General features: G+C 65.6%; 55 protein-coding genes (1 of these 55 running past the window's edge). 28 read left to right on the forward strand and 27 right to left on the reverse strand.

Going from position 1 to position 55,385, the window contains the following annotated elements; genetic code table 11:
• Positions 1-410 precede the first annotated feature (410 nt).
• Genes WMN78_RS16915 through WMN78_RS16925 form a run of 3 tightly spaced genes read right to left on the reverse strand, consistent with a single transcriptional unit; the run spans position 411 to position 3,086 of the window.
• Entirely contained in the window at positions 411-1,355 is a 945-nt protein-coding gene (locus tag WMN78_RS16915; protein ID WP_340534891.1) for a COX15/CtaA family protein, read from the reverse strand.
• Between the two features lie 7 nt (positions 1,356-1,362).
• Entirely contained in the window at positions 1,363-2,121 is a 759-nt protein-coding gene (locus WMN78_RS16920; protein ID WP_340534892.1) for an ABC transporter permease, read from the reverse strand.
• Positions 2,118-3,086 carry an ABC transporter ATP-binding protein gene (locus WMN78_RS16925; RefSeq protein ID WP_340534894.1) on the reverse strand — a complete coding sequence of 323 codons (969 nt, stop codon included), beginning with the start codon at positions 3,084-3,086 and terminating at the stop codon, positions 2,118-2,120. The genes WMN78_RS16920 and WMN78_RS16925 overlap by 4 nt, the downstream gene beginning before the upstream one ends.
• Before the next feature lie 114 nt (positions 3,087-3,200).
• Here WMN78_RS16925 and WMN78_RS16930 point away from each other — a divergent pair, with 114 nt between their 5' ends.
• From WMN78_RS16930 to WMN78_RS16955, 6 genes are read left to right on the forward strand one after another with little or no spacing between them, the layout of a single operon-like run.
• Positions 3,201-4,082 (forward strand): helix-turn-helix transcriptional regulator, encoded by an 882-nt coding sequence (locus WMN78_RS16930; protein ID WP_340534895.1) that lies wholly within the window; start codon positions 3,201-3,203, stop codon positions 4,080-4,082.
• The gene (gene sufB / locus WMN78_RS16935; RefSeq protein WP_340534896.1) at positions 4,082-5,545 is read left to right on the forward strand and encodes a Fe-S cluster assembly protein SufB; all 1,464 of its coding nucleotides are present in this window, start codon (positions 4,082-4,084) and stop codon (positions 5,543-5,545) included. Before WMN78_RS16930 ends, sufB begins: the two co-directional genes overlap by 1 nt.
• Positions 5,545-6,795 (forward strand): Fe-S cluster assembly protein SufD, encoded by a 1,251-nt coding sequence (gene sufD, locus WMN78_RS16940; RefSeq protein WP_340534898.1) that lies wholly within the window; start codon positions 5,545-5,547, stop codon positions 6,793-6,795. The genes sufB and sufD overlap by 1 nt, the downstream gene beginning before the upstream one ends.
• An 18-nt stretch (positions 6,796-6,813) precedes the next feature.
• A complete protein-coding gene (locus tag WMN78_RS16945) occupies positions 6,814-7,170 on the forward strand; it encodes a non-heme iron oxygenase ferredoxin subunit (protein ID WP_340534899.1) in 357 nt (118 codons plus the stop codon).
• A gap of 59 nt (positions 7,171-7,229) precedes the next feature.
• Positions 7,230-8,027, forward strand: a complete 798-nt coding sequence (sufC, locus tag WMN78_RS16950) for a Fe-S cluster assembly ATPase SufC (protein WP_305941017.1) — start codon at positions 7,230-7,232, stop codon at positions 8,025-8,027.
• Positions 8,028-8,040: 13 nt separating this feature from the next.
• Positions 8,041-8,373 (forward strand): metal-sulfur cluster assembly factor, encoded by a 333-nt coding sequence (locus WMN78_RS16955; RefSeq protein WP_011691953.1) that lies wholly within the window; start codon positions 8,041-8,043, stop codon positions 8,371-8,373.
• A gap of 101 nt (positions 8,374-8,474) precedes the next feature.
• On the opposite strand, the gene ypfJ is transcribed toward WMN78_RS16955, so the two are convergent.
• Positions 8,475-9,356 carry a KPN_02809 family neutral zinc metallopeptidase gene (gene ypfJ / locus WMN78_RS16960; protein ID WP_340534900.1) on the reverse strand — a complete coding sequence of 294 codons (882 nt, stop codon included), beginning with the start codon at positions 9,354-9,356 and terminating at the stop codon, positions 8,475-8,477.
• Positions 9,357-9,416: 60 nt separating this feature from the next.
• Between ypfJ and WMN78_RS16965 the strand changes: the two genes are divergently transcribed.
• Together WMN78_RS16965 and WMN78_RS16970 are read left to right on the forward strand one after the other, a co-directional pair.
• Entirely contained in the window at positions 9,417-10,823 is a 1,407-nt protein-coding gene (locus WMN78_RS16965) for a class I adenylate-forming enzyme family protein (RefSeq protein WP_340534901.1), read from the forward strand.
• On the forward strand, positions 10,816-12,042 hold the full coding sequence (locus WMN78_RS16970; RefSeq protein WP_340534902.1) for a thiolase family protein: 1,227 nt from the start codon (positions 10,816-10,818) through the stop codon (positions 12,040-12,042). The genes WMN78_RS16965 and WMN78_RS16970 overlap by 8 nt, the downstream gene beginning before the upstream one ends.
• Here the strand turns inward: WMN78_RS16970 and WMN78_RS16975 are convergent.
• From WMN78_RS16975 to WMN78_RS16985, 3 genes are read right to left on the reverse strand one after another with little or no spacing between them, the layout of a single operon-like run.
• Positions 12,039-12,710, reverse strand: coding sequence for an energy-coupling factor transporter transmembrane protein EcfT (locus WMN78_RS16975; RefSeq protein ID WP_340534903.1), 672 nt, complete (start codon positions 12,708-12,710; stop codon positions 12,039-12,041). The genes WMN78_RS16970 and WMN78_RS16975 overlap by 4 nt on opposite strands.
• The gene (locus WMN78_RS16980; protein ID WP_340534904.1) at positions 12,707-13,459 is read right to left on the reverse strand and encodes an ABC transporter ATP-binding protein; all 753 of its coding nucleotides are present in this window, start codon (positions 13,457-13,459) and stop codon (positions 12,707-12,709) included. The genes WMN78_RS16975 and WMN78_RS16980 overlap by 4 nt, the downstream gene beginning before the upstream one ends.
• Before the next feature lies 1 nt (position 13,460).
• Entirely contained in the window at positions 13,461-14,162 is a 702-nt protein-coding gene (locus WMN78_RS16985; RefSeq protein ID WP_340534906.1) for a biotin transporter BioY, read from the reverse strand.
• 322 nt (positions 14,163-14,484) lie between these two features.
• On the opposite strand from WMN78_RS16985, the gene WMN78_RS16990 reads away from it, so the two are divergent.
• Positions 14,485-16,083 carry an ABC-F family ATP-binding cassette domain-containing protein gene (locus WMN78_RS16990; protein ID WP_340534907.1) on the forward strand — a complete coding sequence of 533 codons (1,599 nt, stop codon included), beginning with the start codon at positions 14,485-14,487 and terminating at the stop codon, positions 16,081-16,083.
• Positions 16,084-16,087: 4 nt separating this feature from the next.
• Here the strand turns inward: WMN78_RS16990 and WMN78_RS16995 are convergent, their stop codons facing one another.
• From WMN78_RS16995 to WMN78_RS17010, 4 genes are read right to left on the reverse strand one after another with little or no spacing between them, the layout of a single operon-like run.
• A complete protein-coding gene (locus WMN78_RS16995; RefSeq protein WP_340534909.1) occupies positions 16,088-16,567 on the reverse strand; it encodes a YbaK/EbsC family protein in 480 nt (159 codons plus the stop codon).
• A 3-nt stretch (positions 16,568-16,570) separates the two neighbouring features.
• On the reverse strand, positions 16,571-17,437 hold the full coding sequence (locus tag WMN78_RS17000) for an SURF1 family protein (RefSeq protein WP_340534910.1): 867 nt from the start codon (positions 17,435-17,437) through the stop codon (positions 16,571-16,573).
• Positions 17,438-17,698 carry a hypothetical protein gene (locus WMN78_RS17005; RefSeq protein WP_340534911.1) on the reverse strand — a complete coding sequence of 87 codons (261 nt, stop codon included), beginning with the start codon at positions 17,696-17,698 and terminating at the stop codon, positions 17,438-17,440.
• Entirely contained in the window at positions 17,695-18,126 is a 432-nt protein-coding gene (locus WMN78_RS17010) for a DUF3099 domain-containing protein (protein WP_425341167.1), read from the reverse strand. The genes WMN78_RS17005 and WMN78_RS17010 overlap by 4 nt, the downstream gene beginning before the upstream one ends.
• 140 nt (positions 18,127-18,266) lie before the next feature.
• Between WMN78_RS17010 and fabG the strand changes: the two genes are divergently transcribed.
• Both fabG and WMN78_RS17020 read left to right on the forward strand, forming a co-directional pair.
• The gene (gene fabG, locus WMN78_RS17015) at positions 18,267-18,992 is read left to right on the forward strand and encodes a 3-oxoacyl-ACP reductase FabG (RefSeq protein WP_340534912.1); all 726 of its coding nucleotides are present in this window, start codon (positions 18,267-18,269) and stop codon (positions 18,990-18,992) included.
• Between the two features lie 155 nt (positions 18,993-19,147).
• Complete coding sequence (locus WMN78_RS17020) at positions 19,148-19,567, forward strand: Hsp20/alpha crystallin family protein (RefSeq protein WP_340534913.1); 420 nt, start codon at positions 19,148-19,150, stop codon at positions 19,565-19,567.
• A gap of 10 nt (positions 19,568-19,577) precedes the next feature.
• On the opposite strand, the gene WMN78_RS17025 is transcribed toward WMN78_RS17020, so the two are convergent.
• Positions 19,578-19,955, reverse strand: coding sequence for a DUF5655 domain-containing protein (locus WMN78_RS17025; protein WP_340534914.1), 378 nt, complete (start codon positions 19,953-19,955; stop codon positions 19,578-19,580).
• 202 nt (positions 19,956-20,157) lie between these two features.
• Here WMN78_RS17025 and WMN78_RS17030 point away from each other — a divergent pair, with 202 nt between their 5' ends.
• Positions 20,158-20,919, forward strand: a complete 762-nt coding sequence (locus WMN78_RS17030; protein WP_340534915.1) for an SDR family oxidoreductase — start codon at positions 20,158-20,160, stop codon at positions 20,917-20,919.
• Positions 20,920-21,008: 89 nt separating this feature from the next.
• On the opposite strand, the gene serB is transcribed toward WMN78_RS17030, so the two are convergent.
• The gene (gene serB, locus WMN78_RS17035) at positions 21,009-21,902 is read right to left on the reverse strand and encodes a phosphoserine phosphatase SerB (RefSeq protein WP_340534916.1); all 894 of its coding nucleotides are present in this window, start codon (positions 21,900-21,902) and stop codon (positions 21,009-21,011) included.
• Between the two features lie 121 nt (positions 21,903-22,023).
• Between serB and WMN78_RS17040 the strand changes: the two genes are divergently transcribed.
• The 5 genes from WMN78_RS17040 (at position 22,024) to WMN78_RS17060 (ending at position 26,068) form a co-directional block, all read left to right on the forward strand.
• Positions 22,024-22,809 (forward strand): ABC transporter ATP-binding protein, encoded by a 786-nt coding sequence (locus tag WMN78_RS17040; RefSeq protein ID WP_011691970.1) that lies wholly within the window; start codon positions 22,024-22,026, stop codon positions 22,807-22,809.
• Positions 22,810-22,826: 17 nt separating this feature from the next.
• Positions 22,827-23,612: a sulfite exporter TauE/SafE family protein gene (locus tag WMN78_RS17045; RefSeq protein ID WP_340534917.1), complete on the forward strand. Its 786-nt coding sequence runs from the start codon at positions 22,827-22,829 to the stop codon at positions 23,610-23,612.
• Positions 23,613-23,619: 7 nt separating this feature from the next.
• Positions 23,620-24,429: an RNA methyltransferase gene (locus WMN78_RS17050; RefSeq protein WP_340534918.1), complete on the forward strand. Its 810-nt coding sequence runs from the start codon at positions 23,620-23,622 to the stop codon at positions 24,427-24,429.
• A 177-nt stretch (positions 24,430-24,606) separates the two neighbouring features.
• Positions 24,607-24,864, forward strand: coding sequence for a type B 50S ribosomal protein L31 (locus tag WMN78_RS17055; RefSeq protein WP_028267311.1), 258 nt, complete (start codon positions 24,607-24,609; stop codon positions 24,862-24,864).
• A gap of 94 nt (positions 24,865-24,958) precedes the next feature.
• Positions 24,959-26,068, forward strand: a complete 1,110-nt coding sequence (locus tag WMN78_RS17060) for a biotin/lipoate A/B protein ligase family protein (protein ID WP_340534920.1) — start codon at positions 24,959-24,961, stop codon at positions 26,066-26,068.
• Here the strand turns inward: WMN78_RS17060 and pepN are convergent.
• Together pepN and WMN78_RS17070 are read right to left on the reverse strand one after the other, a co-directional pair.
• Positions 26,065-28,674, reverse strand: coding sequence for an aminopeptidase N (gene pepN, locus WMN78_RS17065; protein WP_340534921.1), 2,610 nt, complete (start codon positions 28,672-28,674; stop codon positions 26,065-26,067). The two genes, WMN78_RS17060 and pepN, sit on opposite strands and share 4 nt — an antisense overlap.
• Before the next feature lie 74 nt (positions 28,675-28,748).
• Positions 28,749-29,903 (reverse strand): YeiH family protein, encoded by a 1,155-nt coding sequence (locus WMN78_RS17070; RefSeq protein WP_340535294.1) that lies wholly within the window; start codon positions 29,901-29,903, stop codon positions 28,749-28,751.
• A 144-nt stretch (positions 29,904-30,047) separates the two neighbouring features.
• On the opposite strand from WMN78_RS17070, the gene WMN78_RS17075 reads away from it, so the two are divergent.
• The 3 genes from WMN78_RS17075 to WMN78_RS17085 all read left to right on the forward strand — a co-directional run bounded on the left by WMN78_RS17075 (position 30,048) and on the right by WMN78_RS17085 (position 33,460).
• Positions 30,048-31,604 (forward strand): circularly permuted type 2 ATP-grasp protein, encoded by a 1,557-nt coding sequence (locus tag WMN78_RS17075; RefSeq protein ID WP_340535295.1) that lies wholly within the window; start codon positions 30,048-30,050, stop codon positions 31,602-31,604.
• An 81-nt stretch (positions 31,605-31,685) separates the two neighbouring features.
• Entirely contained in the window at positions 31,686-32,612 is a 927-nt protein-coding gene (locus WMN78_RS17080; RefSeq protein ID WP_340534922.1) for an alpha-E domain-containing protein, read from the forward strand.
• Positions 32,609-33,460 carry a transglutaminase family protein gene (locus WMN78_RS17085; protein WP_340534923.1) on the forward strand — a complete coding sequence of 284 codons (852 nt, stop codon included), beginning with the start codon at positions 32,609-32,611 and terminating at the stop codon, positions 33,458-33,460. Before WMN78_RS17080 ends, WMN78_RS17085 begins: the two co-directional genes overlap by 4 nt.
• Positions 33,461-33,491: 31 nt before the next feature.
• Here WMN78_RS17085 and WMN78_RS17090 read toward each other — a convergent pair whose 3' ends face one another.
• Positions 33,492-33,977 carry a pyridoxamine 5'-phosphate oxidase family protein gene (locus tag WMN78_RS17090; protein ID WP_305941039.1) on the reverse strand — a complete coding sequence of 162 codons (486 nt, stop codon included), beginning with the start codon at positions 33,975-33,977 and terminating at the stop codon, positions 33,492-33,494.
• Positions 33,978-34,132: 155 nt separating this feature from the next.
• Between WMN78_RS17090 and WMN78_RS17095 the strand changes: the two genes are divergently transcribed.
• Positions 34,133-35,830, forward strand: a complete 1,698-nt coding sequence (locus WMN78_RS17095) for a GAF domain-containing sensor histidine kinase (protein ID WP_340535296.1) — start codon at positions 34,133-34,135, stop codon at positions 35,828-35,830.
• Here WMN78_RS17095 and WMN78_RS17100 read toward each other — a convergent pair.
• Positions 35,827-36,591, reverse strand: coding sequence for a response regulator (locus WMN78_RS17100; protein WP_425341168.1), 765 nt, complete (start codon positions 36,589-36,591; stop codon positions 35,827-35,829). The genes WMN78_RS17095 and WMN78_RS17100 overlap by 4 nt on opposite strands.
• A gap of 271 nt (positions 36,592-36,862) precedes the next feature.
• Here WMN78_RS17100 and WMN78_RS17105 point away from each other — a divergent pair, with 271 nt between their 5' ends.
• The gene (locus WMN78_RS17105; protein ID WP_340534926.1) at positions 36,863-37,306 is read left to right on the forward strand and encodes a universal stress protein; all 444 of its coding nucleotides are present in this window, start codon (positions 36,863-36,865) and stop codon (positions 37,304-37,306) included.
• A gap of 44 nt (positions 37,307-37,350) precedes the next feature.
• On the opposite strand, the gene WMN78_RS17110 is transcribed toward WMN78_RS17105, so the two are convergent.
• The 3 genes from WMN78_RS17110 to glgC all read right to left on the reverse strand — a co-directional run bounded on the left by WMN78_RS17110 (position 37,351) and on the right by glgC (position 40,822).
• Positions 37,351-37,815, reverse strand: coding sequence for a pyridoxamine 5'-phosphate oxidase family protein (locus WMN78_RS17110; RefSeq protein WP_340534927.1), 465 nt, complete (start codon positions 37,813-37,815; stop codon positions 37,351-37,353).
• A 90-nt stretch (positions 37,816-37,905) separates the two neighbouring features.
• Positions 37,906-39,357 (reverse strand): SDR family NAD(P)-dependent oxidoreductase, encoded by a 1,452-nt coding sequence (locus WMN78_RS17115; RefSeq protein WP_340534928.1) that lies wholly within the window; start codon positions 39,355-39,357, stop codon positions 37,906-37,908.
• 67 nt (positions 39,358-39,424) lie between these two features.
• Entirely contained in the window at positions 39,425-40,822 is a 1,398-nt protein-coding gene (gene glgC / locus WMN78_RS17120) for a glucose-1-phosphate adenylyltransferase (RefSeq protein WP_340534930.1), read from the reverse strand.
• A gap of 102 nt (positions 40,823-40,924) precedes the next feature.
• Here glgC and glgA point away from each other — a divergent pair, with 102 nt between their 5' ends.
• Complete coding sequence (glgA, locus tag WMN78_RS17125) at positions 40,925-42,121, forward strand: glycogen synthase (RefSeq protein ID WP_340534932.1); 1,197 nt, start codon at positions 40,925-40,927, stop codon at positions 42,119-42,121.
• Positions 42,122-42,239: 118 nt separating this feature from the next.
• Here the strand turns inward: glgA and WMN78_RS17130 are convergent, their stop codons facing one another.
• Complete coding sequence (locus WMN78_RS17130) at positions 42,240-44,357, reverse strand: acyl-CoA dehydrogenase (protein WP_340534933.1); 2,118 nt, start codon at positions 44,355-44,357, stop codon at positions 42,240-42,242.
• 31 nt (positions 44,358-44,388) lie between these two features.
• Positions 44,389-45,081: a TetR/AcrR family transcriptional regulator gene (locus tag WMN78_RS17135; protein WP_425341174.1), complete on the reverse strand. Its 693-nt coding sequence runs from the start codon at positions 45,079-45,081 to the stop codon at positions 44,389-44,391.
• A 105-nt stretch (positions 45,082-45,186) separates the two neighbouring features.
• Here WMN78_RS17135 and WMN78_RS17140 point away from each other — a divergent pair, with 105 nt between their 5' ends.
• The 3 genes from WMN78_RS17140 to WMN78_RS17150 are packed head-to-tail and all read left to right on the forward strand — an operon-like array spanning position 45,187 to position 48,816.
• Positions 45,187-46,557, forward strand: coding sequence for an acetyl-CoA C-acetyltransferase (locus tag WMN78_RS17140; protein ID WP_340534935.1), 1,371 nt, complete (start codon positions 45,187-45,189; stop codon positions 46,555-46,557).
• A gap of 10 nt (positions 46,558-46,567) precedes the next feature.
• On the forward strand, positions 46,568-47,908 hold the full coding sequence (locus tag WMN78_RS17145) for a 3-oxoacyl-ACP reductase (protein ID WP_340534937.1): 1,341 nt from the start codon (positions 46,568-46,570) through the stop codon (positions 47,906-47,908).
• Positions 47,905-48,816 (forward strand): MaoC family dehydratase, encoded by a 912-nt coding sequence (locus WMN78_RS17150; RefSeq protein WP_340534939.1) that lies wholly within the window; start codon positions 47,905-47,907, stop codon positions 48,814-48,816. The genes WMN78_RS17145 and WMN78_RS17150 overlap by 4 nt, the downstream gene beginning before the upstream one ends.
• A 90-nt stretch (positions 48,817-48,906) precedes the next feature.
• Here the strand turns inward: WMN78_RS17150 and WMN78_RS17155 are convergent, their stop codons facing one another.
• The 5 genes from WMN78_RS17155 to WMN78_RS17175 are packed head-to-tail and all read right to left on the reverse strand — an operon-like array spanning position 48,907 to position 53,465.
• The gene (locus tag WMN78_RS17155; RefSeq protein ID WP_340534940.1) at positions 48,907-50,028 is read right to left on the reverse strand and encodes an FUSC family protein; all 1,122 of its coding nucleotides are present in this window, start codon (positions 50,026-50,028) and stop codon (positions 48,907-48,909) included.
• A 48-nt stretch (positions 50,029-50,076) separates the two neighbouring features.
• Positions 50,077-51,216, reverse strand: a complete 1,140-nt coding sequence (locus WMN78_RS17160; RefSeq protein ID WP_340534941.1) for a serine hydrolase domain-containing protein — start codon at positions 51,214-51,216, stop codon at positions 50,077-50,079.
• Positions 51,217-51,252: 36 nt separating this feature from the next.
• Positions 51,253-52,332, reverse strand: coding sequence for a glutathione S-transferase family protein (locus WMN78_RS17165; protein WP_340534942.1), 1,080 nt, complete (start codon positions 52,330-52,332; stop codon positions 51,253-51,255).
• 9 nt (positions 52,333-52,341) lie between these two features.
• Positions 52,342-53,091: a M50 family metallopeptidase gene (locus WMN78_RS17170; protein ID WP_340534943.1), complete on the reverse strand. Its 750-nt coding sequence runs from the start codon at positions 53,089-53,091 to the stop codon at positions 52,342-52,344.
• Complete coding sequence (locus tag WMN78_RS17175; protein WP_340534944.1) at positions 53,088-53,465, reverse strand: TraR/DksA family transcriptional regulator; 378 nt, start codon at positions 53,463-53,465, stop codon at positions 53,088-53,090. Before WMN78_RS17175 ends, WMN78_RS17170 begins: the two co-directional genes overlap by 4 nt.
• Positions 53,466-53,634: 169 nt before the next feature.
• On the opposite strand from WMN78_RS17175, the gene WMN78_RS17180 reads away from it, so the two are divergent.
• On the forward strand, positions 53,635-54,159 hold the full coding sequence (locus tag WMN78_RS17180; protein WP_340534945.1) for a hemerythrin domain-containing protein: 525 nt from the start codon (positions 53,635-53,637) through the stop codon (positions 54,157-54,159).
• Positions 54,160-54,168: 9 nt separating this feature from the next.
• Positions 54,169-55,385, forward strand: the 5' portion of a protein-coding gene (malQ, locus tag WMN78_RS17185; protein ID WP_340534946.1) for a 4-alpha-glucanotransferase. 937 nt of this gene lie beyond the right edge of the window; 1,217 of the gene's 2,154 nt are visible here — the first part of the coding sequence; its start codon is at positions 54,169-54,171; its stop codon lies beyond the right edge, outside the window.

Genomic DNA, 55,385 nt, shown 5'->3' on the forward strand with positions numbered 1-55,385 from the left:
TGATGAGGGAGCGTCCTGTTATGCCATCAAAGTGAGAGAGCGTCGGTAAGAACCCCGCGGGATCTGAGAGAGCGTCGGTAAAAACCCCGCGGGATCTGAGAGAGCGTCGGTAAAAACCCCGCGGGATCTGAGAGAGCGTCGGTAAAAACACCGCGGGATCTGAGAGAGCGTCGTTAAAAACCCCGCGGGAAGTGAGAGAGCGTCGGTAAAAACCCCGCGGGAAGTGAGAGAGCGTCGGTAAAAACCCCGCGGGATCTGAGAGAGCGTCGGTAAAAACCCCGCGGGATCTGAGAGAGCGTCGTGGGGTTTACGGCCGGGCTAAAGAAGCACCCCGGCCAAATGCTGGCCGGGGTGCTTCTCCCGTGCTTCCTGCTGCCCGGCCGATTTCCTGCTGCCCGGGCCGGACGGCCCTACTTGACCGGGCTGAACCGGGCGACGTCCGCGGCGTTCGTGGCGGCGCTCATGAGCAGCGCCGCTCCCAGCATGTGCGCCCCTACCAGCAGGGCGGGAATACCGTTGTAATACTGCGTGAAACCGATGGCGGCCTGGAGCACCGTGACTCCCAGCAGCAGCAGCACTGCCGTGCGGAACGGACCGTTGATCCGGCCCCGGAACACGAGGAACACGCCGAACATCGCCCCGGCGGTCACGAGGTAGGCAGGCACAGCGTGGATGTGGGAAAAGAGGTCCCAGTCGAGGCCGTTCCTCGGGGCATCGGCGTCGCCCGCGTGCGGCCCCGCTCCCGTAACCACCACCCCGAGGATCACAGCCACGGCGGAGAAAATGGCGACGGCGGCCATCACCGGCCGTGCGGCTCCCGGCAGGGCAGGAAGCACGACGGCGGGGAACCGTCCCGCACGGCCGTACGCCCTGTTGACCAGTATTGTCGCAATAACGACGAGGGCCATCGAGACAAGGAAGTGCAGCCCCACGACCCAGGGGTTGAGCTGCGTGAGCACGGTAATGCCGCCGATGACGGCCTGCGCCGGGATGCTTGCCAGCAGGCCCAGGGCCAGGAGGAACAGGTCCCTGCGCTCCTTGCGGAGGTTCCACAAGTACACCAGCATGAGGACCGCAATGGCGGCCAGAGCGAAGGTCAGGAGCCGGTTTCCGAATTCGATGAAACCGTGGATGCCCATTTCCGGTGTGTTCACCAGGGACGCGTCCGTGCAGCGGGGCCACGTGGGGCAGCCGAGCCCGGACGCGGTGAGGCGGACAGCCCCTCCGGTCACGACGAGCACCGTCTGGCCTATGAGCGAGAGGACCGCCAGCCTGCGAACGGTCCTGTCGACCGTGACTGGCAGCTTGGACGTCATTCGTCCGAGAATCTGGGGGAGGCGCGATGCCGTACTCACGGTTTTCTCAATTCCACTTGAACCAACGGATGGCAGCTGCGCCGGCAAGGGCCGTCCAGAGCAGCAGGACTAGGGTGGCGCCTCCATTGAAGGTGCCTGCGAGGAAAGCATCCCGCAGCGCCTCGCCCAGCGCCCCGGAAGGCAGGAAGTGCACTACTTCGCTGGCCGGGCCGGGCAGGCGTTCGGCGGGGAGGACAATGCCGCCCAGCGCGCCAAGGAGGATCCACAGAAGGTTGGTAATGGCCAGGGTCGCCTCCGGCCGGACCGTACCTGCGACCAGAAGCCCCAGGGCAGTAAAGGCAGCCGCGCCCAGAACCAGCAGCACCAGCGCCGGTCCCCAGCCCGCCGCCGTCGGCTGCCAGCCGAGTGCGAAGGCCACCGCGCCCACCACCAGCACCTGAAGGACCAGCACGGCCAGCACGGCCAGGATCTTGCCTGCGATCAGGCCGGTCCGCCCCAGGGGAGTGGTGGACAGGAACCGCAACACCCCGTAGCGGCGGTCGAAACCCGTGGAAATACCTTGGCCGGTGAAGGCCGTGGACATGGCGCACAGGGCAAGGATGCCAGGTACGGCCACGTCCACGCGGGTGCCGCCCAGGCCGTCCAGTAGCGGGGTGACAGTCAGCCCCACCAGGGCCAGCAAGGGCAGGACGATAGCCAGGATGAGCTGCTCGCCATTGCGCAGCATCGTGATCGCTTCGTACTTGCCCTGCAACAGAATGCGGCGAAGAAGCGGGGCAGGAGCGCTGCCCAGGACCCGGGTCATCGGATCTCCCTTCCCGAGATGTCCAAAAATACGTCCTCCAGGCTCCGGGCTTCCAGGCTCATGGAGCCGGGCATAATGCCGTGGCCTGCCCACCAGGCTGTCAGTGCGGCCAGGTCTTCGGGCGTCAGCGCTCCGGTGGCGGCGTAGCTCCCGGCGCGGGTTTCCCGGACGTCGACGGCGGCAGGCAGCACGCCGGTGAAATCCAGGCCGGGACGCGCCTCGAAGAGAAGGGTCCGGACGTGTTCCTGGGCGGCGTCCGTGCTCAGGTTCCGCATCAGCAGTTGTGCCACTGTGCCTTCGGCAACGTTCCGGCCAGCGTCGATGATGTACACGTAGTCGGCCAGCCGCTGGGCGTCGTCCATGAGGTGGGTCGTCAGGACGATTCCCATGCCCGCGTCGCGCAGTTCGGAAATCAACTCGAACACCAGCTGCCGCGACTGTGGATCCAGCCCCGCACTCGGTTCGTCCAGGAAGAGCACCTCGGGGTTTCCCGCCAGGGCCGCTGCAAGGGCGAGCCGCTGCCGCTGGCCGCCGGAAAGGCGCCGCACTGTGGTGCGGCTGAACGTGTCTATGCCCAGGCGTCCGATCAACTCATCGACCGGCCATGGATCCTGGTACATTCCGGCGATATGCTTCAGCAGGGGAATGGGACGGGCCGACGGCGGCAGCCCGCCATCCTGCAGCATGACACCAACGCGGGAACGAAGGGACGCCCCTGCGGTGTCCGGGTCCTGGCCCAGCAGGGAGACGGCACCGCCGGACCGGCGCTGCAGTCCCTGCGCACACTCGATGGTGGTGGTTTTGCCGGCGCCGTTGGCTCCCAGCAGGGCCGTGACCTGGCCGCGCTCGGCGGTGAGGGAAACGCCGCTGACCACCCGGAGCATTTTGCCGTCAAGGGAGGCCAGCGGGCCAACGTCCTTAATAAGTCCCGTGATGGACAGGACGGGAGAATCGGGAGATCGCACCAAAGCATTCTACGCGATGTAGTACGCGGCCCCCCCGACCGGATGTGACCGTAGGTCAGCCTCGCCTTACTGGTACGGGGGAGTAAATTACGACATGATTGTGTTGTGTATTCCATGAGCACTCGACTGTCTGCGCCCCGAACCGGGTCCGCCGCGCCAAACGGCGCCGCCGGTTCGTTCCTGCCCGGGACGGCTGCGCCTGAGGCAGCGTCCGGGGCAGAGCCGGCGTTTGCAACGCATGCGTCGCCGACGGACTCGGAAGAGCGCACGCGTGACCGCGTACTGAACGCCGTGCTGGAGCACGGACCGGTCAGTGCCGCCGAGCTCGGCGACCTGCTGGGCTTCACGCCCGCAGCCGTGCGCCGGCACCTGGACCACCTCTCACGCAGCGGTGTGATTGAGGTCAAGCGCGTGGCCAAGGCAGGTGCCGGCGCCGGACGCCCGGCCCGCCGCTACGTCTTGAGCTCGCAGGGCCAGTCCCGCCTCGGCGATGATTACCTGGACATTGCGGGCCTGGCTCTCCAGCGCCTGGGTGAAATTGCCGGGCCCGACGCCGTACGCGAGTTCGCCGTCGAGCGCTTTGCCGACATGGAACGCCGCTACGCGCCGGAGATCGAGGCCGCCGGACCGGATATCACTGCGCGGGCGCAGGCCCTGTCTGCGGCCTTGAGCCGTGACGGGTTCGTTGCCTCGGCAGCCTCCATTGAAGCCAAAGCGCCACTCCCGGCTGCGCTCTCCAGCGTCCAGCTGTGCCAGGGCCATTGCCCCATCCAGCAGCTGGCCACGAGGTTCCCGGTATTCTGCGACGTCGAAACGGAACTGTTTTCCCGGCTTGTCGGCGTTGACGTGCGCCGGCTCTCCACCCTGGCACGCGGCGGGCACGTCTGCACCACCCACATACCTACAGGCCGTCCGGCCGCGAAGGGGCCTGCCGGTCCCGGACACACCACGGACAGCCTGGGCGAAGTATCCAACCATCTGCAAGAAAGGCCGTGATGACGGACCAACTATCAGAGAATAAGGTTGCTGAAACTACTGTGATTTCGGAGATTCTGGAGAAGAACCCCGAGCTCCACGGTATCGGCACCTATGAGTACGGCTGGGCCGACAAGAACGATGTCGGAGCCAACGCACGTCGTGGCATCAACGACGAAGTTGTCCGGGACATCTCGGCCAAGAAGAACGAGCCTGAGTGGATGCTGGACCTCCGCCTGAAGGGCCTTAAGTACTTCGACCGCAAGCCCATGCCCACCTGGGGTGCAGACCTCTCCGGCATCGACTTCGACAACATCAAGTACTTCGTGCGCTCCACCGAGAAGCAGGCCGCCACGTGGGAAGACCTCCCCGAGGACATCCGGAACACCTACGAGAAGCTGGGCATCCCGGAAGCTGAGCGCAGCCGCCTGGTTTCAGGCGTGGCAGCGCAGTACGAATCTGAAGTTGTGTACCACCAGATCCGCGAGGACCTCGAAGCCCAGGGCGTTATCTTCCTGGACACGGACACCGCCCTGCGCGAGCACCCGGAGATCTTCCAGGAGTACTTCGGCACCATCATCCCCGTGGGCGACAACAAGTTTGCTTCGCTGAACACGGCCGTATGGTCCGGCGGCTCCTTCGTGTACGTTCCCAAGGGCGTCCACGTGGACATCCCGCTGCAGGCATACTTCCGCATTAACACGGAAAACATGGGCCAGTTCGAGCGCACGCTGATCATCGCCGACGAGGACTCCTACGTCCACTACATCGAAGGCTGCACGGCGCCGATCTACACCTCGGATTCGCTGCACTCCGCCGTGGTTGAGATCATCGTGAAGAAGGGCGCCCGCGTCCGCTACACGACCATCCAGAACTGGTCCAACAACGTGTACAACCTGGTCACCAAGCGCGCCATCTGCGAAGAGGGCGCCACCATGGAGTGGATTGATGGCAACATCGGCTCCAAGGTCACCATGAAGTACCCGGCCGTCTACCTTGTGGGCGAGCACGCCAAGGGCGAAACGCTGTCCATCGCGTTCGCCGGCGAAGGCCAGCACCAGGACACCGGCTCAAAGATGGTGCACATCGCACCGAACACCAAGAGCTCCATCGTCTCCAAGTCCGTGGCACGCGGCGGCGGCCGTGCCGCCTACCGCGGCCTGGTTCAGATCCGTGAAGGTGCCAAGCACTCCGCCAACACGGTCCGCTGCGACGCCCTGCTCGTGGACACGATCAGCCGGTCGGACACGTACCCGTACATCGACATCCGCGAAGATGACGTCCAGCTGGGTCACGAGGCAACCGTCTCGCGCGTTTCCGAAGAGCAGCTCTTCTACCTGATGTCCCGCGGCATGCGTGAAGACGAAGCCATGGCGATGATCGTACGGGGCTTCATTGAGCCGATTTCCCGCGAGCTGCCGATGGAATACGCCCTCGAGCTGAACCGCCTCATTGAACTCCAGATGGAAGGATCCGTCGGTTAATGACTGCCGAAACTGTTACTGAAAAGGCCCGCATCGGAGCGCCTTCCATCGCAGGCTTCACCGAGGAAGGCGAGGGGCTGGTCGCCGCCAAGGTGGACCACAGCCACAATCACGGTGTCACCGTGATGTCCTCCCGCGCCGAACGCCTCACAAGCTTCAACGTCGCCGACTTCCCGCTGCCCACGGGCCGCGAGGAGGAATGGCGCTTCAGCCCGGTCCGCGGGCTGGCCAACCTGCTCTCGGACGCCGCCACGGATCTCGATCCCGTGCCGGCCGCCGGTTACACGGTCGAGGCGCCGGAAGGCTATGTCCGCGGAACGCTGGCTCCTGGCGCCGCGCCCCGCGGAACCGTCCTGGTCCCCGCGGACCGGGCCGCCGTCGTCGCCTCCGCCAATACGGAAGAGGCACTGCACGTGGTCATCCCGGCGGAAGCCGAGCCGGCTGAGCCGCTGCGGATCCTGGTCCACGGCGCAGCCGCGGGCCGCCGCTCCAACGCACACTTCGTGCTGGAAGCGGGCGCCAACTCGCGCAGCGTGGTGATCCTCGAGCACACCGGTGCCGCTGACCACAACGGCAACCTGGAAGTCATCGTCGGCGAGGGCGCCAAGCTCACCGTGATCTCAGTCCAGCTCTGGGAAGACGATGCCAAGCACCTGGCTCAGCACGACGCGCAGGTGGGCAAGGACGCTGTGTACAAGCACATCGTCGTGTCCCTGGGCGGGTCCATCGTGCGCCTGAACTCCAACGTCCGGTTCTCGGGCGAGGGTGCAGACGCCGAGCTGCTGGGCCTCTACTTCGCCGACGCGGGCCAGCACCTGGAGCACCGCTCCTTCGTTGACCACAATGTGGCCAACTGCAAGTCCAACGTGCTCTACAAGGGCGCCCTGCAGGGCAAGGACGCACACACCGTCTGGGTGGGCGATGTCCTGATCCAGAAGCAGGCCCTTGGCACCGACTCGTACGAGAAGAACCAGAACCTGGTCCTCACGGACGGCTGCCGTGCGGACTCGGTCCCGAACCTCGAGATCGAAACCGGCCTCATCGAGGGTGCCGGTCACGCGAGCTCCACCGGGCGCTTCGACGACGAGCACTTGTTCTACCTCATGGCACGCGGCATCCCCGAGGATGTTGCCCGGCGCCTTGTTGTTCGCGGGTTCCTCAACGAGATCATCCAGAAGATCAAGGTCCCGGCACTCGAAGAGCGCCTGACCGAAGCCGTTGAGCGCGAGCTCGTTGCGAGCGAGAACTGAACAGGCAGGCAGGAACGCATGAGTGAACAACCCAAGGGTGAACTGGTCTGTAACGCCAACGACATCCAGGTAAAGCAGGCGCTGCGGATCCTCATCGACGACTACCCCGTCGCCATCGTCAAGGACTCGATGGGAGAAATCCACGCCATCGGCGACACCTGCTCGCACGCGGACATTTCACTGTCCGAAGGGGATGTGGAAGGGTGCGCAATCGAGTGCTGGGGCCACGGCTCGCAGTTCGACCTGCGCAGCGGCCAGCCCCTGCAGCTTCCTGCCTACGATCCCGTGCCGGTCTTCGCTGTCGAGCTTGACGGTGACGACGTCTACGTGGACGTGGCCAATGTCCTGAACGGCGCCACGGTCAACACCTACTGAGCGCCCCCTCGCAAGACTTACGGCCTCACAAGACTTACGAACGAAAAAGAAAGAAGAGCATGTCAACTCTTGAAATCAAGGACCTTCACGTCAGCATTGAGACGGAGCAGGGCACCAAGGAGATCCTGAAGGGCGTCAGCCTGACCATCAGGACCGGGGAAACCCACGCCATCATGGGGCCCAACGGTTCCGGCAAGTCCACCCTGGCGTCCACCATTGCCGGCCACCCGCGCTACAACGTCACCAGCGGTTCCATCACGCTCGACGGCGAAGATGTCCTGGCCATGAGCGTGGACGAGCGCGCCCGGGCCGGCGTCTTCCTGGCCATGCAGTACCCCGTGGAGGTCCCCGGCGTCAGCATGACCAACTTCCTGCGGACCGCCAAGACCGCAATCGACGGCGAAGCGCCCAAGCTGCGTACCTGGACCAAGGACGTCAAGGCTGCCATGCAGAAGCTGCGCATCGATGCCGACTTTACCCAGCGCAACGTCAACGAAGGCTTCTCCGGCGGCGAAAAGAAGCGTGTGGAGATCCTCCAGCTCGAGCTCTTCAAGCCGAAGTTCGCCGTCCTGGACGAGACCGACTCCGGCCTGGACGTCGACGCCCTGAAGGTTGTCTCCGAGGGTGTCAACCGCGCCCACGCCGAAGGCAACATGGGCACCCTGCTCATCACGCACTACACGCGGATCCTGCGTTACATCAAGCCTGAGTTCGTCCACGTTTTCGTAGACGGCCAGGTTGTCGAGGAGGGCGGCCCGGAACTCGCCGACCGCCTCGAAGAAGAAGGCTACGACCGTTACGCCAAGGGTGCCGGCGCAGCCACCATCCCTGCAGCTGACGCTGCAGTCCAGGGCTAGTGAGGACCACGCCATGACCGAAATCAAAGCGGCCCGCACGGGCCTCGAAGATGTCGAAGAGGCACTGAAGGACGTCATCGACCCCGAGCTCGGCGTCAACATTGTTGACCTCGGCCTGCTGTACGGCCTCAAATACTCGGACGACGACGGCGCCCTCCTCATCGACATGACACTCACCACGGCGGCCTGCCCGCTCACGGACGTCATTGAAGAACAGGTGGGCAAGGCCCTCGACGGCGTTGTTGACGACTGGCGGCTGAACTGGGTCTGGATGCCGCCGTGGGGTCCCGAGCGGATCACCGAAGACGGACGCGACCAGATGCGGGCCCTCGGCTTCAACATCTAGGCATCGGCGAGTAATCCCGGTTAAATTACGCAGGCGGCGGGTCACCTTCCCAGGGAAGGCGACCCGCCGTCGTCGTACCTTAAGCGGCTGCCCGTAATCAGCTACAGCGTGCCGGCACTGAACGTATCGCACTTGTTGATGTCGCCGGTCTGGTAGCCCTGGTAGAACCACCTCTGCCTTTGTTCGCTGGAGCCGTGCGTCCAGGCCTCGGGGGAGACGCGGCCGGTGGCTGCCTTCTGGATGCGGTCGTCACCGACGGCGGATGCCGCGGACAGGGCGTCGTTCAGGTCCTGCTGGGTGAGCGGTTCAAGGAACGGCTGACCGGTTTTGGGATCCTGCTGCGTTGTGGCGTACCGGACCCAGAGTCCGGCGTAGCAGTCAGCCTGCAGTTCTACGCGGACGGCGCCGGATTCGGGACCCTGCGGATCCTGCTGGGCGCGGTCGAGGTTGCCCAGGACGTTCTGGACGTGGTGGCCGAACTCGTGCGCCACAACGTATTCCTGGGCCAGCGGACCGCCGGAGGATCCGAAGCGGTCCACCAGGTCCTGGAAGAAGCCGGGGTCGAAGTAGGCGGTGGTGTCGGCGGGGCAGTAAAACGGACCCACCTCGGAGGTCGCGCCGCCGCAGCCGGTATTGGTGGCCTGGCTGAAGATCACCGTGGTGGGACGGGGATACTCCGTGTCGTACTGGGCGAGGTAGGCCGGCCAGAACGCGTTGAGGCTGTTCACCGTGCCGGTGATGCGGCAGTCGAGCCGCGCATCCGCATCGGCGCCGGTTTCGCAGGCCGGCGCGCTGCCCGTGCTCTGCGGTTCCTGCACCGTGCCGGTCAGGCCTTCCAGCAGTTGGGGGTTGACCCCGAACAGGGCGGCCAGCAGAAGGATGATTCCGCCCCCGATACCGCCGCCGATCTTGGTTCCGCGGCCCATGCCGCGCCTGTCCTGGACCTGCGACGGATCCAGTTGAACGTTGTCATTGAAACTCATAATGTCACAATAGCCGGACAGCACCGGCCGGGACCCGTGAGCGCCGGTAAAGTTGATCCGATGCCTTTCCTCAACAGACTCCAGCGCTGGGCCGATGACCGCCCCGACGACACCGCCGTCGTCGTGGCCGGGCGTCACCTCAGCTGGGCAGCCCTGCGGGACGCCGCGTCGGCGAGGACCGCCGCCACCGGCGCGGTGACTGTGCTGGCCGAAGCGAACTCGGTGGACTTTGCCGTGACCTTCGCCGCCGCGGTGGCGGGGGAGCGGCAGTGCGCCGTCCTTGACCCCACCTGGCCTGCGCAGCTGAAGGCCGATATCGAGGCAAGGCTGCACACCGCCGCGCCCATGGAACCCGGGCCGCCGGCGCCCGCCGAACTCCGGGACGGCCGGCCGGAATCCCCGTTCCTGATCGGGCTGACCTCCGGCACCACGTCCGTGCCCAAGGCGTTCACGAGGTCCCGGCGCTCGTGGCAGCTTTCCTTCGATGCATCCATCGAATTCTTCGGTCTTACCCAACAGGACAAGACCCTCGCACCCGGCCCGCTGGCGGCCAGCCTCAACCTGTACGCGCTGTCTGAATGCCTCTATGCCGGCTCTGAATTCCACACGCTGGAATCGTTCGACGTCGGCGACGTGCACGCCGCCATCACCCACGACGGCATCACCCGCCTTGTCCTGGTCCCCACCATGCTCCGGCTGCTCAGTGAGCGCGGACTGGCCGGCTGCGTGGACGCTTCCGGCATCACCTCCATCATCTGCGCCGGCTCCAAACTCGATGCCCGCACGCTGGAAGCCGCGCGCCGCTGGGCACCCAGGGCCACCATCTTCGAGTACTACGGCGCGTCCGAACTGAGCTTCGTCTCCGGGGCGGGCCTGCGCTCCGGCGCACCGCTGGACGCCGGAGGAACCGGAATCGGCAGGCCGTTCCCCGGCGTCGACGTCCGGATCCTGGACGACGACGGCGTCCGGGTTCCCGACGGCACGGACGGCAACATCTGCGTCCGGAGCGGCATGGTCAGCAACGGCTACCTCTGGGGCGACGACGGGCAGGCGCTGCGCTGTTTCGACGGCTGGTACACCGTGGGGGACCAGGGCTACCTGCTGGACGGCGAGCTCCACATCCTGGGACGGCGCTCGGACATGATCATCACCGCCGGCAAGAACGTCTACCCTCATGAGGTGGAGCTGGCCCTCGCGTCCGTCCCGGGCGTTGCGGCCGCCGTCGCATCGGGCATGCCCGACGACGTGCGCGGCCAGCGCGTGGTTGCCGGTGTGGTGCCCTCGCACGGCGGCGTCACGGCAACCCAGCTGAAAGCCGGACTTGATGACGTCCTGCCCAGGGATAAGCGTCCGCTCCAGTTCTTTACCCTGACGGAGCTGCCGGTCACGGACCGCGGGAAAGTCAGCAGGCAGCTGCTGCTGGACTGGATTGAATGCGGAGATACAAGGGTACGCCGCCTTGGCTAGGCCTCTGCCGGACGAGTTGCCGTCCGACCGCCAGCCCGTGGTCATCGCGGCCCTTCGGACTCCCATCCGAAAGGCCAAGGGCGCCTTCAAAGAGCTCCGCGCCCATGAGCTTCTGGCGCCCGTGCTTCGCCGCCTTCTGGCGGACAGCGGCCTGCCGGCATCAGCCGTTACCGACGTTGTGATCGGCAACGCGGTGGGAGGCGGCGGCAATGTTGCGCGCCTGGCTGCCCTGGAGGCCGGATTGCCCGTCAGTGTCCCCGGTGTCACCGTTGACCGGCAGTGCGGTTCCGGGCTGGATGCCATTGTGCTCGCCGCACGGCTGGTCGCGGCCGGGGGAAACGGCGCCTACCTTGCGGGCGGCGTCGAAAGCATCAGCACCGCTCCCCTCCGGGCGAACAGGGCCGCCGACGGCAGCCCCGAGTTCTTCCGCCGGGCGCAGTTCGTGCCCCTGCCTTACGGGGATCCGGACATGGGCGTCGCGGCGGAGAATGTGGCTTCCGTTTCCGGTATCAGCCGGGACCGCCAGGACCGGTTTGCTTTGCGAAGCCACCAGCGGGCACTCGCGGCCGCAGCGGCGGGACGCTACGGCGGCGAGACCGTGCCGGTGGAGGCAGCCTCCGGCACCGTGGCGTCCGACGACGGCCCGCGGGCAAGCCTGTCGGCCGCCCTGATGTCACGGTTCCCGCCAGCCTTCGCCGAGGGCGGAACGGTCACCGCCGGAAACTCCTGTTTCGACGCGGACGCCGCGTCCGCCGTCGTGGTCACTTCCCTCCAGCGTGCCCGGGAGCTGGGGGCAACGGACGGACTTCTGGTGCTCGGCACCGATACGGCGGGCGTGGATCCGCGCGTTCTGGGTATGGGCGCCGCGGCTGCGGCCGGGCGGCTCCTGGCGGCACACAACGCCGCGGCCGCGGACATCGGGCTCGTGGAATTCAACGAGGCCTTCGCCTCGCAGACGCTCGCCTGCCTGGATGCCCTCGGTATCGACCCGGAGCGGGCAAACCTTGACGGCGGTGCGCTTGCTTTGGGCCACGCGTACGGGGCGTCGGGCGCCGTCCTGGTGACGAGGCTCCTTGCGCAGGCACGCGGTCACGGGACGCGGGCATCAGCCGCCCCGGCAGGAACGCTGGCGCTGGCCATGATCAGCATCGCGGGGGGCATGGGCACCGCCGCGCTTTTCAGGTACGAACGACTGGCGCAGGCCCCCGCGCGCAGCTAGCGGCCCGGCTGCCCGCCATCGTCGGTGCCGTCGTCGGTAGTGTCGTCCATGTCGGGCTCACCAAGCCCCCGGGCGGCGAGGGCATCGCCGGTCTGGCGCGCGTAGGCCACCGTGGTGATGAAGACGGGCAGGACCAGAGCCCGGGGGTTTCGTTCCAGGCCGCGCGCCCGGGCGGAATCCCTGACGTCCGAGTAAGCCCCGGCGATGAAGGGAATGCTGCGGAGCATGATCGCGATGGTCAGCGCGAAGCGTTCAGGATCCGCGCCAAACCGCCGGAACGGCACAGCCAGGGAGACGACGCCGTCAAGGAGCCGCTGCATGGGCGTGGTGGCGGTCAGTATGGACGCGGCCACCACGCACACCAGGATGTTAAGCACGATCCTCGCCGCAACGGGACCGCCCAGTTGCCACCACTGGAACAATCCGATGGCCGCCAACACGGGCAGGAGAGGCCGGACGGCCCGGAACAGGCGCGCCGGGCCGGCGCCGCTGGCGAGGAACAGGGCGCACATCAGGCACAGCGCCGCTGCGGCGACCGCCCAGTCCACCACCAGGAAAGAGGCCATGCCGCAACCGACTACTGTGAGGAACTTCAGCCACAGCGGGGCCCGGTGCACCAGTGACGTGCCCGGAACATAGTTGGCCAGCAGGAAACCGTGGCCGCTCACGCGCCCTCCGTACTGTGCGGGGTCAGCGTCGCGCCCACTGGCGGAAGTCCGGCGGTGGACAGCGCACGGTAGTGTTCGACGGCGGCATCTGCACCGCCGTCGAACACCACCTGTCCGGACTCCACCACCAGCACGCGGTCCATGTCCCGGACCAGCTCAAGGTCGTGCGTGGACATCACAATCTGTTGGCTGAGGCCAGCGATGGTCCGGCGGAGCAGCTCGCGGTTCCTCAGGTCCAGCAGTGTGGACGGCTCGTCCAGCACCAGTACCGCAGGCTCCACGGCAAGGACAGCGGCCAGGGCCATCAGTTGCCGTTCGCCGCCGGACAGTTCATAGATGCTTTGGTCCGCCAATGGCATCAGCCCAAAGCGGTTGAGGATCGCCGCGGCAGCGTCCTGGCGCTCCCTCGGATTCCGGACGGAACGCCGCAGGGAGAGTTCCACGTCCTCCCGGCCGGTGGGCATCACCAGCTGGGAGAGCGGATCCGTGAACACAAAACCGACTTTCCGGCGCACGGCACGCACGGACCGGACGGTGTCGTCACCGTCAACGGTCACAGTTCCGTGGCTTGGTGACACCAGTCCGTTCAGGAGCCGCAACAGGGTGGACTTCCCCGATCCGTTCGCCCCGATGACGCCAATCCGCTGCTCGGTGAGGTGTAGCGAGATTCCCTCGAGCAGTGTCTTGGGTTCCGGGCGCCCGTCCACGGCCACCCGGACGTTGACCCCGTCCAGAATGATGCTGCCCATGCTAGTTACCGGCACCGCCCTTCCGGGCTGCAACCGCCCCGTGGTTCCGGACACCGGCGCGGCGGATCAGGAGGTCCGGGAAGGCCTTGTGCAGGGCGAGTGCGATGGTGACGGCCAGGACGTTCTTGATGATGTCGCCGGGGTAGTAGGCCAGGTCAAGGATGAACGCTTTGGAAAGGTCCAGTTTGCCGTTGACCATCATGCCCAGCACGCCCAGGCTGTGGATCAGCACGATGCTGGAGGCCATGGCCGCGGCGAAGAGGAACAGCCCCCGGTACTTCATGGTGCGGCGCAGCACGATGGTGGTGAGCCAGCCGACTGCCAGGGCCGCGAACGGGAAGGCGATGATGTAGCCGGCGGAGGGTCCGGCCAGGATACCCAGGCCGCTCCTGCCGCCGCTGAAGATCGGCAGGCCGGCCAGCCCCAGCAGGGTGTACAGGCCGACGGCGGCGAACGCCCTGCCGGGGCCCAGGGCAAGCCCCGTAAGCATCACGGCGAGGGTCTGCAGGGTGATGGGGACGCCCAGTCCGCCAACCGGAATGGCCGCAATGAGTGCGGAGCCGGCCACGAGGGCGGCGAAGACGGCGATGAGGCCGAGGTCCGTGGCATTCCAGCGGTTCCCGGCCGGCGTACGGCCTGAATTCCGGTCTGGTTTGGGGGCTGCGCCAGCCTGGCTGGTGACGGCTTTGTCAGTCTGGGTCATGGGGGTCCTGTCGGTGGGTGCAAGTGCGGTGCTACGGGGAGTCAGCGGCTGCCCGTGGGCGGCCGTTTCCCTTCAATTCCGACGATACGTCTCCTTCGACGGACCTATTTTGTAGGGGGTCCACTAACGGACGGCGCTGGCTCTGGACGGCGTGGCCAAAAATTTCCCGCCACGGCCCGGCGCGGGGGTATACGCTGCGGGTCTTCCACGACGTGCGGTGCCGGTAGACTGGTAGAGGCCGTTCTCTCGGCCAAACTGCCCCGGCCCCGAGACTCCATCCGTTGCGCCGCGGCGTTCCCTGTTGTGAAAGGCCTTAGCTGCATTGATTACCGTCCAGGATCTCGAACTGCGCGCCGGCGCCCGCCTCCTCATGGACCAGGTGAGCTTCCGGATCGACAAGGGAGACAAGATCGGCCTTGTGGGCCGTAACGGTGCAGGCAAGACCACGCTCACCCGGGTGCTCGCCGGCGAAGGACTGCCGGCTGCCGGCAAGGTCACCCGCAGCGGAGAGATCGGCTACCTTCCCCAGGACCCCCGCACGCCCGACATGGAGCAGCTCGCCCGGGACCGGATCCTGTCCGTCCGCGGACTGGACATCGCCGTCGGCAAGCTCCGCCTGGCCCACGAGGAAATGGCCAGTGAGGACCCCGCGGTCCAGAGCAAGGCGATGAACCGCTATGACCGGCTGGAATCCGAGTTCCTGGCTGCCGGCGGCTACGCTGCCGAAGCCGAGGCCGCGGCGATCTGCTCGAACCTCGCACTCCCGGACCGTCTGCTGAACCAGCCGCTCAAGACACTGTCCGGTGGACAGCGGCGCCGCGTGGAGCTCGCCCGTATCCTCTACTCGGATGCCGAGACCATGCTCCTCGATGAGCCCACCAACCACCTCGATGCCGACTCCATCGCCTGGCTGCGTGACTTCCTGAAGAACCACCAGGGCGGCCTGATCGTGATCAGCCACGACACGGAACTGCTTGAAGCAACGGTCAACAAAGTCTTCCTGCTGGACGCCAACCGCGCGCAGATCGACTTCTACAACATGGACTGGAAGCGCTACCTCCAGCAGCGCGAAACGGACGAACGGGCCCGCAAGCGGGAACGCGCCAACGCCGAGAAGAAAGCCCAGGTCCTCTTCGACCAGGCCAACAAGATGCGGGCGAAGGCCACCAAGGCCGTTGCCGCCCAGAACATGGCCAAGCGCGCCGAACGACTGCTCAGCGGCCTGGAGGCCGTCCGTGAAAACGACCGCGTGGCAGCACTGCGCTTCCCGGATCCCTCTCCTTGCGGCAAGACCCCCCTCACTGCGGACGGCCTCAGCAAGTCCTACGGATCGCTGGAAATCTTCACCGACGTGGACCTCGCCATCGACCGCGGCTCGAAGGTGGTTATCCTGGGCCTCAACGGCGCCGGCAAGACCACGCTGCTGCGGATGCTGGCCGGCGTGGACAAGCCCGACACCGGCGAAGTGGTCGCAGGCCACGGGCTGAAAGTGGGCTACTACGCCCAGGAACACGAGACGCTCGACGTCGACCGCACTGTCCTCCAGAACATGCGCTCCTCCGCGCCTGACATGAAGGACGCCGAAGTCCGGGGCATCCTCGGCTCGTTCCTGTTCTCCGGAGACGACGTCGACAAGCCCGCCGGCGTGCTCTCCGGCGGCGAGAAGACCCGCCTGGCCCTGGCCACGATCGTGGCTTCGAGCGCTAACGTGCTGCTCCTTGACGAGCCCACCAACAACCTGGACCCCGCCAGCCGCGCCGAAATCCTCGGCGCACTGCGGAACTACACCGGCGCCGTCGTGCTGGTGAGCCACGATGAGGGTGCCGTCGAAGCCCTCAACCCCGAGCGTGTTGTCCTGCTGCCCGACGGCGTCGAGGATCACTGGAACGAAGACTACCTGGACCTGATTACGCTGGCTTAGGCTGCTAGCGGACCGGCATCTCTTCTGCTGCGGTGATCTTCTTTAGCTCTTTGTAGCTGATGGAGAACATCGAGTTGTGGTCTCCGGCTCCTGCCCAGAGGAGTTTGTGGGTTTTGAGCGACTCGTCCAGCAGGGTCTTAATCTTCTCCGGATGGCCGACCGGGGCCACTCCTCCTACCTCCTGACCTGTGTGCTGCAGGACGAAGTCCGGGGTGGCCCGGCGGATCCTGCCGGTGCCCAGTTGGCGGGCGACCAATAGGGTGTCCACCCTGGCTGCCCCGCTGGCGAGGATGAGCAGCGGGACGCCCCCGACGTCGAACACCAGGCTGTTGGTGATCGCCGCGACGTCGCACCCCAGCGCCGCCGCGGCCGCGGCCGCCGTCGGGACTTTTGAGTCGAACACTGTCACGGTGTCCTCGGCTCCCAGGGAGGTGAGGGCGCGCTTGACGTTGGCCACCGGCTCAGGGATGGCAGGACCGCTCATCGGTCAGTACCCCTGTGCGTCGAGGATGGCGTCTTCCTCTTCCTCCGCCGTCGCGTTTTTCCGTTTCCGGGGCGCGGGGCGGCGGCGGTTCGCTGCCATGGCGTATTCGGGCGTACCGTCCGCCTCGGCGTCCTGCGCGTCAATCTCCGCATTGCGTGCCTGCTGCCGCGCCGCGTAGCCGAAGCCAATAAACATCAGCACGCCGAAAGCAAACCACTGCAGTGAATAGGACAGGTGTGTTCCTTCCTCCGTGGAAGGCTTCGGGAACGGGTAGGGCATGGCGGCGGCAGCCGGCGTCTCGGAGGCGAGCTGCCCGTAGGCGCCGGTCAGCACCGGGTAGCCAAGCTGGGCGGCGTACGCCGGCAGATCGATGGAGGCAAGCTGTCCGTCGGGGGCGCCGCGCTGAAGCTCGGGCTCACCTGGTTTCAGGCGCACCACAATGGTGACTTCGCCGGACGGCGGTTCGGGGACCGCGTCCGGGCGTCCGGGCGTTTTGTTGCCGATCGGGAGCCAGCCGCGGTCCACAACAACTGTCTGTCCGGTATTGAGTTTGAAGGGGACCACCACTTCGTAGCCGGGCTGGCCGTTGAGCGGGCGGTTGCGGACTACGCGCTGGCCACTGGCGTCATAGCGGCCCTTCATCTCCACCTGGGTCCACTCTTTGTCCGCATCCAGCCGGGAGAACTGCGCTTCGACGGCGGCGAACGGCAGGGGAGTGGCCGAGTAGTTAGACGTGACGCGGTTGATTTCCGCCAGCGTCTCTGCCCTGCGGTCCATCTGCCAGCGGCCAAGGAACACGCAGGCCGTGGCAAAGATCACAGCCAGCAAAAGATAGCCCAGCCACTTGCTGGAGAAGAGGAAGCGGTACATTCAGCTGTCCCGGCCTTGCGCAGTGGCGAGATCCAGCGGCAAAGTCTCTTTCCAGAGGCCCCGGGTCTGCAGGTAGTCCTCCAGCCACGGCCTGTGCTCCTCGCAGGCCAGCCAGGTCTTGCGGCGCTCCGGCGTGTGGATCTTGGGGTTGTTCCACAGCAACTGCCAGGCCGCCCCGGAGCGGCAGGCTTTCCGGGAGCACATGGGCGCGGCTGTTTCGGCGGGGGCGGGGTCGCCACCGGCCAGGTCAAAAATGTTCATGAGGCTGCCCGTTCCTGGCCGTCGATATCGTCTTCGTCCTCAATGACCTCACCCTGGAGGACCGTCGGCTCTTCGTCTGCGGCAGCGGCCGGTGATTCCGGAGCTTCGAGTTCTGCCAGCGGTGCGGCGTCCAGCAGGTAGTCGCTGTGAACCTCGGCTTTGTCGCTTCCGTTGGCGATGACCACGGCAATCCACGGCAGGAACACAGCACCGGCAATGGGCAGCACCTTGAACCAGCCATCAACGACAAATACCAGTATCAGGCACACCATGCGGATGCCCATGGCCACGGCGTACTTGATCATCCGCACGCGCATCTCTTCCGAATGGGCGCTGGCGGCATCCGTGATGCTGTGAACCTGGGCGTCTCCGGAGGCGGCGTCCGGTTCACCGGACATCGACGGTCCGGTTCGTTTTGCAAGTGTCACGGCTGTTTGATCACGCTCCCAAGGCTTACCTCAATTCTCTCACCCTCACCAGTGCCGCCCAAACGGAGGCTAAGATCGGAGGCAGTAAAAATCCCGCCCCTCACCGCGGTGCCCCATGCCGCAGAATCCCGGAGCAAACTATGACTGAAGCAGCATCAACCGGCCGCAGCGTCCTGATCACCGGCGGCAACCGCGGCATCGGACTGGCCATCGCCGAGGCCTTCCTGGCCAACGGTGACAAGGTTGCCGTGACGTACCGCAGCGAGTCCGCGCTGCCGGCGGGAATCCTCGGGGTCAAGGCCGACGTCACCGACGAGGCGTCCGTGGATGCCGCCTTCGCAGAGGTTGAAGCTGCCCACGGCCCGGTGGAGGTGTTGGTGGCCAATGCCGGCATCACCAAGGACACGCTGCTGATGCGCATGAGCGAAGACGATTTCACGTCCGTCATCGATACCAACCTGACGGGTGCTTTCCGGGTCATCAAACGGGCGTCCAAGGGCATGATCCGGATGCGCAAGGGCCGCGTCGTGCTGATTTCCTCCGTTTCCGGACTGTACGGCGCCCCCGGCCAGATCAACTACTCCGCTTCCAAGGCCGGACTGGTGGGGATTGCCCGCTCGCTGACGCGTGAACTGGGAGGCCGCGGCATTACCGCCAACGTCGTCGCGCCCGGCTTCATCAACACGGACATGACGGCGGAACTGCCGGAGGCCACCCAGAAGGACTACCTGTCCAAGGTGCCGGCGGGGCGCTTCGCCGAAGCCGCCGAAGTGGCGAACGTGGTGCGCTGGATTTCCAGTGACGAAGCGGCGTACATCTCCGGCGCCGTCATCCCCGTTGACGGCGGCCTGGGGATGGGACACTAACCCTCCGCGTGCTCTCCGGTCCGTTCCAAACCCCTGGCCATGAAGGGACCTTCTGCCCATTACACGCCCCGGTGCCGGGTGTGTAATGGGCATACCGGCCCGGTCCCGCATGTGGGCCGGCGCAACCTGCGGTGAACAATACATAGGGAGCTATCATGGCCGATCTCAATAAATGGACGCCGTCCGACGTTCTGGAACCCATCCGGCGGTTCCTCGACGGAGACCTGACATTGTCGTCTATCCGGGTGGAGCAGTTCATGGACGGTAACACGCTTGTGGTGCGGGCGGAGGTGCCGGGCATCGATCCCGAGAAGGACGTGGACGTCTCTGTGGCAGACGGCATGCTCCACATCAAAGCGGAGCGCGAGGAAAAATCCGAACAAAAAAGCAGGACGGGCTACCGCTCGGAGTTCCGTTACGGCTCATTCACACGGAGTGTCTCACTGCCGCCAGGCGCCCGGGAAGAAGACGTGACCGCCTCCTACAAGGACGGGGTCCTGGAAGTCCGGGCACCGGCGCCCGAACAGGCACCGCCGGCTACCGGGACACGCAAGATCCAGATCGACCACGGCTGAGCCGGCGCCGTCAGTCCGCTTCCCGGCGTGCTTCACCAAGCCAGCCGGCCACCTCGTCGTCGAGATCGGCCGTGGAGCGCAGTTCGAGGTGATGCATCCATACGCCGGGAGCCGGGCTGACCACTTCCTTGAACCTTCCGGAGTTGATCTGCCGGGGCAAAGCGATCGACAGAACTGCAGGAACGTCCGAGCTGATGTACCGGGCGGGCCACCACATGTAGGCAAATCCCCGGCGTCCGCGGAACGCCACCTGGCTTTTGGTTGCTTTCATGGTGGACGGCGGGTAGGCGGCCAGCATGTGTTCCACTTCATGCAGCAGCTCCAGTCCCAGCGGAGAACCGCGGAAAACTTCCTCCGGGGTCGAGTCCTCGGCGGCGCCCCTCGTCACGGCACGGCTCCGAAGAAGAGGCCCCTGAATTCCATGTCGGCGAGCCTACGCCGGCGGGCAGGGCGCAGCAATGGCCCCGCCTTTGCCGGAACTAGCCCGGCTGCGCTTCTTTGTTGACGTCAAACAACTGAAATCTCTCCGTCCGCTGGCATGATGGATGGCGGACAGACAGATTTTGGACGTTTGGAACAAAGGAGCTCGAATGGGATTGCTGGACAACAAGACTGCCATTGTCACCGGTTCGTCGAGGGGGATCGGCGCCGATGTCGCCAAGCTCCTCGCGGGCGAAGGTGCCGCCGTCGTGGTGAACTACCGTCAGAAAGCCCCGCGGGCCAACAAGATAGTGACCGAAATTGAGGCGGCCGGCGGCCGTGCCGTCGCAGTCGGCGCCGACCTGACCACGCAGGAAGGCGTCCAGGCTCTGGCCAGCGCCGCAATGGAGAACTTCGGCTCACTCGATGTTCTGGTCCTCAACGCCTCCGGCGGCATGGAATCGGGCATGGAAGACGACTACGCGCTGAAGTTGAACCGTGATGCCCAGGTCAACATGCTGAACGCGGCCGTTCCGCTGATGCGTGAAGGCTCCCGCGTGGTGTTCGTCACCAGCCACCAGGCCCACTTCATCGATTCCGTACCCACCATGCCCGAATACGAGCCGGTGGCACGCAGCAAGCGCGCCGGTGAGGACGCGCTGCGCGCCCTGATTCCGAACCTTGCGGATAAAGGCATCTCCTTCGTGGTGGTTTCCGGCGACATGATCGAAGGAACGGTTACCGCCACCCTGCTCGACCGGTCCAACCCGGGCGCCATCGAAGCCCGCCGGGCCGAGGCCGGGAAGCTTTACTCAGTTGCCGAGTTCGCCGCAGAGATCGCCAGGATGGTGACTGCCGACGTCGAAACCGGCCACACCGAGTACGCCGGCGGTGCCGATTACTTCGGCAAGAGCACCGGCCAGGCCGGCTAGGACCCCTGGCGGTGAGTCCGCCGAGATGGCACGTCGCGGCAATCGTTCTCAGGAACATTGCCGCGACGTGCCATCTCGCGGTTAATGCCTCAGACCCCGGCGATGTACCGCACGGCGTCGAGGTACGGGAGGCTGACCGCTGCGTCCGCGGCCGCGCGCACAGCCGGCTTGGCATTGAACGCGACGCCGATGCCGGCCGCGCTGAGCATGTCCAGGTCATTCGCGCCGTCGCCCACCGCGATCGTGTGCTCCATGGGGATGCCCTCGGCGGCCGCCCACTCGCGGAGGTATTTCTCCTTGGCCGCACGGTCCACTACCGCGCCGAGCACCTTGCCCGTCAGTGCGCCGTCGACAATCTCCAGTTCATTGGCGATCCAGTAATCCATCCCGAGATCCTCCGCAATGGGGCGCAGGATCTGGTTGAAACCGCCCGAAACCACTGCCACTGAATGGCCGGCCGCCTTGAACGCCGCAACAAGGTCCGCGGCGCCTTCAGTAAGTTTCACCTCGGCCCGTACGGAATCGACGACGTCGGCGGGCAACCCCGCGAGGACCGCCACCCGGGCGTGCAGGCTCTGCGCAAAGTCGAGTTCGCCACGCATGGCCGCTTCGGTCACCGCCGTGACCTCTTCCTTCTTCCCGGCGTAGGCGGCCAGGAGTTCAATGACCTCCTGCTGGATCAGCGTGGAGTCAACATCCATGATGAGGAACTTCCGCGGCGCCTCCCGCAGTGATGCCGGGACAATGGCCGTATCCATTCCGGTGAAGCCGGCGGAGGCCACCTCATGACGCAGCGCAGCGATCTCGGCAGCCGTCCCCGAATTCACGGCGAAGTCCACCGTATACACCTCGAAGCGGGCGTCGCCGGCACGGGATTCAGCGGAGAAGGAAGCTCCTGATCCGGTCAGCAGGGAACGGAGGTGCTCCAGCTCCGAAGGGGACAATTTCACGCCGTAGCTGACCGCAGTCACGTTCGAACTCATGGCTGCAATCTTAGCCAGCGCGCACCCGGCACCCGAATTCGTTTCGTTCCGCCTGCATGGGGTGCAACCGGCGGTGCACCGGTTATCAGTCGGACCCCGTTTTGTCCTAGTGTCTACTCCTATGAGTGATGTTCTGGAATTGGACGCCGTCAGCGTTGTCCGAGGTAAAAAGACCCTGCTGGACAAGGTTGACTGGCAGGTCAACGAAGGCGAGCGCTGGGTGATCCTCGGCCCCAATGGCGCCGGCAAAACCACTCTTCTTCAGATCGCAGCCGCCCGGATGCATCCGAGCAGCGGTACGGCAGGAATTCTTGACGAGATACTGGGCCGGGTGGACGTTTTCGAGCTCCGCCCCCGCATCGGCCTCTCTTCGGCCGCCCTCGCCACCCAGATTCCCGAACACGAGAATGTCCTCAACGTCGTGGTCACCGCAGCCTACGGCGTCACCGGCCGCTGGCGCGAGGGATACGAGCGTGACGACGAGCGGCGCGCTTTCCGCCTCCTCAACGACTGGGGGATGGGTCCGCTCCTGAACAGGACCTTCGCCACCCTGTCCGAAGGTGAGCGCAAACGGGTCCAGATTGCCCGCGCCCTCATGACTGATCCCGAGCTGTTGCTGCTCGATGAACCCGCCGCCGGCCTGGATCTGGGCGGCCGCGAGGAACTGGTCCACAAGCTCGGAGAGCTCGCCATGGACGATGCAGCACCCGCCATGGTCCTGGTGACCCACCACCTTGAGGAAGTTCCGCCGGGCTTCACGCACGCCATGCTGCTGCGCGACGGCGCAGTGGTGGCTGCGGGCCCCATCACCGAAGTCCTGACAGCCGAAAACCTCAGCGAGACTTTCGGCCTGGACCTGGACATGACCGTCAACGCCGGGCGGTACACGGCCGTCGCCCGCCGCTAAAGCGGCACCCCGGAACCTTGGATCTTCTCAGTAGCATTTTTGTGTCCATCGCCGGCCTCTGGGCCGGCACGATCAATGCCGTGGTGGGCTCCGGAACCCTCGTCACGTTCCCTGTGCTCATTGCCCTGGGGGTCGCTCCCGTGGTCGCCTCCATGAGCAACGCCATGGGGCTCGTCTTCGGTACGGCGGCCGGAGCCTTCGGTTACCGCCGGGAATTGAAAGGTCGCGGCCGGCAGTTGGCACGGCTCCTGCCGGCCTCCCTCCTGGGTGGCATATCCGGCGCCTGGCTGTTGCTGCACCTGCCGGAAAAGGTCTTCCACTACGTGGCGCCCTTTCTGATAGTGCTCGCCCTGCTGATGGTGGTGTTCCAGCCCCGGCTGCAGGCCTGGGTCCGTAACCGCGAGGAGAATCCGGAGCACGCCGTCAAGGACAAGCGGCACGCTGTCCTCCTGGTGGTGCTGGTTTATCTGGCCGGTGTTTACGGAGGCTACTTCGTGGCTGCCCAGGGAATCCTGCTGGTGGGCATCCTGGGCGTTTTCCTGACCGGCACCATTCAGAACGCCAACGCCATGAAGAACATCCTGGTGCTGGGCGTGAACCTGGTGGCTGCCATCTCCTACCTGCTCTTCGCGTTCGACCGGATCAACTGGCTCGTAGTGCTTCTCATTGCCGTCACCTCAAGCGTCGGCGGCCTCTTAGGCGCCAGGGTGGGCCGCAAGCTTTCGCCCACAGTGCTCCGTGGCGTGATCCTCGTCCTGGGCCTCGTTGCCCTGGGCTTCATGATCACCAACCTGCTGAAATGATCGGCCAGTGACTTTCCACTATCTTGAATCCGCCGACGATCCGCGCGTTTCCGACTACACCCGGCTCACGGACGTCCACCTCCGCAAGGTGCGCGAACCCGCGGAGGGCATGTACATCGCGGAATCATCGCGTGTGCTCCGGCGGGCCCTGGCGGCCGGTCATGTGCCACGGTCGTTCTTCCTTGCCGAGAAATGGCTCGGGGACCTGGCCGACGTGTTTGACCGGTTTCCGGACGTCCCGGTCTATGTCGGCAGCGCCGCCTTGCTGGAAGAAATCACCGGATTCCACCTGCACCGCGGCGCCATGGCGGCCATGCACCGTCCGGCTCCGGTACCGCTTCCCGAACTGCTCGCCGGTGCCCGGCGGGTGGCCGTGCTTGAGGACATCGTGGACCACACGAATGTCGGCGCGATTTTCCGGTCGGCGGCCGCCCTGGGCGTGGATGCCGTGCTGGTCTCGCCGCGCTGCGGCGACCCGCTGTACCGGCGCAGTGTCCGCGTGAGCATGGGCACCGTGTTCCAGGTTCCGTGGGCGCGCCTGGAGTCATGGCCGGACGACCTTCGTGCGCTCCGGGAACAGGGTTTCACGGTCGCCGCCATGGAACTCACCGCAGACGCCGTAGACCTCGACGAACTGGCTGCCCGGAACCCGGACAAGCTCGCGCTGGTGCTGGGCACGGAGGGCGCCGGAATGAGCGCCGACACCCTCGCCGCCGTCGACCTCGCCGTCAAGATCCCCATGCGCGCAGGAGTCGACTCCCTCAACGTCGCTGCGGCGTCCGCCGTAGCCTTCTGGGAACTGCGCCCGAAAGGCTGACGCTCCGCAGCCGGCCGCCGGTTCGTGCCCCCTGATTCGTGCCGAAACCGTGTTTAGGCTAGGATTGAGTGTTGGTCCGGACACCCGGTGTTTTTGATGCTCCCAGTGTTCCGCGGCCCGCATCCCATTCATACCTGGCAACTGGCAAAATCCAGTTGTGCGAACAAAGGTCCCATTATGAAGTCTGATATCCACCCGAAGTACGAAGCTGTTGTGTTCAACGACCTGGCTTCCGGCGTCAAGTTCCTGACCAAATCCACCGTGTCTTCCAAGAAGACCATCGAGTGGGAAGACGGAAACACCTACCCGGTCATCGACGTCGAAATCTCCTCCGAGTCCCACCCGTTCTACACGGGCAAGCAGCGCATCATGGACTCCGCAGGCCGCGTCGAGCGCTTCAACGCTCGCTTCAAGGGCTTCGGCGGCAAGAAGTAACAACTTCTCCCCAAGGTCAATTGGAAAAGCCCGCGCCCTCCGTTTCTTACGGAAAGGCGCGGGCTTTTCGCGTTCTTGGGGCAGGATGGGAATCATGACATTCCCTCCTTTTGTGACCGGTCCGGCGGACGGCACGCACGACGACGGCGGCCGCCGGCACGGTGAATATAAGGTCCCGGGCGGCAAGCTCGTTGTGGTGGATTTCGACGTCGTCGGCGGGCACTTCGCGCACGTTTCCGTCAGCGGCGACTTCTTCCTGGAACCGGATGAAGCCCTGCTGGACATCAACCGTGCGCTGACCGGACTCCCGGAAACAGCCGCCGCAGCAGATATTTCCGCGGCCGTGTCCGCCGGCTTACCCGAAGACGCCGCCCTGTTCGGGTTCTCCGCCGACGCCGTGTCCATCGCCGTCCGCAGGGCACTCGCGAAGGCCACCGGCTGGGCGGACCACCACTGGAACGTGATTGCCCCGACCGTGCTCCCGACGCACGTCAATGTCGCCCTCGACGAGGTGCTCACCGAGGAAGTCGGGGCCGGGCGCCGCAATCCCACACTCCGGTTCTGGGACTGGGAGGAACCGTCCGTGGTGATCGGCAGCTTCCAGTCGGTCCGCAACGAGGTCCATCCGGACGGCGTGGCCCGCCACGGCATCAGCGTGGTCCGCAGGATCAGCGGCGGGGGAGCGATGTTCATGGAAGCAGGCAACTGCATCACCTACTCGCTGTACCTCCCGCAAACCCTCGTGGACGGCATCAGCTTCGCCGACTCCTACGCGTTCCTCGACGCCTGGGTCATGGCTGCGCTGGAGAAACTGGGCATCAGCGCGTTCTACGTCCCGCTTAACGACATTGCCACGGAGCACGGCAAGATCGGCGGGGCTGCCCAGAAGCGCCTCGCAAACGGCGGCATGCTGCACCACGTCACCATGAGCTACGACATCGACGCCGACAAAATGGTCGAGGTCCTGCGGATCGGCAAGGAAAAGCTCTCGGACAAGGGCACCACCAGTGCCAAGAAGCGGGTGGATCCGCTGCGCCGCCAGACCGGCCTGGCCCGGGCGGACATCGTGGAGGCCATGATGGATGTCTTCAGCGGCCGCTACGGGGCCACGCCGTCGGTCCTGACGGACGCGGAACTTGCCGCCGCCCATGACCGCGTGGCAACCAAGTTCGGCACCGCGGAGTGGCTGCACCGGGTGCCTTAGAAGACATCCAGGGCCTGAGCGGTGAGGGACCGGTGCAGGTGGCTCCGTTGCTCTGTGATGATGCGGCGGAGCGCACGCGGGGCGTCCGGATGCCCGGCGAGCCAGCCGTCCGTCAGGACTATCACGGCATGGCGGTCCGGGCTGGTGCCGTCCAGGTCCTGTCCTGCCGGATAGAGCCCGCGGACAATCCTGCTGGCGATCTCGATGCTGCGCTCCGCCCACACGCTTTCCAGGCTGTCGAAGTACGGTTCCACGAACGGATCCAGCAGGCCGTCAGGTGCCGTGTTGAAACCGGCAATAGTGGCACTGAGCAGCTGGTTGGAGAGCGTGGTGCCCTTAACGGCGGCGTCCCAGGCGGCGGCTTTCACTCTTGCGTCGGGACGGGCTGCGAGTGCCGTGGCATGGCCGGCGCGGCCCGAAGCCGTGGTGTCGCGGGCAAGTTCTGCGTCGAGTTCGGCCTCCGTTGCCTGCCCGTTGGCCGCCAGGGCGTGCCACAGGCTCCAGCGGAGCTCCGGATCGACGGCCAGACCGGTGATGACGATGGTCCCGTCCAGGATTCCCCGCACCAGTTCCAGCCGGCCTGTTGCCCGCCGGCTGGTGATGGCCAGGGTCCTGGCCCAGGCAAGCTGGTGGTCCGAACCTGGCTCCGCGGCGCCAAGCTCCCGGGCAGCGGTGTCCAGGAAGCGGTCCCGCACCGCGTCACGTTCTGACGCCGGGACATACCGGTCAATGGCCGTTGAGGCATTGCCCAGAACATTCAGCAGGACGCCGATGCCCTTTTCGGCAGGGCCGAATTTTTCCACTGCCGCCACGTAGCGGGACGCCGGTGCCACGCCGTCGCGGGCCGCGTCCCAGAGTGCCGTCCAGCAGAGCGCCCGCGCCATCGGATCCTGCAGGGCACCCAGGGACGCGCGTGCGGTCGCTTCGGAGCGCGGATCAAGCCGGACCTTTGCGTAGCTGAGGTCGTCATCGTTGACGAGGAGGAGCGCCGGCACCGGCTTGCCCGCCAGCTCCGGGACCGCCGTGGTCCGGCCGCCAAGATCCGTCTCCACGGTGTCCACGCGGACCAGCGAGCCGTTCGTGTCGAAATCGTAGAGTCCGACCCGGAGGCGGTGCGGACGCAGTTCCTGCCGTCCGGTGGCAGGGTCCGCCGCTTCCTGGACGAGGACCACTTTGCCGAGCACGCCGTCGTGCTCTTCGATGTCGGCAGTGATGGTGGAAATACCTGAGGTCTGCAACCATTGGCGGGCCCACAGCGCCAGGTCACGGCCTGACGCCTCGCCCAAGGCGGCCAGCAGGTCCGCCAGCGTGGTGTTGCCGTACTCGTGGTCCTTGAAATAGCGTCGGGAGCCGGCAATGAAGGCCTCGAAACCGACGTAGGCCACCAGCTGCTTGAGGACGGATGCGCCTTTGGCGTACGTGATGCCGTCGAAGTTCTGCTTGGCCGCCTCGAGGTCGGGGATGTCTGCCACGATCGGGTGGGTGGTGGGAAGCTGGTCCTGGACATAGGCCCAGGCCTTGCGGTTGTTGGCGAAGTTCACCCAGGCCGTGTCCCAGTCCGTGGCGCGGTCAACGCCCAGCGTGCCCATGTAGTCGGCGAAGGACTCCTTGAGCCAGAGATCGTCCCACCACTGCATGGTCACGAGGTCGCCGAACCACATGTGCGCCATCTCGTGCATCAGGGTGTTCGCGCGTCCCTGGTACTGGGAATCGGCCGCCCGGGACGTAAACACGTAGCTTTCGGTGAAGGTGACCAGCCCCGGGTTCTCCATGGCGCCGAGGTTGTATTCGGGCACAAACGCCTGGTCGTACTTGCCCCAGGGGTACGGGTAGTCGAAGAGGTTGTTGAAGAAGCCGAGTCCCTGCTTGGTGAGCTGGAACAGGTGCGCGGTGTCAAAGGATGCGGCCATGGAGGCGCGGCAGTAGAGCGCCAGCGGAACGTCCAGCGCGGTGCCGTCCGCCAGGGTCCCGCTCCAGTGGTCCTCAGCCTTGAAGTACGGCCCTGCCAGCACCGTGGTGATGTAGGTGGACATCCGCCGCGTCGGCGCGAAGTCCCACCGGCTCGTTGCGGGGTCGCTGGTGAGCTGGGTGCGGCCTGCCTCGGCGCCGTTGGAAGCGACCTGCCAGTCGGACGGAGCCATGACGTGGAAGGTGAATTCCGCTTTGAGGTCCGGTTGTTCAAAGTTGGCGAACACCCGCCGGGCGTCTGCGGGTTCGTACTGGGTGTAGAGGTAGCACTGGCCGTCGGCGGGATCGAAGAAGCGGTGCATCCCTTCACCGGAGGTGCTGTAAAGCGCCGTCCCGGTGACGGTGACCTGGTTCTCGGCCTGCAGGTTGTCCAGCCGGATGCGGGATCCGTCCACGACGTCTGCGACGGGAAGCCCCTTGCCGTTCAGGAACACGCTGTGAACGTCGCTGCCGATGAAGTCCAGGAAAGTGGACCCGCCGGCTTCCCGGGCAGAAAAGTTGATGACGCTGCGGCTGGTATAGCCGGTGACCTCCGGATCCTGCGCCTGGCGGACGTCGAGGGACACGTCATAGCTGTGGGTGGTGATCAGGGCTGAGCGATTTGCCGCTTCTTCGCGTTGCAGGTTCTCATTCGACACCAAGCTATTGAATCATGGGCCCGGCCTGGTCACCGGCGGCTGAGATGGTCCGTGCGGGTGACAACAGCGGGTGGTCAGTGCGGCTGGATGATCAGGACGGCGGCGCCAAGTCCCAGCGCGGCGATCAGCAGCCAGGCCGCAAGGGCTGCCAGCAGTGCCCGGGCTCCGGTGTGGAGCAGGGTCTGCACCCGGACCGCCGAGCCCAGGCCGAAGAGCGCCGTGCCCAGCAGCAGGTCCTGCACGGCGGCCGCAGCCTCCAGCCAGCCGGGGGACAGCCATCCGGCGGACCGCACGCCCACCATTGCCACAAAGCCGATGACGAACAGCGGTACAACCGGCGGCAGGCGGAGCTCAGCGCCGTCGGCTTCGGCTGCCGGATCGGCCGGTGCCGGCCCCGGTTGTCCCGCCCTGTCCGGGCCGGTGCCGTTCCGCGCCCCGTTCCCAGTGCCGTTCCGGGCGCCGCTCCCGGTGCCGTTCCCGGTGCCGTTCCAGGCCGCGCGGCTCATGGCCGTCCTCTGGTGGACGCCGGCGGCGGCCACCATGGGGGCCAGGAGGATCACCCTCGTCAGCTTGACGACGACGGCGATCGCCAATGCGCCGGTCCCCGCGGTCTGCGCGGTGGCCACCACTTGGCCGACATCGTGCACAGATGCGCCGGTCCATGCCCCGAACACCTCAGGGGTGAGCTGCAACGGATGCAGGAGGAGCGGCAGGACGCCGATGGCCAACGTGCCGCACAGCGTGACCAGCGCTACCGGCAGGACGGTGTCGACATGCCGGATCCGGCGGACCGCCGCCATCGCTCCAATGGCCGAGGCGCCGCAGATGGAAAAGCCGGTGGCGATGAGCAACGACGCATCCCGGGTCAAACGGAACAGCCGGGATATTCCGTAGGTCCCGGCAAAGCTCGCCAGGACCACGCCCGTGATCAGCAGCAATGACTGCCAGCCGAGGCCCAGCACGTCCATGACGCTGACCTTCAGTCCCAGGAACACTATGCCGGCCCGCATCAGGTGTTTGCCCGCGAAGTCGAGGCCGGCGCGTGCCCGCCCGGCCGCCCAGCTTCCCGTGCCGGGAAGGTTCGCTGCGAGCAGGCCCAGGACGACGGCGACGGTCATGGCAGGCAGGACAGGCACCATTGCGTGTACGGTAAAGGCCACCCCGACGGCGAAAACGGCAGTGAGTAGTCCCGGCAGCAGGGGTGGGATCCGTGCGGAGATCCGTCCCATGCGGGCGGCGGGGAATCTGGGCAATGGCACTCACATACTTTGCCGGAACAGTGCGGAAAAACACGAACCGGAGGGGTTGGCGCCAACACGCCACAATGGGCATCAGTAATGAATTCGAAACAAAAAGGTGGTTGGCTAATGACCATGTCTGACCTATTCCAGGATTACTCCGAGGCCGCCGAACGCACCGGTGCCTACGACGAGATGTTTGCCCCCGGCCAAGAAGCCAGGAAGTCCTACGGGCAGGTCGCAGGGGCCCTCCGGGAACTTTCCCTTACCGATGTCACCGCCCGTGCCGATTCGATGGCCCGGACCTTCCTGGACCGAGGTGTCACGTTTGACTTCGCAGGCGAGGAACGGCCGTTCCCCCTCGACATCGTGCCCCGCGTGATTCCTGCGGATGAGTGGACGTTCCTGGAAAAGGGTGTCGCGCAGCGGGTCCGCGCGCTGGAGGCCTTCCTCAACGACGTCTACGACAAGATGACGGTGGTTGCCGACGGCGTCATCCCTCGGCAGCTTGTCACCACCAGCGCCCACTTCCACCGCCAGGTCCACGGCTTCGAGCCGGCTGGCGGCGTCCGCGTCCATATCTCAGGGATCGACGTCGTCCGTGACGCCGCGGGAACCTTCCGGGTGCTGGAGGACAACGTGCGCGTACCCTCCGGCGTGAGCTATGTCCTCGAGAACCGGCGTGCCATGGCCAAGGGCCTGCCGGAAGCATTCGGCCAGCAGCTGATCCGTCCGGTGGAGGAGTACCCGCGCCGGCTGCTGTCCGCGCTCCGCAAGACGGCACCGTCCGGCGTGGATGACCCCACGGTAGTTGTTTTGACCCCCGGCGTGTTCAACAGCGCGTACTTCGAGCACACCTTGCTTGCCGGCCTGATGGGCGTGGAGCTTGTGGAAGGCCGCGACCTGATCTGCCGCGGCAACAGGGTGTACATGCGGACAACCGCCGGCGAACAGCGCGTTGACGTCATCTACAAACGTATTGACGACGACTTCCTCGATCCGCTGCAGTTCCGTGCCGATTCCATGCTGGGCTGCCCCGGCCTGGTGAACGCCGCCCGCGCGGGCGGCGTGACCATTGCCAATGCCGTGGGCAACGGCGTCGCCGACGACAAGCTCGTCTACAGCTATGTGCCCGACCTCATCCGCTACTACCTCAACGAAGAGCCCGTCATCGCCAACGTGGACACGTTCCGGCTGGAGGAAAAGGAAGCGCGCGAGCACGTCCTGGACCGGCTGGACGAACTGGTGGTCAAACCGGTGGACGGCTCCGGCGGCAAGGGCCTGGTCATCGGGCCCGATGCCTCCAAGGACGAACTCGAGGCGCTGCGCAAGCGCGTCATCGCCGATCCCCGCGGCTGGATTGCCCAGCCGGTCCTGCAGCTGTCTACGGTTCCCACGCTCAGCGGTGATAAGTTTGGCCCTCGGCACGTGGACCTGCGGCCGTTTGCCGTCAACGACGGCGACGACGTCTGGGTGCTTCCCGGCGGACTGACCCGGGTGGCCCTCAAGGAGGGGTCGCTGATCGTCAACTCCAGCCAGGGCGGCGGGTCCAAGGACACCTGGGTGCTGTCTGACTCTCCGCAGGTTCCGGTGGAACTCCTGCCGAGGCCGTCCATCACCGTCCGCGAGCGGGTTTCGGTGTGGCCGGTCGAAAGCAACTGGCGCGACCGCCAGACGGAGCAGCAGCAATGAGCCGCCGCCCGCCGTCGCCGACCGCATTATTTTTGCCTTTGATGATCACGCAGATTTCGGACCCGCAGGAGGTAGCCGCGAATGCTTAGCCGTATTGCTGAGTCCCTATTTTGGATCGGCCGCTATGTGGAGCGTGCCGACGGCACCGCCCGCATCCTGGATGTGCACCTTGAGCGGCTCAACCATCTGCCCACGGAGGAGCGGGACAATGTTGCCCGGGAACTCCTGGCGGTCATGGGAGCCCGGCCCGAGGGCGACGAATTCGGTCTCGAGGAACTGCTGCACGCCCTCGCCTACGACAAACACAGCGCCACATCGATCGCCGGATCACTGGGTGCCGCCCGCGAAAATGCCCGGCGTGCCCGCGAAACAGTTTCCTCCGGCCTCTGGGAGAGCCTGAACACCACGTATTACGGGCTGAACCAGCACCGCAAGGACGTGGTGGGCACCTACCGGTTCTGCCACTGGGTGCTGGAACGTACGGCCATGGTGAGCGGGCTGGCAGACACTACCGTCAGCCACGATGACAGCTGGCTGTTCCTGGCACTGGGACGCTCCCTGGAGCGTGCCGACATGACGGCCCGCATGCTCTCAACCCGCGATGTGCTCTCCGCCGGCATGTCATGGGTCAACATGCTCCGGTGCGCCGGAGCCTATGAGTCCTTCCTTCGGACGCGGCGGGCTGCCTTCGGGGACCAGCATGCTGCCGAGTTCCTGCTGCTGGACAGGCTGTTCCCCCGCTCCATCGTCTACGCGCTGCGGGACGCGGACGACTGCCTGGCGAAGCTGGACCCCTCCGCGCAGCGCGTTGGCTTCATCAACGACGCACGCCGGATCGTGGGCCAGGCCCGCACATTCCTGGAGTTCCACCGCACGGACGACCTCATGTCCGAACTGCCGGAGCACATGGAGCGCGTCCAGAAAGCTGTGTCGCAGGCTTCAGACGCCATTTCCCGTAAGTACTTCAATCAGGCGGACGAACTGGCCTGGGTGGGAGAAGTTTCATGACCCGGCTGAGTATCATCCACAAGACCGGCTACAAGTACAACAAGCGCGTCACGCTCTCCTACAACGAAGCCCGCATGACGCCGCTGACGGATCCGCAGCAGGTAGTGCTGGAATCGTCCATGAAGGTTGCGCCGTCGCAGGCCGCCATCAGCAGCTACCGCGACTACTGGGGCACGCGGGTCACTGCCTTCGACATGCAGATGCCCCACGAGTACCTGGAAGTGGTCTCCACCACCACGGTCGAGGTCCACCGTGCGGAGCGTGTCCCGGCGGAGGGCGACATCGTCGCCTGGGACGTGCTGCAGGCGCCTGAGACGCTCAACCAGTTCAGCGACTGGATCCCGCAGTCCCGCCTGAGTGGTCCCGGAGACGAAGTCCTCGGCATCATCCCGGGGATCGTCGAAGGCCGGGACCCCCACGGGGCCGCCATGGCCATCTTCGAGTGGATGCGCGGCGAGATGACCTACATGAAGGGCTCCACCGGAGTCACTACCAACGCCGCTCAAGCCTGGGGCCAGCGCCAGGGCGTCTGCCAGGACCTGGCGCACCTTGCTATCGGCGCGCTGCGCAGCTGCGGGATACCGGCGCGGTATGTCTCCGGTTACCTTCACCCGCGTTCGACGGCGGACATCGGTGAGACGGTGGCAGGCCAGTCCCACGCATGGCTGGAGTGGTGGGACGGTGATTGGCACAGCTGGGACCCGACCAACCACAAGCCGGCCGGCGACTTCCATGTCACCGTGGCACGTGGCCGCGACTACCGGGATGTGCCGCCGCTGAAGGGCATCCTGTCAGGAGGCGGCGGTTCCGCGTTGAATGTCAGCGTGGAAATCACGCGTCTGGCGTAGGCAGGCGCCACCGGTTTCTGGCTGCTACCCGTTACTCATACCCGGACCGGGTGGCGTCGTCCAGCGGCGTCCACCAGGTCAACGGGGGAGTGACCTTGAAACGCCGGCCCGTGACTGTGTCCGGGGTGATCCGGACGAAGTGCTCTTTCTTCCCGGCCTGCCAGGGGAAGAGCAGCAGTCCTACCGTGTCCAGGACCTCCTGGGGGTTCTTGACCGGAGCGGCCTGCCCCTTGATCACGACGCTCCAGGCGATGCCGGTGTCCGCATCCACGCCGTCCGCTTCCACGGCCACGGGTGTATCGCCGGTGGCTGCCTGCAGCTTCGTGCCGTCGGCCGTGCGGAAGACCAGCGTTCCGTGGTCCACCTTGTAGTTGATGGGGAAGATGTCCGGGTGGTCCTCGACCCATACGGCCAGCCGGCCCACCGAGACGCTCCGCAGCAGGCGCCAGCATTCGTGGTTGTCAAGGTTTTCGACTTCGTGTGGATGGTCAGCGCCCGGTTTCCGATCAGTGCTCATGACGCCGAGCCTAAACGAGGGAACCTCCGGAAAGCTAGGGCCCAAGGACCCCTGCCGCCTCAATGGCGGGTTTCGGCCCCGCGATGAATACCTTAACGGTATTCTGGCCTCACGACGCCGGAGCGGACGGACGCGGGCAGGAGTGGGTTGTGGATATGTATGCCGGTGGCGACGGTCCCGAACGATACACGGCAGCAAGCGGTACGAGGATCGAAGACCTGCTCAAGGACTTCGTTGCCCGGGCCGGCGAACTCCTCCAGTTCCAGGAGCGCATGGGCGGTCTGCTCGAAGCGGTTGTGGCCGTTGCAGAGGATTTAAGCCTTGATGCCGTCCTGGAGCGAGTCGTCCAGTCAGCCTGCCAATTGCTGCGCGCCCGCTACGGGGCATTGGGTGTCATCGGCGATGATCGGGCCCTCAGCCACTTCATCACTGTCGGAATCGACGGCGAACTCGCCAAGAAGATCGGGCCCCTCCCCACCGGTCATGGCGTCCTGGGCTTATTGATCTCGGATCCGCGGCCACTTCGGCTTCACGACCTGCGGAGCCATCCCGAGGCATACGGTTTTCCCAAGCACCACCCGCCCATGCAGTCATTCCTTGGCGTTCCTGTCCGGGTGCGCGACGTTGTCTTCGGAAACCTGTATCTGACGGAGAAGGAGGGCGGCGGCGATTTTACCGTGGAAGATGAGGAGCTGGCTGTTGCCCTCGCAGCCGCTGCCGGCGTCGCCATTGAGAATGCGCGGCTCTACGACGACGCCCGGCGGCGTGCGCAATGGCTTGAAGCCTGCATGGATGTCTCGGGGCTGATGCTGGGCACCGACCCCACGTCGTCGGCGGGGCTCGATCCCATTGCCGGACGGGCGCTGCGGGAATCCGGTTCCCGACTTGCCCTGATTGTGAAGCCCGCACCCGAAGGCGCAGGCTACGTCGTGGCCGGGGCGAACGGTGAGGATGCGGAACTCTTTTCCGGGTTGCCCCTGTCCATGGATGCGGAGGCACTCCAAGGTGTGCTCGAAGGAGGCGACCCTCTGCTCGTGGACAACGCCGCCGACGTTCTGGGGGTGCTGGAGGGTACTGTTGCCGGTCCGCTGCTTGCCGTGGCGCTCAGCACCCAAGGTGCGCATCACGGCCTGCTCCTCCTCGTCCGGGAAGCAGGAGCCGGCCCTTACGGACGAACCGACGTGGAGATGGGTGCTGTTTTCGGGTCCCATGTCGCGTTGGCGCTTGAACTCGCCCGGGTCCACCGGCTGCGCGAAGAGCTTCTGGTTTTTACCGATCGCGACCGTATCGCCCGCGATCTTCATGACCTCGTGATCCAGCGGCTGTTCGCCGCGGGCCTCAGCGTCCAAAGCCTGAACCGCTTCACGAAGGAAGATCATGCCTTGGAGCGCATCCGCGCCATCACCGGGGAACTGGACGAAGCCATCCGCAGCCTCCGGGACACCATCTACTCGCTCAGAACCGGCAATAGCGACACTGAACTGCTCAGCGGGCGGCTCCGGCGCGTCACGCGAAGTGCTGCCAAGTCAATGCCATTTGCACCCGGCCTTAACCTGGAAGGCCCGGTGGATTCGGTCCTCCCCGACAAGGCCGAGCATGTGGTGGCCGTTGTGACCGAAGGGCTCAGCAACGCCATGCGCCATTCGGGGGCAGACTCGATTGAGGTGTCCGTCTCCGCCCTGAACGGCAGGATGACGGTCCTTGTCACGGACAATGGCAACGGATTCAACGGTTCAGCAAAGCGCAACGGATTAAGCAACATGGAGGAGCGGGCCAGAATGCTGGATGGCACGTGTACCATCACCGGCGCGCCGAACGCAGGAACCAGTCTGGAGTGGTCAATCCCGCTCTAGCGCCGGTGTCCGTCCGAATCGTTGCCGGCGGCGTGGGCCGAAGCCGAATGGGTGGCGCCGGAGTGCCCCGGGGCTGACGGGGCAGGCATGGAGTTGTTGGCAATGTACACAGCCGCCTGTGTCCGCCGTTCAAAGCCCAGTTTTGCCAGGAGCGAGGACACGTAATTCTTCACGGTCTTCTCCGCAAGGAACATTTCCGCCGCGATCTGCCGGTTGGTGAGGCCGCCGCCCACGAGTTCCAGTACGCGCCGTTCCTGGGGCGTGAGCCCGGCAATCCTCGGATCCACCTGCTGAGGTGCTACGAGGCTTTCGACGATGCTCGCCGCCACGCCGTCGTCGAATAGTGACTCGCCGGAAGCAGCACGGCGTAGTGCCCCTATCAGGTCAGTGCCGCCGATCTCCTTGAGGACGTATCCGCGGGCACCGGCGAGTACCGCACCGCGCAGTGCCTGCTCATCGTCGAAGCTCGTGAGGATGAGGCAGTTCAGGTTCGGGTCGACGGAACGCACGTCGCGGCAGACTTCAATTCCCGTTCCATCCGGAAGGCGGGCATCAAGCACGCTCACATCCGGATGCAGGGCCGGGATGCGCCGCGTAGCCTCGACGGCCGAACCTGAGCTGCCCACAACCTGGAAACCCTCGCCTTCAAGGAGCTCCTGGAGCCCCCGCCTGACAAGTTCGTGGTCATCAAGGATGAACACGCGGATCAGGTCAGTGTGCATGTCCTGAGCGGAGTGACCTTGGTCTGCCCGAGGAATCATGGTCCTCCTGTCCGGCGGCCGGAGCTGCCATAATGGGTCCGCAACCAGCTTGCCGGTGCGGTGCAGATCCCATTATCTCTGTCTGGACCCGGTTTCCCTCATCCGGCTCTGCAATTCTCGTTGACGGCACTAACCGCTACAAGGGTCCTTGGACCCACCGGGGCATGACTTTAGGCCCTAGCGAGGGCTCCGCCCTACCCACATCCTTGAAGGACACCTGCCGGCGTGCCCGTCGGGTTCTGCCGCGACAGCCGCCTCGAGAGGGGAAGACATGAGTGAGCCCAGGGACGCCCGTACGATCGTAGTGGGAGTCGATGGTTCGGACGCGTCCGTGGAAGCCCTGAAGCAGGCCCACGGCCTCGCAGGTCAGCTCGGAGCACAGGTTGTCGCGATGGGGTGCTGGGATTACCCGCCCGTGTACGACGGCTACGTGGCCATGGGGATCGACGACTTCGATGAGCGTGCGGGGGAGATCCTCCAGGAAGCCGTGGAGAAGGCCTTCGGTCCGGAAACGCCGCAGGACGTCGAGATCCGCCTCGTGCAGGGACGCCCGAGGCATACGCTAATCGAGGCCAGCCGGACGGCTGACATGCTGGTTGTGGGACGACGCGGCCACGGCGGTTTCGGAGGCCTGCTGCTGGGCTCGGTGAGTTCTGCCTGCGTCGCCCACGCCCATTGCCCGGTGCTGGTCGTGCACACCCCCGAGAAGCGCTGAAGGCCCCGAGAGAAGCGCGTTCTACTCGAAGCGAGAAGCGCGTTCTACTCGAAAGCGGCGCGCCGGGGATCGGACAGCCGGGTGTTCCACAGGTCAGGCTTCTTGACCTTGAACCGCCGGCCGGTCAGTGCCTTGGGCGCGAGCCGTACGTAGTAGTCCTTGTCGCCGGGCTGCCATGGCTCCAGGAACAGGGAATCTACTTCGTCCTTTTCGTCCTGGGTTTCGATCAGTTCGGACTCGCCGCGGGCAACCACGCTCCACGCCATCTCTTCGTGGGCGTCATAGCCGTCGATTTCGAAAGCAACGGGCTTGGCCGTCATGGCTGCCCAGAGTTTGGTCCCGCCCGCTGTCCGGAACACAATGCTGCGGCGCTGGAGCACGAAGTTGACCGGGAAGATCTCCGGATGTCCATCGACAATCAGGGCGATCCTCCCCACTGTCTCGGTGTCGAGCATAACCCAGCACTGGTCAATGGACAGCTGGCCTTCAGGCGGTGTCATCGTGTTCATGTACACCCACGTTACGGTCCCTCCGGCACGCCCATTAGGGCCATTAGGCCCCTAGCGGCACCCCCGCGGGCCCTGCTAGTGAAGAAGTGCCTACCAGGGGCTCGGCTTGTAGTCCTTAAGGAAGACGCCGTACTGGTCCTCCCCGTTTTCGCCCATGACAATCGGATCGTAGACCCTGGCTGCACCGTCCACGAGGTCCAGCGGCGCGTGGAAGCCTTCCTCCATGAGCCTGACCTTGGTGAAATGGGGCCGCTCGTCCGTGATCCACCCCGTGTCCACCGCGCTCATCAGGATGCCGTCTGAATCCAGCATTTCCTGCGCGCTGGTGCGTGTCATCATGTTCAGCGCCGCTTTGGCCATGTTCGTGTGCGGGTGTCCCGGGCCCTTGTACGCGCGGGAGAACTGTCCCTCCATGGCGGAGACGTTCACGATGTACTTCCGGTGCGCGGTGGATCGCTTCATTGCGGCACGCAGCCGGCTCACCAGCAGGAAGGGCGCAGTCACGTTGCAGAGTTGCACCTCCAGCATTTCCAGTGGATCCACTTCGTCCACCACCTGGGTCCAGCTGTTGATCGTGGCCAGGTCCGGAACCAGCCCGCCGGCGTCAATGGCCGTGCCGGAAGCAATCCGTTCCAGTGACGCGGACCCTGTCGAGAGGGCCAGCGAGGTGATGGCGTCCCCGGCCAGGACAGGGTGTTCCATGACGCTGCTGGCCAGGGCCAGGGGGTGCTTGTCATGGGCGTGGCCGAAGGTCACCAGTTCCGGGCCGCCGTTGGCTGCTTCGAGGGCTGCCGGCAGGGGTTCGTCCTCGGCATCGACCAGCGGCTTGTAGGCGTTGCCGGACCGGCGGACAGTCTGGGCTGCGTTGTTGATGATGATATCCAGCGGCCCGGCAGCGTCCAGTGAGTCAGTCAGGGCCATCACCTGGGAGGGATCACGGAGGTCGATGCCCACAATCCGGAGCCGGTGGAGCCAGTCCCCGCTGTCCTCCATCGCTGCGAAGCGACGCGCAGCATCCCTCGGGAACCGTGTGGTGATGGTGGTGTGCGCTCCGTCGCGGAGCAGCCGCAGGGCGATGTACATGCCGATTTTTGCGCGTCCGCCCGTAAGCAGCGCACGGCGGCCCGTGAGGTCCGTGCGCGCATCACGCTTGCTGTGGCTGAATGCGGCACACTCAGGGCACAGCTGATGGTAAAAAGCGTCAACCTGGGTGTAGTGGTTCTTGCAGATGTAGCAGGGGCGGGACCTGATGAGGTGCCCGGCCACTTTGCCCGTCGCAGAGGGTTCCAGCTTGTTCCCGCGCGTTTCGTCATCGATGCGGTCGGGAGCTGCCGTAGCCGTCTGGGCGATCACGGCGCGGTCGGATTCCGCGATCAGGTCCCGCTTGGTGACCCGGCGGTGGCGCTTGACAGCCTTGAACATCTTGCCGGTGGCGCGGCGTACCGAGACGTAGTCAGGGTGTTCCTCGTCGTAGGCGTGGATGGTGTTGAGAACCTTGAGGCAGGCCTGGATGTCCTCAGGCGTCAAATCGGGGGTGTTCATTGGTCCAATTTTACAGCCTGGGAATCCTTCGGTTTGCCGTCAGGGTTCAGCGGTGAGGGTTTGCCCCTTAGTCGGTGACAGTCACGCCCAAGGCCGCGGCGTGGGCTTCTCCCACCTTGGCCACCGAGTCGCGTGCGGACGGGTAGTTTTCGGTTGCCGCCTTCACCGCATTGGGGACCAAGTGAAGGTTGGCGGCCGACAGTGCGCGTTCAGCGTCATCCGGTTCCGGGACTTGCTGACCCTTCGACAGCACGGTGATGCCCGAGTCCGTGACCTTGAATCCGCGGGCGCGGTCGCGTTCGGGATCCAGGCCGATGGCTGCGCCGGCGGGCACCTTGACGTTCTTGTCGATGATGGCACGGTGAACCACGGCACCCTCGCCGATCTGGACCTTGTCCATGAGGACCGAATCCACCACACGGCTCGAGGTGCCCACGTAGACGTCGTTGGACAAGACCGAACCCTCCACAATGCCGCCGGAGATCACTACGCCGCTGGCCACGATCGAGTCGAGGGCCGTGCCTACTGTGTTTCCCAAGCCGCGAACGAACTTTGCCGGCGGGGAAATGCTCTGGCGGGTGTAAATGGGCCAATCCGAGTTGTACAGGTTGAAAACCGGCATCGGCGAAATGAGGTCCATGTGGGCCTCGTAGAAGGAGTCGATGGTGCCGACATCGCGCCAATACGTGCGGTCCCGTTCGGTCGAGCCCGGAATGTCGTTCAGCGTGAAGTCATATACCCCTGCTTCGCCCTTGTTGACGAAGTACGGGATGATGTCACCGCCCATATCGTGCTTGGTGTCGAGGCGCTCGGCATCCACGTGGAGGGCGTCCACCAGGGCATCGGCATCGAAAACATAATTTCCCATGGAAGCCAGGAACTGCGTCGGATCGGCGGCAAGGCCGGGGGTCGAGGAAGGCTTCTCGACGAAGGCGGCGATCTTCTGGGGATCGTTCTGGTCCACCTCGATGACGCCGAACTGGTCTGCCATGTTCAGCGGCTGGCGGACCGCAGCTACGGTGGCCTTAGCGCCGCTGGCAACATGCTGTTCCACCATCTGGGCGAAGTCCATGCGATAGACGTGGTCCGCGCCAACCACAACCACAATGTCAGGGTTGGCGTCATGGATCAGGTTCAGGGACTGGTAAATGGCATTGGCGCTGCCAAGGAACCAGCTCTTACCGACACGCTGCTGCGCAGGGACGGATGCAATGTAGTTTCCCAACTGGGTGGACATTCGCCACGTTTCGGAAATGTGGCGGTCAAGGCTGTGGGATTTGTATTGCGTAAGCACCACAATCTGCAAATACCGGGAATTCACCAGGTTGGACAGCGCAAAGTCGATCAGCCGGTAGCTTCCGGCAAAAGGCACGCCGGGTTTGGCCCTGTCCGCCGTCAATGGCATCAGACGGTTGCCCTCGCCGCCCGCGAGGACAATAGCCAGGACTTTCTTATTCAACGGCATGGTGGTCGCTCCTGTACGCCTTCGTAACTTCCCCAAAAAGTCCGGCACGCCCGGACCCCTTCACACTAGAACAGATACGCCGTAAGGACTACCTTGGGTATCGTGCGAATAGACATTGTGACTAAAGAGTTCCCGCCCGAGATTTACGGCGGCGCCGGGGTCCATGTGGCTGAATTGAGCCGCGTGTTGGCCAAGCATGTGGATTTGCAGGTGCGGGCCTTCGGGGCGCCCCGGGATCCCCACTATCACGGGGCGAAGGTGACGTCCTACTCCGTTCCGGAGGATCTGGGTGCAGCCAACGCCGCCGTCCAGACGCTCGGAGTGGATCTGCGGATCGTGCCGGACATCGCGGGGGCGAACCTTGTACATTCGCACACGTGGTACGCCAACATGGCGGGCCACCTGGCGTCTCTGCTGCACGGCATCCCGCATGTGTTGAGTGCCCACAGCCTGGAGCCGCTGCGGCCGTGGAAGGCCGAGCAGCTCGGCGGCGGCTACGCCCTGTCGTCGTGGGTGGAAAAGACCGCCTATGAGGCCGCGGCAGCCATCATCGCCGTATCCGAGGGGATGCGCCAGGACATTCTGCGCAGCTACCCCGATGTCGATCCGGCCAAGGTCCGTGTGGTGCACAACGGCATTGACGTTGAACTCTGGACCCGTGATGAAGGCGATGACGCCATCCGCGCCCTGGGAATCGATCCGGAACTGCCCAGCGTGGTGTTCGTGGGCCGCAATACGCGCCAGAAGGGTGTCCCTTACCTGCTCCGCGCCGCGGCCAAACTGCCGGCCAACGTCCAGCTTGTCCTGTGCCTCGGCGCGGCGGACACTCCGGAACTCGCCGCGGAAACTGCCCGCCTCATCGAGGAACTGCAAAGCCAGCGGACCGGCGTCGTCCTGGTTGAACGGATGCTGCCGCGCAATGAACTGATCCAGGTGCTCAGTCACGCAACCGCGTTCGCCTGTCCTTCCATCTACGAACCCCTGGGCATCGTCAACCTTGAAGCCATGGCCTGCGGCGCGGCCGTCGTGGCAAGCGCCACCGGCGGCATCCCCGAGGTTGTCCAGCACGGCGAAACCGGCCTGCTGGTGGAGCTTGAGCAGGTCACCGACGGCACCGGAACGCCGCTGGATCCGGAGAAGTTCGTCAACGAGTTCGCGGCCGCCCTCACCGAAGTGGTGTCCGATCCCGAGCGGGCGCGCGCCATGGGCCAGGCGGGCCGGCGCCGCGCGGAGGAGCACTTCTCGTGGGAGTCCATTACGGAAACCACTCTCGAGGTGTACCGCTCGGTCCTTGCCTGATGTCCTTGCCTGATTCTGACTAAAAACAACAACGACGGCGCCGCTCCCGCGTAACGGGGGCGGCGCCGTCGTGCTGTCTGCCGTAAATTCCTAGGGGAATCGGCGAAGACCTCGGAACCTAGCGGCGCGGAGCCCTGGCATCACGTGCCTGCCGGGCCACGAGGACCTTTTCGTCAACCGGGGCCTTGCCGTCGGCGCGCTGCGTCCGGAAATACGCACGTGCCTCATCCTGCCGGGTCTGTTCGGCGCCGGTCGCAATGGCCGCACGCAGATGCTCCGGCCCGTACCCGAAGGCATCCACCAAGTCCAGGGCGTGGGGGCGGATCTTCACCAGGAGGCGGTTGATGTACTCGCCCACGGTGCGGGCACGCTGCATCGACAGCCGCCCGTTCATCAGGTACCAGGACAGGTTCTTCTCAATGAGCGAGAGTCCGAACAGGTCCCGGAGCCATGTCAGCACCCGCTTCGTGCCCGGATCCTTCACGTCGGCCAGGGCTTCCGTGAAAGCTTCCCACTGCAGCAGCTCCGCGTGCGCCTGCGCCGCTTCAATCAGCTCATGCTGATGCTGGTTGAAGGCCGCGGCGGCCTTCTGCTGCGGCAGCCTGTTGGTGCCCTTCAGTGCAGTTCCGGCCTCGGCAACCATCGTCTGGACGCGGTCGGTCAGCAGCAGCCGCTGGGTATCTTCGTCCCGGAGCGCAATGGCCGCCCTCTGCACGGAGCCCGTATCGGCGACGAACTGGGCAACCTGGCGAAGACCTGTCCGGTGCACCGCGGCGCCGGCTGCCTGGCTCACCACATAGCGTGCCAGCACCCCAACGTCGACATTGCGGAATTCCTTCGCGTAATCCGCGAGGAGCCGCTTGGCCACCAACTGGAGCAGCACAGTGTTGTCACCTTCGAACGTGACATAGACGTCCAGGTCCGCGCGGAGGGACGCGAAGCGGTTCTCAATCAGGAAGCCTGCGCCGCCGCATGCTTCGCGGCATTCCTGCAAGGTGTCCAGGGCGTGCCACGTGCTGAGCGGTTTGAGGGCGGCGGCCAGTGTCTCCAGGTCCTGGCGGTCCTCGTCCGTGTCATGTGCACCGGAGAAGACGTCGTCGAATTTCTGCAGCAACTGCTCATGGGCGAAGCCTGCAGCGTAGGTTGTGGCCAGCCGGGTGAACAGCCGCCGCTGATGGCGCTGGTAGTCCAGCAGCACTTCCTCGTCAGTGTGGGATGAGGCGTTGAACTGGCGGCGTTCGGTGGCGTACTGGATGGCTGTCTTGAGGGCGAGCTTGCTGGCAGCCACCGCGGCCCCGTCCAAGGAGACACGGCCCTGGACCAGGGTTCCCAGCATGGTGAAGAAGCGGCGGCCCGGGCTGGTGATGGGGGAGGTGTAGGTGCCGTCGGCGTCTACGTTGCCGTAGCGGTTGAGCAGGTTGGTCCGGGGGATGCGGACGTTGCTGAAATGCAGCCGGCCGTTGTCGATGCCGTTCAGCCCGCCCTTGACGCCGTCGTCCTCGCCGCCAACGCCCGGAAGGAATTCCTTGGTATCCGGATCCCGCAGGTCCACGTAGAAGGCGTGCACACCATGGTTCACACCGTTCGTGACGAGCTGGGCGAACACCACGGCGCCCAGTCCGTCTATTGCGGCGTTGCCGATGTAGTCCTTCCACGCGGCCCGGAAGGGAGTGTTGACAATGAATTCCTGGGCATCAGGGTCGAAGGTTGCCGTGGTGGCAATGCTGGCAACATCGGAGCCGTGGCCTGTTTCCGTCATCGCGAAGCAGCCGGGGATGTCCAGGTTCATGATGCCGGGCAGCCACCTGGCGTGGTGCTCCTCGGTGCCAAGATGCATCACGGCTGAGCCGAACAGCCCCCACTGGACGCCTGCCTTGATCTGGAGGGAAGGATCGGCAGTGACCAGTTCCTCAAACCCGGCGATGTTGCCGCCGTGGTCGTCGGAGCCGCCCAGCGACGCGGGGAAGGCGCGGTGAACAGCCCCGTTATCCACCAGATACTTGAGCTGACCGAAGGTGCGCTTGCGGTGCTCGGTGTGGGTGAGGCCCTCGGTCTTGTGCAGTTCCGGCCTGCCCGACAGTTCGCGCGAGTGCCGGCGGATGTGCGCCCATTTGCCCAGGAGCTGCTCGCCCAGGGCGGCGACGTCGACGGCGGGCGCCTCGGCGGCAAGATGGTGTGTGCGGCCCGCGGGGCGGCGGCCTGCCTGGCTGGCGGCGCGGTCAACTACGTCAGTCATGTCGATTCCTTCTTTGGTTCTGACAATTCACTCAGGGTTTTGGATTGTGTGGGTCCAGGGTTTTCAGTTCCGGGGCAATTCCGACGCACAGCCAGGCGGTGATCTGGCGGGCCATGGTTTCCTGGTCCGGTTTGCCGGCCGACTCCGGAGTGCCGAGCCACTGCTCGCCGGCGTTCCGGACCAGCCCGATTGCAGCGGTGGGCCAATAGCCGATCACGGCTTCCTTGCCCGCGCCCAAGTGGGCGCGCATGGGGCGCTCGATCATGTCGCGGACTTCTTCGAAGAAGTGGCCGAGGGCTCCCGCAGCCGCGATGCCCCCGGTGGCCGTCCCCGACTCGCCGGCAGCGTAGGTGGTGACGAAGGTATAGACATTGGGACTGGTCTCCGCCATCTGGAGGTAGGCGGACACCATGGCCAGAAGCCCCTCCCGCGGCGTTTGTGCCCCTTGGGCGGCCTCCTGGATGCGGCGCTGCATCTGGCTGATGACCACTTCGCCTACAGCCTGCTGCAGCCCCGCCTTGTCGCCGAAATAGCGGTAGAAAACGGACTTGGATGTTCCGGCTGCGGCGGCGATGTCCTCCATGGAAGCGTCACTGCCCAGCGTATGGACGGCTTTCCGCGCCGACTTGATGAGCTCGCGCCGGCGTTCCTCCCGGTGGGACTGCCAGCGGGCCGCGCGCCCATCGACCGTGCTGCCGCTTGGGGAGTTGACGGCCGCGGCGATGCCGCCCGTGGGTGCGGCGGGATCAGCGGGAAGGATGTTCACGATACTCAGCGTATCAGGTACGCTGGGTATCGGTAATCAGCGTTGAGCAAAAGGAGACAGCACATGTCCTTTAACGGACAGTCCGCCACCGGACCAGAAGAATCATCCAACGCCCCTGCGGCCCCTCGCGGAGGAGCTTCCGTGCGGAAGGCTGTGGTGGTTGGTGGCAACCGAATTCCGTTTGCCCGAACCGGCGGGGCGTACACCAAATCCTCGAACCAGGACATGCTGACTGCAGCCCTGGATGGCCTGATTGCCCGCTTCGGCCTTCAGGACGAACGGATCGGTGAGGTTGCCGCCGGCGCCGTGCTCAAACACTCCCGCGATTTCAACCTCACCCGGGAAGCGGTGCTCGGCTCGGCACTCTCCGCGGAAACCCCCGCCTATGACCTCCAGCAGGCGTGTGCCACGGGACTGGAAACCGTCCTGGGCCTTGCCAACAAGATCAAGCTTGGACAAATCGACTCGGCCATCGCCGGCGGCGTCGATTCCGCCTCCGATGCACCGATCGCCGTCAGCGAAGGCCTGCGGGAGGTGCTGCTGGACCTCAACCGGGCCAAGTCCCTGCCCCAGCGGCTCCAGGTCCTGAGCCGGCTCCGTCCCAAGGACCTGGCTCCCGACGCGCCAAACACCGGTGAGCCCCGGACGGGGCTTTCCATGGGTGAGCACCAGGCCCTCACCACGGCACAGTGGAAGATCTCGCGCGAAGCCCAGGACGAGCTGGCGTACAACAGCCACCGCAACCTGGCTGCTGCCTACGACGCCGGGTTCTTCGATGATCTGCTCACGCCGTACCGCGGGCTGACCCGGGACTCGAACCTCCGCGCCGACACGACCCTCGAAAAACTGGCAACGCTCAAGCCTGTCTTCGGCAAGAACCTTGGCGCCGAGGCAACCATGACAGCCGGCAACTCCACACCGCTCACGGATGGCGCGTCCACCGTGCTGCTTGCTTCGGAGGAATGGGCGGACGCGCATGAACTTCCCAAGCTCGCAACGGTTGTCGACGGCGAGGCGGCGGCCGTTGACTTCGTCCACGGCAAGGACGGCCTCCTCATGGCGCCGGCATTCGCAGTGCCGCGCCTGCTGGCACGTAACGGCCTGACGCTTGGCGACATCGACTTCTTTGAGATTCACGAAGCATTCGCCGGTACCGTGCTCAGCACCCTCGCCGCCTGGGAGGACGAGGAATTCGGGCGCACCCGCCTTGGACTGGACGGAGCGCTGGGCAGTGTGGACCGGTCGAAGCTGAACATAAACGGCTCATCGTTGGCAGCCGGGCACCCCTTTGCCGCCACCGGCGGGCGGATCGTGGCCTCCCTGGCCAAGATGCTCCACGAAAAGGGCCAGGTGGACGGGAGGCCGGCCCGCGGGCTGATTTCCATTTGCGCGGCCGGCGGCCAGGGCGTCGTCGCCATTCTTGAAGCACACTAGGGAGGCCGGCGTGACGGACAAGTACACACAATTTGTAAGCCGTGGAATAGGCAAGGATGCTGCCAGGAAACTCGGCCTGCCACAGCCGGTGGTGCTCAGGCGCTACCAGCCGGGACAGCCGCTGGTTCAAGGACCGATCCTCGTCCAGGGCTCCAGCGGCGGCGCTGACGAACTGGCTGCCGCCCTTCTGTCCTGGGACCTCGATGTCCGCCGGCATGCGGTGCCCCGGGAGAAGCTTGGCGCCATCATCCTGGTGCTGGACAACCTGGAGCGCCCGGAGGATCTGGAAAGGCCGGTCCTCTCGGCGGGAGCTTCCGTCCGGGACCTGGCACCCAACGCACGCGTGGTGACGGTCTCCCGGACACCTGCGAGCGCTCCGGGCCCGGCGTCTGCGGCAGCGCGCCAGGGAGTCGACGGCCTGCTGCGTTCCCTCGCCAAGGAGCTCCGCGCCGGGGCCACGGCAAACGGCATCATGCTTGCAGACGGGGTAACCGCCACCGGTCCCAGCGCGCTCGGGGCCCTGCGCTTCTTCCTGTCCGGCCGGTCGGCTTTTGTCGACGGCCAGTTCCTCACCGTATCAAGCCGGGAGGGAGAGCTCCCTGCGGATCCGGAAAAGCCCCTTGCAGGCAAAGTCGCCGTGGTAACGGGCGCTGCCCGGGGCATCGGCGCCGCGATTGCCCGGACGCTCCGCCGGGACGGTGCCACCGTGGTCGTGGTCGACATTCCCGCAGCCGGAGACCATCTGGCGGCTGTGGCAAACGAGGTCCACGGGACGGCACTGCAGCTGGACATCAGCCGGGAGGACGCCGGTCAGCGGATCATCGACCACGCGGTGGGCAGGCACGGACGCCTGGACATCGTGATCCACAACGCGGGAATCACGCGGGACAAGCTGCTGGCCAACATGGACCAGGGCCGCTGGAATTCCGTCATTGCCGTGAACATCGCCGCCCAGCTTCGCATCAACGAGGCGCTCCTGGCATCCGAACAGTTCCGCAATTCGCCGCGGATTGTCTCGGTCGCGTCCACCAGCGGTATCGCGGGCAACCGCGGGCAGACGAACTACGCGGCGTCCAAGGGCGGCGTGATGGGCATGGTGCGCGCCACGGCACCCCTGATGGCGGAGCACCACGGAACCATTAACGCTGTGGCACCTGGCTTCATCGAGACCGAAATGACTGCCCGGATCCCGTTTGCGACCCGTGAAATTGCCCGTCGCCTGAACTCCCTGCAGCAGGGGGGCCAGCCCGGCGATGTAGCAGAAGCCATCGCATTCCTCGCCAGCGACGCCGCAGGCGGCATCACGGGCGAGGTGCTGCGGGTATGCGGACAGAACCTGGTGGGCGCATGACCGGTGCCCAGCCCGTGATCCTCGGGGACATGCCGTCGTTGTCCAAGCTCTACGTGAATGCCGCCGCCACGGCGGCTCGTCGGCGCGTGCTCGGTACCGACGCGGGAACCTCGCTTCCGCCCTGCGGACATGAGGTCAGGGGAGTGCTGGCCCAGGTGGGCAACCTCACGGCTTACCAACACCTGGTAGGTGAGACCGCAAGCGACGTCCTTCCTGCCGGATTCATCCACACCCTCGCCTTCCCCGTGTCAATGAGCGTGATGAACCGCGATGACTTCCCGTTGCCGCTGCTGGGCATGGTGCATCTGGCCAACACGGTGGAGCAGCACGGGCCCGTCCTGTTCACTGAGGCCCTGGACATCACGTCATGGGCCGAGAACCTCCGGGGGCACCGCGCCGGCACGCAGGTCGACGTCGTCGCGGAGGTCCGCCGCACGGAGGGATCCGGGGTCGTGTGGAAGGGAACCTCCACCTATCTGGCCAAGGGTGTGTTCCTTCCCGGGATCGACAAACCTTCCGCCACCCCTGCACCCACAACGTTCGCGGCTCCCGACCCCACGGCACAATGGCAGTTGGGTGTTGACACCGGCAGGGCATATGCGGCTGTGTCCGGCGACTTCAACCCCATTCACCTGAGTGTGCTCTCCGCCAAGGCGTTGGGCATGCGGCGCTCCATAGCGCACGGCATGTACCTCGCCTCCCGGGCACTGGCCGACGTGGGTGCCGTCAAGGGCGATTCGTTCCGCTGGGATGTTGCCTTTGAGGCACCGGTGTTCCTGCCGGCGCGCGTCGCGCTGGACATCAGGTCGGTCCATTCGACAGCCGGCGTCTGGCAGCATTCCGACTACGTCGCGTGGAACCCGCGGTCCGGCCGGCGGCATTTCAGCGGCAGCGTAACGGCGCTTTAGCGCTGGCACGCCACAGGAGGAAATTACGACGCCGGAGCTCACCGTCCAGGGGAGCTCCGGCGTCGTTGTTTGTTCTGACGGCGGCGCCGCTCAGGACTGTCCGGCCCTGACCGCCCTGAGGATGCGGTGCAGGTTCAGGACAATTGATTCGGCGGCGCTGGGGGCGTCCGGGTTGACGTCATCGGAGGCCATTCGCTCGGCCAGGGCGTCCACGGACGCGGTGGCCGCAGCAATCAGCTCGTCTTGCCGTTCCGGATGCTCCTCTTCCATGGACCGGAGGACCTCGCTGACCGCGGCGAGTGCATCGGCAAGGGGTTCGCTGTAGGGAAGCGGGATGACAAAGGGCACGTCCTTGTCCCAAATGACATCTGCCAGCACTTCGGTCATGTCCTGGATGTGGAAGGTGACGCGCTCAAGGCCCCTGACGTTCTTATAGTCGCGGTCCAAGTCGTGCGGGTGGAGCTTGCGCCGCGGGTTGGCCTGCCTGCTGGCATCAGCCTTTTGCACGGCAGCCCTGACGGCCCGGGCCGATTGGGCGAGCTCCTCCGAACGCGCTGCCCAGTCCTCGTGCTCGGGCGGCCACTTTTCCCTCAGCGCTTCACCCATGTCCGAGAGCTGCTTGGCGAGGGCCCAGCGGAGTTCGGCCAGGCTGAGGGCTGCGGCCTTGAAGTGGAGGGGCGGGAACACCAGCATGTTGACGGTGATTCCCACGACGACTCCCACCCCCATCTGCAGGAGGTAGCCGAACGAGAAGTCGTCCGGATCGTGTCCGCCGACCAGGAGGACCAGGAGCGCCGCGGTCGGAATCCAGTCACGGCCGGCGCCAAGCCGCGGCAACCCCGCCAGCAGGACCCCCAAGGCCATGACGATGGCCACCGTCACCGGCGAGGGGTCGGTGAAGCTGACCAGCAGGAACGCCAGGCCGATGCCCATCCCGAGCCCCACGAGGGTCTGCACACCCTGTTTCATGGAACCCGACACGTTCTCGTACATGGCCACCAGGGCGCCGAGAGGGGCATAGTACGGATATTGGGCCGCGGCACCGGGCATCATGGGTGCAATGAGGAAAGCCAGTCCCGCGGCCAGTCCCGCCTTGGACGCCAGCTGCAGCCGGGGGCCGGACAGTGCCACTGCGATGCTGTCCGTCACGGACTGCCGTATCTTGCCTGCCCGTGACGGGGCGGCCTCATCCTGCTGTTTTGAAATTACCATTTGGCCCCAACCATAAAGGTGCATGGAAGATGCTACAAATGGACAAACCTACTCACGGGTAAGCGCAGGCCGGCATTGCCGCGCGCTGGAGGCCGCAGCCTGCCGCGCCGCCTGCGCCAGCCGGTGCGCGCGGCCTGGTGTCCTGCCTTCCTCCTGCGTCCCCGGAATGTAGCCGAATGCGAGATCGTAGGCGGGGTCCGCGAAGCCCAGCGCGGCGCTGGCACCCTCGTGGCCGAACGCCCGGTGGCTGCCGAAGTTGCGGCTGGGGTGCGGCTTCATGAAGACCACCGCGAAGGCATTATCCACTCCCGAGGTGCGGTCCAGCCCCCACACCTGTTCCTCGGACATGATCCTGGCAGTCTCCGGCGCCAGGAAGGCGGGGCCCCCGTCAACGCCGGTTGTGGCGGCAGCATAAACCCGGGCCAGGCCTTCGGCTGATCCCACGCCTCCGGCGCTGCTCATGCCGAGTTCGCGGATGATCCTGTGATTGGGGAGCTCCATCACTGTGCTGACTGCGGCGTTGCCGTTGAGTCCCTCAAGGCCACGGGGATCCAGCCACGGCTGGCCGGGCTCGACGGCGTACAGCACGTCCCGGTAGCGGGACTCCTGGTCCCCGGGCAGCCCCAGGAAGAAGTCGACGCCGAACGGCACCCGGATACGGGAATCGTACAGCTCCTGCAGGGGCGTGCCGGAGACGCGGCGGCAGAGCTCCTCCATGATGATGCCGATGGTGAGGGCGTGGTACCCGAACGTGGCACCGGGCCGCCACAGCGGTGGCGTAGCGGCAAGCTTCCGTGCTGCGTCCGCCGTCGTGAATTCACTGAGGGCCAGGCCGCCTTCCACCCCAAGCAGACCGGCGCGGTGGGACAGCGCCTGGCGGACGGTGATCTCCTCTTTTCCGTGGGCAGCGAACTCCGGCCAGTAGTGAGCCACGGTACGGTCAAGGTCCAGCAATCCGTCCTGGACCAGGAGGGCGATGACGAAGGCTGCCACGCCTTTGGAACAGGAGTAGGCGCCTGTGATCGACCCCTTCGCCAGGCGGGGCCCGCCGCTAAGGTCCACCACCTTCGTGCCCGAACAGTAGACAGCAACCTGGGCGCTGTACTGCGGGTCATCCTCAAGGAACGATTCAAACAGGACCCGGACCGCTTGGTATTCGGGCGTGGCAAAGCCTGACGATAGTGGCATGGGACAACACTAGCGGCGCGCCAGGACGGCTCCCGGTCAGCGGGCGCCGTGTCCCGGGGCAACTTCCTCGCCGCTGCGGACAGGGCCGGGGGCGGTCCCGTCTCCGAAGGGGCGGCCCCCCAGTGACTCCCGTCCGTGCGCTGTCAGCCATCCGGACAGGTCCGGGCCCTGCGGGACAATGCCGGTGGGATTGATGTCTTCGTGAACGATGTAGTAGTGCTGCTTGATCTGCACGAAATCGATGGTGTCGCCGAATCCGGGCGTCTGGAACAGATCCCGGGCGTAGGCCCACAGCGCCGGCATCTCGCTGAGTTTCTGCCGGTTGCACTTGAAGTGCCCGTGGTACACGGCGTCGAACCGGACCAGCGTGGTGAAGAGGCGTACATCGGCTTCCGTAATCGTGTCTCCTACCAGGTACCGCTGGCCGGTAAGGCGCTCCTCCAGCCAGTCCAGGGCGGTCCAGAGACGGGTGTAGGCGGCGTCATAGGCCTCCTGTGAGCCGGCAAAGCCGCAGCGGTAGACGCCGTTGTTTACCTCGGTGAAGACCCGCTTGTTGACCTGGTCGATCTCCGCCCTGAGATGTGGGGGGTAAAGCTCGGGAGCGCCGGACCGGTGGAACGCCGTCCACTCCGTGGAGAAGTCCAGCGTGATCTGCGGGAAATTGTTGGTGACCACCCCGCCTGACCGTATGTCGACGATCGCGGGAACGGTGATTCCCCGGGGATAGTCGGGGAACCTCCGGAAATAGGCGTCCTGGATCCGTTCGATGCCAAGGACCGGATCGACACCGCCCGGGTCCAGGTCGAAGGTCCAGGAACGTGCGTCGTGCGTGGGACCGGGCTGCCCCAGGGATATGGCGTCTTCAAGGCCCAGCAGCCTGCGGACGATGACCGTCCTGTTCGCCCACGGGCAGGCGCGGGCAGCGATGAGGCGGTACCGGCCGGATTCCACCGGCCAGCCGGGTTCACCGTTCCGCCCGGGCGCGCCGTCGCTGGTGATCCGGTCCTCAATGTAGTTGGTGTCCCGGGTGAATTCTTCTCCGCCCGTGACGTAGGACCCCCTCGTGCTGAACCCGGGGTCGGATGAATGTTCGGCAGTGCGGGAGTCGGAGGTCATGGTCCCACCCTATGTGGTCATGCCCGCCATGAGCACCTGTGCCATGGGCTGCCAGGCCATCCACCAGGAGCCGGCAACGACGCCCGCGAAGAGCAGAATCCACACAACGGAGGGTACTGAAGTGGCCCGGTAGAGGAGATGCGCGTCTGACGTGGGCAGCCTGTCCCGGCGCCGCAAGTGCACGTTGGCGAGTTTGGCCAGGTCACGGACCGCGGCCACAAGCAGCGCCAGGCCCAGCGCAATCACCGCATGGCCGGTGAACTCGGGCGGGACGAAGAGCACCAGGAGTGCGGATCCCAGGACGGCTGCTGCCGTGATGAGCAGCCCGACGGCGTTGCGGATGAACAGGAAAGAGCCCAGCAGGATCAGCGTGCCGACGGACATCGCCGCCGGGCCCCAGCCGTTAAAACCGGACCACACCATGGCCGCGCCGACGACACCGGGCACGGGGTAGCCCCAGAACGTGGACCAGACCGCGGGGAGGCGCCCCCTGCTGTAGGTGGTGGTTGTCCCGGAGTGGTCAAGGCTCAGCCTGATGCCCCCGAGCCGCTGACCGGTCATGAGGGCTGCGAACGCGTGGCCGAGTTCGTGGGTGACGGTGGCCAGCAGCCCGAAGTACCGCCAGGAAGCCCGGGGGAGGGACAACACCGTGGCAAGGGCTATGACAATCAACAGTTCGGCGGCCGTCACCTGCGGGGACGGTGACAACGAGAATCCCGAAACGATCCTCTCCCACAACGAACCGGCCACGTCCGTCATGCCCTGCCGCCCGGCTTGGGGGTTGACTTGCCGCCGGCATGATCAATGCAATAGGGCGTCCAGGGGCGCGCTTCGAGCCGGCCTTCGGCGATAGGTTCGCCGCAGATTTCACAGTAGCCATAACTGCCGTCTGCGATCCGGCCCAGCGCCTTCTCAACCTGCGCGAGTGTGGCGCTGCTTTGCTGCATCAGGGCGGCAGCCTGGGAGAGCTCGAAGGCGATGGTGGCGCCCTCGGGATCGTGTTCGTCGTCGACGTTGGAGTTTTGCCGCGCGGCGTTCGCGGAGGTGATATCCGCGCGGAGTGCCGGCAGCAGGAGGGTCTTCCGGGCGCGCTCCGATTCCAGCAGGATCCTGAACCTCTCGACGTCGACCATAGTGTCCAAGGTAGCCCGGTCCGGGGAGCGAGTCGAAAGAGCCTGCAGTAGTGGGGCCCAAAGACCCGTTGCCGCCGTGCCATCCGTCCGTAGAGTAAAAGTGCGTGAAGCCTTACAGCCCGGTGAGCGTCCGCCCGCCGGGTAGGCGCGCATGAAGCCGGGAGGGACCATGAACGATCCGTCGGAGAAGGACCCCGCCGCAGAGGCCGAAGCCCTCGCGGCCGTAGAGAAGCACCACGCCAGCATGCTGAAACGACTCACGGCGCTCACGGACGTTCTGACGGGTTCCGTGGAGAAGCACGACACCGGGGCTGAGCATGATGCGCACGAGGTGCTGCTGGAGTGGTGCGAGAACGAGCTGGTGCCCCATGCGCTCGCCGAAGAAGGCCCGCTCTACGGCGGTCCCAGGAATTCCGCGGAGGGACGGCTGCTGGTTGAAGGCATGCTCGCGGAGCACAAAGTGATCGTAGGACTGGTGGAGGAGTTCCGCGGAGCCAGGGGCGTGGCCGCCGCCGTAGCCGCCGGCGCCATCCAGCGCATCTTTGCCCTGCACCTGGACAAAGAGAACAAGCTCCTCATGCCGTTTGTGGTGTCGTCGCCCGGAATGTCATTGGCCCAAGCCGTGGCAGGATTGCACGAACTGGTAGGCGAAGAACATGCGCACCACCGGGGAACGGGCCATGTGACGCAATAGAGTAAGGCCATGGCGGATGGAACAGGACAAGACCACACAGGCATAGCCGACGAACTGCTCCGCAAACTGGCGGCAGTCCGCGGCGTGAGCACATCCTTCCGCGGCTGGGACGGCATGGAACACCCCGTCGCAGCCCGGACCCTGCACAGTGTGCTGACGGCGCTGGGGGACCGGTCCGGGACAACGGAAGAACTCCACAGCGCCCTGAGCGATGCGGAACTGGAGCCGTGGCGGCGCCTGCTCCCGCCGTCGGTCGTTTCCAGGGAAGGGCGCGAAATCCACGTTGCGGTGTACGTCCCGCATGGAACGCCCGTCAGCGTCTGGGCGGTGACTGAGGACGGTACCCGCGTGGACGCCGGGCAGCGCGAGGATTGGGAGGAGCCGCGCGACGTGGACGGCATCCTCAAAGGGCGCGCGGCCTTCGTCATTTCCGGCGATGTGCCCCTGGGCTGGCACACCCTGCACGCCGATGCTGCCGGGGAAACAGCGGAATGCGCCCTCATCATCACACCCGAGAGGCTCGAGACCACCCGGCGCCTGGCCACCGAACGGCACTGGGGCCTCACGGCACAGCTGTATTCGGTCCGCTCTTCCCGATCATGGGGCATCGGTGACTTCTCCGATCTGGTGGATCTGGCCGCTATTGCGGGACATGACGGCGCGGGTTTCGTCCTGGTGAATCCCCTGCACGCCGGCGAACCACGGCCGCCCATCGAAGATTCGCCCTATCTGCCCACCACCCGCCGCTTCTTCAACCCGCTCTATATCCGCGTCGAGGACGTTCCGGAGTACGGGTACCTGGACCCTGCAGCCAGGACGGCCATCGAGAACCATGCCGCGTCGCTCCACGCTGCTAACACGGCCGACGGCCTGCTCGACAGAAACGCCAGCTACCAGGCCAAACTCGAGGCGCTCGAGCTCATCTTCAAGGTCCGGCGCAGCCCCGGCCGTGCGCGCATGTTTGAAAACTTTTGCGCAGCGGAGGGCAAGGGCCTGGATGACTTCGCCCTGTGGTGCACCCTTGCAGAGCAGCTTTCGCCGACGGCGCCCGAGTGGTCCGGAGCGGCGTCGTCGCCGGACACCCCGTACTGCGGGACCGTGCGGAAGATGCAGGCGGACCGGCTGGAGTTCTACCGCTGGATGCAGTGGATCTGTGACGAGCAGCTGGCCACTGCCCAGCGGGCGGCGAAAGAGTGCGGGATGGCCATCGGGGTCGTGCATGACCT

It is taken from the genome of Arthrobacter oryzae (genome assembly GCF_037911235.1).
GTDB lineage: Bacteria > Actinomycetota > Actinomycetes > Actinomycetales > Micrococcaceae > Arthrobacter > Arthrobacter oryzae_E.

What these genes read in the sequence shown, in the direction of transcription:
- WMN78_RS16920 (WP_340534892.1), bottom strand. Translation starts at nt 2,121, where the DNA reads ATGACCCGGGTCCTGGGCAGCGCTCCTGCCCCGCTTCTTCGCCGCATT.
- WMN78_RS16930 (WP_340534895.1), top strand. Translation starts at nt 3,201, where the DNA reads ATGAGCACTCGACTGTCTGCGCCCCGAACCGGGTCCGCCGCGCCAAAC.
- sufB (WP_340534896.1), top strand. Translation starts at nt 4,082, where the DNA reads ATGACGGACCAACTATCAGAGAATAAGGTTGCTGAAACTACTGTGATT.
- sufD (WP_340534898.1), top strand. Translation starts at nt 5,545, where the DNA reads ATGACTGCCGAAACTGTTACTGAAAAGGCCCGCATCGGAGCGCCTTCC.
- WMN78_RS16945 (WP_340534899.1), top strand. Translation starts at nt 6,814, where the DNA reads ATGAGTGAACAACCCAAGGGTGAACTGGTCTGTAACGCCAACGACATC.
- sufC (WP_305941017.1), top strand. Translation starts at nt 7,230, where the DNA reads ATGTCAACTCTTGAAATCAAGGACCTTCACGTCAGCATTGAGACGGAG.
- WMN78_RS16955 (WP_011691953.1), top strand. Translation starts at nt 8,041, where the DNA reads ATGACCGAAATCAAAGCGGCCCGCACGGGCCTCGAAGATGTCGAAGAG.
- ypfJ (WP_340534900.1), bottom strand. Translation starts at nt 9,356, where the DNA reads ATGAGTTTCAATGACAACGTTCAACTGGATCCGTCGCAGGTCCAGGAC.
- WMN78_RS16965 (WP_340534901.1), top strand. Translation starts at nt 9,417, where the DNA reads ATGCCTTTCCTCAACAGACTCCAGCGCTGGGCCGATGACCGCCCCGAC.
- WMN78_RS16980 (WP_340534904.1), bottom strand. Translation starts at nt 13,459, where the DNA reads ATGGGCAGCATCATTCTGGACGGGGTCAACGTCCGGGTGGCCGTGGAC.
- WMN78_RS16985 (WP_340534906.1), bottom strand. Translation starts at nt 14,162, where the DNA reads ATGACCCAGACTGACAAAGCCGTCACCAGCCAGGCTGGCGCAGCCCCC.
- WMN78_RS16995 (WP_340534909.1), bottom strand. Translation starts at nt 16,567, where the DNA reads ATGAGCGGTCCTGCCATCCCTGAGCCGGTGGCCAACGTCAAGCGCGCC.
- WMN78_RS17000 (WP_340534910.1), bottom strand. Translation starts at nt 17,437, where the DNA reads ATGTACCGCTTCCTCTTCTCCAGCAAGTGGCTGGGCTATCTTTTGCTG.
- WMN78_RS17005 (WP_340534911.1), bottom strand. Translation starts at nt 17,698, where the DNA reads ATGAACATTTTTGACCTGGCCGGTGGCGACCCCGCCCCCGCCGAAACA.
- fabG (WP_340534912.1), top strand. Translation starts at nt 18,267, where the DNA reads ATGACTGAAGCAGCATCAACCGGCCGCAGCGTCCTGATCACCGGCGGC.
- WMN78_RS17020 (WP_340534913.1), top strand. Translation starts at nt 19,148, where the DNA reads ATGGCCGATCTCAATAAATGGACGCCGTCCGACGTTCTGGAACCCATC.
- WMN78_RS17030 (WP_340534915.1), top strand. Translation starts at nt 20,158, where the DNA reads ATGGGATTGCTGGACAACAAGACTGCCATTGTCACCGGTTCGTCGAGG.
- serB (WP_340534916.1), bottom strand. Translation starts at nt 21,902, where the DNA reads ATGAGTTCGAACGTGACTGCGGTCAGCTACGGCGTGAAATTGTCCCCT.
- WMN78_RS17040 (WP_011691970.1), top strand. Translation starts at nt 22,024, where the DNA reads ATGAGTGATGTTCTGGAATTGGACGCCGTCAGCGTTGTCCGAGGTAAA.
- WMN78_RS17055 (WP_028267311.1), top strand. Translation starts at nt 24,607, where the DNA reads ATGAAGTCTGATATCCACCCGAAGTACGAAGCTGTTGTGTTCAACGAC.
- WMN78_RS17060 (WP_340534920.1), top strand. Translation starts at nt 24,959, where the DNA reads ATGACATTCCCTCCTTTTGTGACCGGTCCGGCGGACGGCACGCACGAC.
- WMN78_RS17070 (WP_340535294.1), bottom strand. Translation starts at nt 29,903, where the DNA reads ATGGGACGGATCTCCGCACGGATCCCACCCCTGCTGCCGGGACTACTC.
- WMN78_RS17075 (WP_340535295.1), top strand. Translation starts at nt 30,048, where the DNA reads ATGTCTGACCTATTCCAGGATTACTCCGAGGCCGCCGAACGCACCGGT.
- WMN78_RS17080 (WP_340534922.1), top strand. Translation starts at nt 31,686, where the DNA reads ATGCTTAGCCGTATTGCTGAGTCCCTATTTTGGATCGGCCGCTATGTG.
- WMN78_RS17085 (WP_340534923.1), top strand. Translation starts at nt 32,609, where the DNA reads ATGACCCGGCTGAGTATCATCCACAAGACCGGCTACAAGTACAACAAG.
- WMN78_RS17090 (WP_305941039.1), bottom strand. Translation starts at nt 33,977, where the DNA reads ATGAGCACTGATCGGAAACCGGGCGCTGACCATCCACACGAAGTCGAA.
- WMN78_RS17095 (WP_340535296.1), top strand. Translation starts at nt 34,133, where the DNA reads ATGTATGCCGGTGGCGACGGTCCCGAACGATACACGGCAGCAAGCGGT.
- WMN78_RS17100 (WP_425341168.1), bottom strand. Translation starts at nt 36,591, where the DNA reads ATGATTCCTCGGGCAGACCAAGGTCACTCCGCTCAGGACATGCACACT.
- WMN78_RS17105 (WP_340534926.1), top strand. Translation starts at nt 36,863, where the DNA reads ATGAGTGAGCCCAGGGACGCCCGTACGATCGTAGTGGGAGTCGATGGT.
- WMN78_RS17110 (WP_340534927.1), bottom strand. Translation starts at nt 37,815, where the DNA reads ATGAACACGATGACACCGCCTGAAGGCCAGCTGTCCATTGACCAGTGC.
- WMN78_RS17115 (WP_340534928.1), bottom strand. Translation starts at nt 39,357, where the DNA reads ATGAACACCCCCGATTTGACGCCTGAGGACATCCAGGCCTGCCTCAAG.
- glgC (WP_340534930.1), bottom strand. Translation starts at nt 40,822, where the DNA reads ATGCCGTTGAATAAGAAAGTCCTGGCTATTGTCCTCGCGGGCGGCGAG.
- WMN78_RS17130 (WP_340534933.1), bottom strand. Translation starts at nt 44,357, where the DNA reads ATGACTGACGTAGTTGACCGCGCCGCCAGCCAGGCAGGCCGCCGCCCC.
- WMN78_RS17140 (WP_340534935.1), top strand. Translation starts at nt 45,187, where the DNA reads ATGTCCTTTAACGGACAGTCCGCCACCGGACCAGAAGAATCATCCAAC.
- WMN78_RS17150 (WP_340534939.1), top strand. Translation starts at nt 47,905, where the DNA reads ATGACCGGTGCCCAGCCCGTGATCCTCGGGGACATGCCGTCGTTGTCC.
- WMN78_RS17155 (WP_340534940.1), bottom strand. Translation starts at nt 50,028, where the DNA reads ATGGTAATTTCAAAACAGCAGGATGAGGCCGCCCCGTCACGGGCAGGC.
- WMN78_RS17160 (WP_340534941.1), bottom strand. Translation starts at nt 51,216, where the DNA reads ATGCCACTATCGTCAGGCTTTGCCACGCCCGAATACCAAGCGGTCCGG.
- WMN78_RS17165 (WP_340534942.1), bottom strand. Translation starts at nt 52,332, where the DNA reads ATGACCTCCGACTCCCGCACTGCCGAACATTCATCCGACCCCGGGTTC.
- WMN78_RS17170 (WP_340534943.1), bottom strand. Translation starts at nt 53,091, where the DNA reads ATGACGGACGTGGCCGGTTCGTTGTGGGAGAGGATCGTTTCGGGATTC.
- WMN78_RS17175 (WP_340534944.1), bottom strand. Translation starts at nt 53,465, where the DNA reads ATGGTCGACGTCGAGAGGTTCAGGATCCTGCTGGAATCGGAGCGCGCC.
- WMN78_RS17180 (WP_340534945.1), top strand. Translation starts at nt 53,635, where the DNA reads ATGAACGATCCGTCGGAGAAGGACCCCGCCGCAGAGGCCGAAGCCCTC.